This is a genomic window from Thermomonospora echinospora, assembly GCF_900108175.1.
GTDB lineage: Bacteria > Actinomycetota > Actinomycetes > Streptosporangiales > Streptosporangiaceae > Thermomonospora > Thermomonospora echinospora.
In genome coordinates this window covers 112056-169283 of sequence record NZ_FNVO01000010.1, presented here as the reverse complement: position 1 = coordinate 169283, position 57228 = coordinate 112056, and the positions used below count along the sequence as shown (strand labels likewise).

The window sequence follows — 57228 nt, the reverse complement described above, 5'->3', positions numbered from 1 at the left end:
GGCGGCCTCGCAGTAGACCACGAAACGCCAGGTGCACCGGGTCAGCATCCGCGGGGAGGGCGGCGTGGCCGGCTCGCACGCCAGCATGACCGGGTGCCGGTCGTACCTCTTCACGACCCGCCAGGTCGCCCGTACCCTTCCGTCGGCGACCATCTGGACGCCCATGCCCCGCAGGGCTCCGGCCCGGGCCAGGACCCGCACGTCGTGCCGGCCCGCGTCGAGGTCGGGCAGTGTCCCCCCGTGCCCGACGACCTCGCGGAACAGCCAACCGGCGCCTTGCAGCGCCTCGTGCTCGTCCTGAGCGCGGCGGCTGCGGCCTCTCCTGATCACCTTTGCCACCCCCATCATTTTCCGGCTCCTCATTGCTGGCTCGCGCTGTAGAGCTACAGACATCTGAGGTGCCGAGATGGCATCAAGATGGGGAGAAGATCACTTCAGTGATCATTTAGTTGTGTACGCCGTCTTGCAGATGACTGTACATGTTCTCGACTCAAGTAGCCACCATCTTTATGACGACGACAGAAGCAAAACATCGGCAATTCAAGATCGAATCATTGATCATTTCTCCGCACCATGCTCCGACGTGCGAAAACACCCGCTCCATGCGGCATCTGTCACCTCGCATGAGCTCTGCGACACGCGCATCCCCCGGCGCGAGCGGCGTTTCGGGATCCAGAAACCTTGATCGATAACCGAGGTCCCAGCACCAAAAAGGTGTTAGGCCCCGTACTTTATGGGCCCCACGGCGGATTCCGACCCTGGCCCCATCATGTCGATGATCAAATCAAAGCCGGCTGAGCAGGACCGACGAACCCACCCCTGGATTCGGAGATACAGCGATCCTCATTTATTCAGTGCGACAACTGATCCACTCTCACCGAGCCGGCCGGTTCGTCTCCCTCGCCGTGCCCAGGAGCGACCACGATCCGGCCCGCATTCCGCGGGCATCGCGACTCGTCCTCCCCGCCTGCCCGGGAGCGGCGAGTGCGCAGGACGGGCGGTGTGCTCCGGGCCCGTACTCCCAGAGCGCACCGGTGAAGCTCCCTGGGAGGGAATCCGAGAGCGATGCGCGTTGTCCGGCCCGGCGCCGTGACGTGGTGCTCTCGGCTGTTCCGTCAGACCGGATCCGTAGACTCGCGCGTTGTGATCAACACCGTGGTGCAGACCGACCGGGGACGGGTGCGAGGGATCGACCTGGGCGGCGTCGTGTCGTTCAGAGGCGTTCCGTTCGCCGCACCGCCGGAGGGGTTGTTGCGCTTCCGGCCGCCTGTGCCGGCGGCCGGGTGGGAGGGGGTGCGCGACTGCGGAGCGTTCGGGTCCGCCCCGCCCCAGCTCGCGCCGCTGCCGGGGGTGCCGTCGGTGTGGCGGCCGGAGGCCGGTCTGGACTGCCTGTCGCTGAACGTGTGGAGCCCCGACCTCGGCGCGGCCCGACTGCCGGTCATGGTGTGGATCCACGGAGGTCTGTGGAAGTACGGCGGCTCCAGCATGCCGCAGTACGACGCGGCGACGTTGGCCGGTTCGGGGGTGGTCGTGGTGACCGTCAACTACCGGGTCGGTTTCGAAGGGTTCGGGCACCTGCCCGGGGTCCCGGAGAACCGAGGGCTGCGCGACCAGATCGCAGCGCTGGAGTGGGTGGGGCGCAACATCGCGGCCTTCGGCGGCGACCCGGGCAAGGTGACGGTGTTCGGTCAGTCCGCGGGGGCGGCCTCGGTGGCCTTGCTCGTCGCCACTCGGGCGACCGACGGCCTGTTCAGGCGGGCGATCGCGCAGAGCATCCCGTCCGGATACCTCAGCGTCGCCGAGGCCGAGCGGGTCACCGCGTCGATCGCGGCGGCCGCGGGGGTGGAGACCACCTGGGAGGGTTTCGCAGCCCTGCCGCCCGAGGCGATCCTGGCGGTCCAGGACGCGCCGCTGACCGGGCGCGATGACGGCTCCGGCGTCTTCGGCCCGGTCATCGACGGCGACCTGGTGAGCGGACCGCCCTGGACGGCGCTTTCGGCCGGCGCGCGCCGGGACGTGGAGCTGATCTGCGGCTTCACCCACGAGGAGTACAACGGCATGGGCGGGCGCCCCGGCCCCTCGGGCATCGACCTGGAAGCCGTCGCCGGAACACTCCGGCTCGGAGACCGGGCGGCCGCCGACTACCGCCGGGCACACCCCACCGGCAGCGACGCGGACCTGTTCACGGTGATGCTGTCGGACGCGCTCATCCGGATGCCCACCATCTGGACGGCCGAGGCCCACACCCGCGCGGGCGGCCGGACCTGGATGTACGACTTCGCCTGGCGCGGGTCCGCCATCGGTGCGGGCCACGGCGCCGACGTCCCGTTCGTCTTCGGCAACGGCGGCACCCGCTACGCCGCCCGCTTCCTCGGCTCCCCGCCACACGCGGACTTCGCGCCGCTGTCCGAGCAGATGCGTACCGCCTGGACCGCCTTCGCCGCCACCGGCGACCCCGGCTGGCCCGGCTACGACCTCCAGCACCGCCTAACCCGGATCTGGGACACCGTACCCGGCGACCGCCAAGACCCCATCGCCGCCTCCCGCCGCATCTGGGAGCACGCCGAGCCCCGCTGAGACACCGCCGGGCCATGCGCCGACTGCACCGACGCACGCCGGCATCGACCGGAACCAGGCCGAATCCGGCGAACCCGACCGACCCGATATCAGATCGGTCCCGGTGACCCGCGTCCGCGTCCGGGCGGCCCCGGCGAGGACGCGCGGCGCGCACGGCCGTTCACATGCCGGTGCCGCCCGGAGGCGGGCGTTCGTCAGGCCAGGCGGGCGGCCAGTTCCTTCTTGCTGATCTTGCCCACGGGGGTGCGGGGGAAGGTGTCGACGGTCTCGACGCGGTCGGGCCACTTGTAGTCGGCGAGGCCGCGTTCGCGCAGGAAGTCCTTCAGCTCGCGGAGGGTGGGCGGGGTTCCCCGGGTGATGAGGAACGCGCAGGTGCGCTCGCCCATCATCGGGTCGGGCATGCCGACGACGGCGGCATCGTGGACGGCCGGGTGGGCGAGCAAGTGGCCTTCGAGCTCCTCGGCGGAGACCTTGTCGCCGCCCCGGTTGATCTGGTCCTTATGGCGGCCCTCGACCACCAGGTGGCCGGACGGGAGCCGGCGGACCAGGTCGCCGGTGCGGTAGAAGCCATCGGGGGTGAAGGAGCGGGCGTTGTGCTCGGGTGCGCGATAGTAGCCGCGCAGCGTGTAGGGGCCGCGGGTGAGCAGCTCGCCGGTCTCGCCTTCGGGAACGGGCTCGCCGGTGTCGGGGTCGACCACGCGGATCTCGTCGGCCGGGCACAGCGGGCGGCCCTGGGTCGTCTCGACCAGCTCGGGCGGGTCATCCAGGCGGGTGTAGTTGAGCAGGCCCTCGGCCATGCCGAAGACCTGCTGGAGGACGCAGCCCAGCACCTTGGGGACCTGCGCGGCGGGCTCGGCGGCGAGCTTGGCGCCGCCCACCTGGAGGAGCTCCAGCGAGGACAGGTCCTCATCCGACCAGGTCGCCGCATCCAGCCACAGCAGCGCGATCGGCGGGACGACGGCGCAGGCGGTGGCGCGTTCGCGTTCGATGAGCGGGAACGCCTCGTCGGGGGAGCCGGAGGGGGCCAGGACGACCGTGCCGCCCACGGCGAAGGCGCCGAGGATGCCGGGGCAGGCGAGCGCGAAGTTGTGCGCGACCGGCAGCACCACCAGGTAGACGGTGTCGGCGGTGAAGCCGCAGACCTCGGCGCTGGCCTCCAGGTTGTAGACGTAGTCGCGGTGGGTCCGCGGGATCAGCTTGGGCAGCCCGGTGGTGCCGCCGGACAGCAGGAACAGGCCCACGTCGGCGGGGTCGGGCCGGTCGAGGGGAACGGGTTCGGCGTCCAGTGAGGCCAGGGCGGTGAACTCGGCGGCGTCCCCGTCCACGACGACGTGCTCGACGTCCAGCGAACGGGCCAGCTCGCGGTAGTCGAAGCCGCCGTGCCGGTCGGGGATGACGTAGGCGCGGGCCTGTGACAGCTCGCACAGGTAGCCGATCTCGCTGTGCCGGTGGGCGGGCAGGGCCAGCACCGGAGCGGCGCCCAGTCGTACCAGGGCCAGGAAGACGACGACGAACGACGCGGTGTTGGGAAGCTGGAGTACGACCCGGTCGCCGCGCCGGATGCCGAGCCGGTGGAACCCGGCGGCGGTACGGTCGGCCCGCCGGTCCAGGTCGGCGTAGGTGAGGCGCTCGTCGCCGGCAACCAGCGCGATACGCCCGGGGTCGCCGCGCAGGACGTCACCGAGCAGTCGGTCGCTCCAGTAGCCCTCGGCGATGTAGCGGGCCACGAGGTCGTTCGGCCAGGAAGTGAAACCGTCCATCGTTCAGCGCCCCGTGAGCTGGGCGGGAGCGCCGGGGACGGGCTCGGCCGGGTCGTTGCCGAGGGCGACGATGCGGTTGTCGGCGTCGACGTGGACGACCCTGGGGCGGTGCGTCCGGCGCTCCTCCTCGTCCAGGGCCGCGTACGAGATGATGATGACCAGGTCTCCCGGCTGGACCAGGTGCGCCGCCGCGCCGTTGATGCCGATGACCCCGCTGCCCGCCTCGCCGGTGATGGCGTAGGTGACCAGCCGGGCCCCGTTGGTGATGTCGACGACCTGGACCTGTTCCCCCTCGACGATGTCGGCGGCGGCCATGAGCTCCGCGTCGATCGTCAGGGAGCCCACGTAGTGCAGGTCCGCCTGGGTCACGGTGGCGCGGTGGATCTTTCCGTTCATCAGGATGCGACGCACGGTCCGCCTCTCCCTCGATCAAGGCTAGTAAGGCTAGGCTAACCTTAGCCACTCCCCCTCCCGAGGAGAACACCCGATGGCGCACCGTCTGGCCATGGACATCAGCCCGCTGCGCACCAGCAGACCGTTCCGGAACGTGTTCGTCGCCCGCACGGTGTCGGTCTTCGGCATCGGCATGCTGATGGTGGCGCTGCCCGTCCAAGTCCACGAGATGACCGGCTCCACCGTGCACGTCGGCGCGGTCGCGGCGGCCAGCGGGTTCGCCTTGCTGGCCGGGTTCCTGTGGGGCGGGGTGCTGGCCGACCGGCACGACCGCCGCAGGCTGATGCTGCGCGCCCGCACCGCCGCGGCGGTCGGCTTCGCGCTGCTGACCGTGAACGCGTTCCTGCCGTCCCCCTCGCTGGGCGCGCTGTACGTGCTGGCCGCCTGGGACGGGCTGGCCACCGGGGTCAGCGTAACCGCGCTGCTGGCCGCCACTCCCGCTCTGGTCGGCCCGGACAAGCTGGTGGCGGCCGGGGCGCTGAACGCGCTGACCGTACGGCTCGGATCGATGCTGTCGCCCGCGCTCGGCGGGCTGGTCGTGTCGGCGTTCGGCGTCGGCTGGAACTACGCCGCCGCCACGGCGGGCACCGCCGGCACCCTCGGCCTGCTGACCTCCCTGCCCTCGCTCAAGCCCGCCGCCGAGACCGCCGAGACCGCCGGGAACCCGCTGAAGGCGATCGGCTCGGGACTGCGGTTCGTGGCCGGGCACCGGATCGTCGGGTCGCTCATGCTGCTGGGGCTGCTGTTCATGGTGGCCGGCGGCATTCCCGTGCTGATGCCCGCCTTCGCCACCGGGCAGCTCGGCGGCGGTCCCACCACGGTCGGCCTGCTGTACGCCGCGCCCGCCTGCGGCGCGGTGCTCGCCTCGGTCACCAGCGGCTGGACGAGCGGGCTGCGCACGCCCGGACGGGCCCTGCTGATCGCCTCCGTCGCCGGATTCGTGACGCTGGCCTGCCTGGGCCTGGCCCGCCACCCCGCCCTCGCCGTGGCGATCCTGTTCGGGTACGGGTTCGTCGCCTCCATCGAGGAGATCCTGCGGTACGGGCTGATCCAGACCCACACCCCCGACGGCTACCTCGGCCGGGTGAACGCCCTGTGGTCCGCCCAGGAGACCGGCGGCGAGGCCGTCGGCTCCCTCGGCGCCGGAGCCCTCGGCCGCTACCTGTCCCCCGGCGACGCCATCGTCGTCTACGGCACGGTCAGCGCCGCCCTCTCCCTGGTCTTGGCCATCACCCTCACCGGCCTGCGCACCGCCACCCTGAAACCCGAACCGAGCTGAGCCCGCGCCACCCGCCCTTCACCCGGCCTGCCGGAACCGGCGTTATCCCGCCGGTTCCGGCAAGCCCTACCGGACCGTCACGGCCTCCGAGCCGTCACAAGCGGTCGTCGTCCGCACGGCGCGGTGCCGGCGACCAGCCGGGACGGTGTGCGGCTCAGTCGGGGTCGGCCTCGCCCGGATCGGTGCGGGTGAAGTGGAACGGGCAGTGGGTGCCGCCCAGGCCGATGGTGGTGACGCGTTCGAAGCGGAAGCCGTCCCTGTCCGGGTCGATGGCCTCGATCCAGTTGGCGTCGAACGCGCACATGGCCGGGGTGAGCTCCGGGACGGAGTTCGCCACGAGGACGTCGTGGTAGAAGCAGCGGTGGATGTTCAGCAGGTAGCGCCGGTCGTCGTCGGCGGGGCGCCGGAACGTGAACCCCTTGCCGAAGGCGTGCTCCTCGCGGGACTTGGAGACGGCGACCAGGGCGGCGAACGGGTCCGGCGCGGCGTCCAGCATCGCCCTGGTGCCCACGTGGACCGCGTCGCCGAGCGGCTCGACCAACGCGGCCCGCACCGTGTCGATGGCGGCGTCGCGTCCCAGGCGCGGCAGCAGCGACTCGTACGCCGCCGCCACCGCGAGGGTGATGCGGAGGTTGTGACGTGCGGGCTCATCCACGATCAGGTGCGCGTTCGCGGCCTGCAGTCGCTCGTGCCGCGTCCGCATGACGGCGACGAGGCCCTCGGGAAGCGCGTGCGCGCGCAGCGCCGCGGTGATGTGCTCGAAGAAGCCCTCGACGAGGGCGGCCGTCTCCCGTTCGGGGTCGGGAACGTAGTCGCCGCCGGAGAGTCCGAACCGGTCGGTGGGCATGTGCTGTCCTTTCGGGACGGGCTCGGTCCCGAAGCACGGACTCGACATCGCGCATGGCGGAGCCGCCGTGCCCGCAACCGAGCGGGCACGCCGACGCGCTCCACCGACCTACCAGGCGCCGACGAACCTCATGGATTCTGACCGTCCGATCCTGACACGCCGGACGTGACATGTCGATCGGCCCCCGCCCCCGCTCCAGCGGTGAGCCGCCCCGCTGGACACCGGCTGTGGACGTCGTGCGACGACAACGGCGTGCTGCGTTCCCACCGTCACCGCCGGCCCGGCCGGGCACCCGGCTTTTCCCGCCGTCCCATCGTTGATTGCCCAGGCGGCAGGACTCGAACATATGTACGGTTCTTTATCGACGCACTCGTCCCTCGCGAAGGAACACCCATGAACTGGACCCTGGAAGTGGTGGTCGTCCCGGTCTCCGACGTGGACGCCGCCAAGTCCTTCTACGCCGACCGGCTCGGCTTCGACGTCGACCACGACACCGACGCCGGGTCCGCGCGTTTCGTCCAGCTGACCCCGCCCGGGTCCGGCTGCTCGATCGTCATCGGCAAGGGCGTGACGGACATGGCCCCCGGATCCCTCAAGGGCCTGCAACTGGTCGTCAACGACCTGCCCGCCGCCCGCGCCCAGCTGGTGGAACGCGGTGTCGAGGTCAGCGAGATCCAGGTGGTGGGCCCCACCGGCACGCGGCCCGCCCAGGACGGCGACGACCTCAACAACGTCGGGTTCGTGCACTTCACCGACCCCGACGGCAACGCCTGGGCGGTCCAGCAGATCACCTCACGCCCCTAGCTGTCGAACCAGACGACGAGTCGCACATCCTCGGGCCCGGCTCGTTCCGCCAGGGTCTCCATGACCCGCCAGACGTACTTCCAGTCTCCGTCCGGGGGCACCGCGTCGCGGCGCCTCAGCACCTCGGCGCGGAAGACGACGTCACCGAGCACGAACTCCTGGCCTTCTCCCCAGCGGACCCGGCCCGCCATCACCTCCTCGCGCGAAGCTCCGGTCGCCTCCGTGAGCCTCGGCCCCCACAGGCTCTTTCCCACGAACTCCAAGCCGCCGTCCGGCTGCCGCCGGTACTCGTGCAATCGCCGGTCGACGCCCTCAGCGGGTTCGTCCCAGTCCACCGCCGCCACTTCGGCCCAACTGATCCAGGTCGCGTCATGGCGCTCCCATCGCCCGGCCACCTCCCGCACGGTCGCCGACAGGTCGTCGGGCAGGCCGCGGCCCGCCGCGAGCGGCCGGAACGAGGCGTAGTTGCGCACGCCGAACAGGCACCCGAACGCGTCATAGCTCCGGACGTCATAAAGCAGATCAAGATTGATGGCGGCCCGCCACGGGCGGGGCGCTCCGGGCCCCAACGCCGGTGCACGACACTCGATGAATCCGCTGATGTCCGTGCCCATGCCGAGATCATCGCAGCGCCGTCAACCGATTTCGCGGCGAGCCCGGCGGCATGGCGAGCAGGCCCGCCATGCCGCCCTCAGGCGGACAGGTGGGCTTCGACCTCGTCCTCTGACATGGCGGTGACGGTCAGCCAGATCTCGGCGATCGTCTCCAGGCGGCCGGGGGTGTCCTCCAGTTCGGTGAAGCGGTGGGCGATGCGTGACACGGTCCGCTGGTTGAAGACCACGCGGACGGGGAGCGCGGTGGTGTCGAGGGCCTCCCGGAGACGGGCGATGACGCCGGTGGCCAGGACCGAGTCACCGCCGAGGGCGAAGAAGTCGTCGTCGGCGCCGACCCGTTCGGCGCCGAGGACCTCGCCGATGGTGCGGGCGAGGACCTTCTCCAGCGCGGTGCGGGGGGCGACGTAGGCCGTGGTGCCCTCGCCGGTCTCGGCGGAGACCAGGGCGGTGAGCGCCTTGCGGTCGACCTTGCCGTTGGCGGTCAGCGGCAGCTCGTCCACCGGCACCAGCAGTTCCGGCACCATGTGCGGGGGCAGCAGCTCCTGCGCGTGAACGAGCAGTTCGTCGGCCTGGACCTCGCCGGTGGCGGGCACGATGGCCGCGGCCAGCCGGGAGCCGGTCACCAGGCCCACCGCCCGGCGGACGGCGGGGTGGCTCTCCAAGGCGGCCTCGATCTCGCCCAGTTCGATGCGGAAGCCGCGCACCTTCACCTGGTGGTCGCGCCGGCCCAGGAACTCCAGCGTCCCGTCCGGCCAGTAGCGGGCCAGGTCGCCGGTGCGGTACCAGCGGACCCCCTCGTACATGACGAAGCGGTCGGCGGTGCGCTCCGGGTCGCCGCAGTAGCCTTCGGCGACGCCCTCGCCGCCGATCCACAGCTCGCCCGGCACCCAGTCGGGCCGGTCGCGGCCCAGGTCGTCCACCACCCGGCAGGAGACCCCGCGCAGCGGCACCCCGTAGGGCACGGCGTGCCAGTCGGCGGGCACCTGCCCGGTGACGACCTCCAGCACTGTGGAGTGGATGGCGGTCTCGGTGGTGCCGCCGAGCGCCACGAACCGGCAGCCCGGCGCGCGTTCGGCCAGCAGCGCGGGCAGGTGGGTGCCGACCCAGTCTCCGCCGAGCAGCACCAGCCGCAGGCTGCGCACGTCGCCACCGGCCCGTAGCAGCATCTCCAGCACGGACGGGACGCAGTTGAGCACGGTCACCGACCAACGCCCGGCCAGCTCGGCCCAGCGGGCGGCGTCCTTGCGCTCGTCCTCGGCCGGGAGCACCACCGCGCCCCCGGCCGTCCACAGCGCGAACAGGTCGAACACCGACAGGTCGAAGTCCAGGGCCGACACGCCCAGCGAGATGTCGGAGGGGCCGAGGGCGAACCGCTCGACCAGGTCCCCGATCGTGTTCATCGCCGCCCGGTGGGAGACCTCGACCCCCTTGGGCTCACCGGTCGAGCCCGAGGTGAACAGCACATAGGCGACCTGCTCCGGCTCCACCGGCACCGGCCCGGCCGGTGCGGGCGAGGTGCCGGTCAGGGCCGTGGCCAGGGTCTGCGGGGTGAGCGAGGCGGCGACGCCGGCGGTCTTGACGATCTTCTCCCGGCGGGCGGGGGGCTGCTCGGTGCCGATCGGTACGTAGGCGGCGCCGGCCGCCAGGACGCCCAGTGCGGCGATGGCCTGGTCGGGGCCCTTGGGCAGCTCGATCGAGACGCGGTCGCCGGGGCGTACGCCCTGGGCCACCAGGTGTCCGGCGGTGCGCAGGGCGCGGTCGGCCAGTTCACCGTAGGTGAGGGTGCCGTCTTCGCCCCAGTGCAAGGCGGGGGCGTCCGGGCGTCGCCGGGCGTGGTCGAAGAAGCCCTCGATGAGGGTCCTGGCGGGTGGGGCGGGGTGCGCGTTGAGCCGGTGCCGTACCCGCACCTGCTCTGACGGGGCCTGGACGCGCAGCGGCTCGGTCCAGTCGGCGCCGGGCGCGCCGAGCCGGGTGATCGCCTCGGTGTAGGCGGCGAACATGGCGTCGGCCACGCCTTCGGGGAACGCCGGGTCGCGCACGTCCCAGTTCAGCAGCAGCCCGCCGGAGACCTCGGTGACCTGGGCGTCCAGCAGCACCTGCGGGCCCTGGGAGATGATCCACACCGGCTCGCCGAAATCCGCCCGGACGCGGTCGCCGAACAGCTCGCCCAGGTTCAGCGCGCTGGTGTAGACGATCGGGGCCAGCACCTGCTCGCCACGCGCCCGGGACAGGTCGCGCAGCACCTCCAGCCCCGAGTAGTCGCTGTGCGTGCCGGCCGTGTGCAGCCGCGCCTGCACCGCACGGGCGCGCTCGACGAACGACAGTTCCCGGGTCAGGTCGATCTCCAGCATGATCGAGCCGGTGAAGTCGCCGACCAGGGCGTCCACGTCCGGGTGCACCGGCTCGCGGTGGAACAGCGGCAGGTTCAGCAGGAAGCGCGGGGTGGCCGACCAGGCGCCGATGACCTCGGCGAAGATCGTGGCCAGCACCATCGCGGGGGTGACGCCCTCGCGGTGCGCGCGGGCGATCAGCCGTCCCTTGTCCTCGGCCGACAGCCAGTGGTGCTTGCGGACCACCTGGTGACCGGGCCGGGGAACGACCGGCAGCTCGGGGGCGCCGGGCAGCTCGCCGAGCCGTTCGGCCCACCACGCCCGGTCGCGTTCGCGGGCGGCGGCGCGCGGGTCGGCGGCCAGGTAACGGGCATAGTCGTAGCGCAGCGGCGGCAGCGTCCGGCCCTCGTACAGCGCGGCCAGGTCGGCCAGCAGCGTGCGGTAGCTCATCGCGTCGGCGGCGACCATGTCCACGTCCAGGTGCAGCCGGGCGGCGCCGGACGGCAGCAGACTGAGCCGCAGGTCGAAGACCCGGCCGGTCTCGATCGGCAGCCGCTGGGTGGACATCTCCCGGCGGAGGCGCTCCAGCTCGGCCTCGGGGTCGGCGGCGTTCCGCAGGTCGTTCACCACGATCGCCGGGCCCGGCCGCTCCGAAAGGATGCGCTGGGTGCCGTCGTCGGACACCGCGACCCGCAGCATCGGGTGCCGCTCAACCAGCGCCCGTACGGCCGGCTCCAGGCGGCCGGGGTCGATGTCGCGGCCGTCGAGTTCGACGTAGAGGTGGGCGGCGACCGAGCCGAGGGACTGCTCGCTGTCGCGGCCGATCCAGTAGGCGTGCTGCATGAGCGCCAGCGGGAACGGCCCGCCCGGTTCCCCGGACGACTCGGGCTCACCGGCCGGATCGGCGGACGCACCGGACGTCCCGGCCTCGGCGGAGGCGGCAGGCTCCGAGGCGGTGGCGGGCTCGGCCGCGTCGCGTCCGGCGGGCGGGCCGGAAGGGGCGGGTGCGATGGCGCCGCGTTCGGTCAGCAGGTCCCACCATTCGGCGAGGGTGGGGCGTTCGGCCAGCTCCGCGAAACCGACCTCGACGCCCCGTTTGCGCAGCCGGCCGGTCAGGCTCATCAGCCGGATGGAGTCCATGCCCAGCTCGATCAGGTTGTCGTGCGGCTCGACCTGCTCTCCGAGCACCTGGGTCAGCGACGCGTGCAGTTCTTCCCTGGTCAGCACAGAACGCCCCTTCTGAGTTAGGTAAGGCTAACCTAATTCAGAGGGATTCCACCGTCAACGCCCGCCTCCGGTCCACCGGCACGACCAGCGGAGTGCCCGCCTCCGGGCAGGTGATGATCTGGCAGGGCAGCCCGAACACCCGCTCCACCAGGTCGGCGGTGACGATGTCGGAGGGCCGCCCCTGGGCGACGATCTCGCCGCCGCGCATGGCGACCAGATGGGTGGCGTAGCGGCAGGCGTGGTTGAGGTCGTGCAGCACCGCGACCAGGGTGCGGCCCTCCTCGTGCAGCCGCGAGCACAGGTCCAGCACCTCGATCTGGTGCGCGATGTCCAGGAACGTCGTCGGCTCGTCCAGCAGCAGGATCGGCGTCTGCTGGGCCAGGACCAGCGCCAGCCACACCCGCTGCCGCTGGCCGCCCGACAGCTCGTCCACGATCCGGTCGGCCAGTCCGCCGACCCCGACCGCGTCCATCGCGGCGGTCACCGCGCGCTCGTCCTCCTTGGACCACTGGCGCAGCAGGCCCTGGTAGGGATAACGCCCGCGCGCCACCAGGTCGGCGACGGTGATGCCGTCCGGGGTGACCGGCTGCTGGGGCAGCAGGCCGAGCCGGCGGGCGACCTCCTTGGCGGGCAGTTCGGTGATCGGCCCGCCGTCCAGGTAGACGGTGCCCTCCCGGGGCCGCAGCAGCCGGGCCAGGGCGCGCAGCAGCGTCGACTTCCCGCACGCGTTCGGCCCCACGATCACCGTGAACGATCCGTCCGGGATCTCCACCCCGAGACGCTCGGCCACGACCCGCTGCTCATAGGCCAGCGTCAGCCCTTGAGCCCGCAACCTGCTCATATTCTCCGCTCTCCCGCCCAGGCCGCACCGCATACCGCCGGTACGCGCCCGTTCGCTCGCTCCTCCGGGACGCCTTCCGCTCCCGCGTCGCGCGTCTCCGGCTCGTTCAGGTCCGGCTCGTTCAAGGCCGGCCCCTTCGGCCTGCGCCGGCCAGCAGCCAGACCAGGTAGAGGCCGCCGAGCACTCCGGTGACCACGCCGACCGGCAGTGCCACCGGCAGGCGCAGTGAGATCAGGTCGCCGACCACCAGCAGCGCGGCGCCCATCAACCCGGCCGCCACCAGGTGAGGCCCGGTGCGCCGGGTGAGGCGGCGGGCCAGTTGCGGAGCGGCCAGGGCCACGAACGGCACCGGGCCCACCGCCGTGGTCGCCGCGGCCACCAGGCCCACGCCCACCACCACGAGCGCCGTACGCGAGCGCTGCACCGGTACGCCCAGCGCCTGGGCGGCGTCGTCACCGAGCTCGCCCATGCGCAGATGCCCGCCGAAGGCCAGCGCGGCGGGCACGAGGACGGCCATGGCCACCGCGAGCGGCACCGCGTGCTCCCAGGACCGCGCGTTCAGGCTGCCGGTCAGCCAGAACGCCGCCTCGTACGCCTCGCGCAGCTCGGCACGGGTGATCAGGTAGGAGTTCAGCGCCTCCAACATCGCCGCCGCCCCGACCCCCACCAGCACCAGCCGCTGGCCGTGCACCCCACCGCCCCGGTAGGCCAGCAGGTAGACCGCCAGCGCGGTCAGCACCGCGCCCAGGGCCGACCCGGTCGCGATGGCGGCCGTACCGCCGCCCAGCACCAGGATCTGCAGCAGCGCGCCGGACGCCGCGCCCGTGGTGAACCCGATCAGGTCGGGGCTGCCCAGCGGGTTGCGGGACATGCTCTGGAAGATCGCCCCGCTCAGCCCCAGCGCCAGCCCGGCCAACAGCCCGGTGAGCGCGCGGGGCAGCCGCAGTTCGGTGACGATGAACTCGGTGGCCTGGTCGCCCTGCCCGGCCAGCGCCCGCACCACCTCACCGGCCGGGATCGGGAAGTCGCCGGTGCCCAGCACGAACACCGCCGCCGCCAGCGCGACGGCCGCCAACGCCGCGCACACCGCCGCGGTCCGCGGCTCCCACCGCACCGACAGCGCCCCGGCGCGCACCGCCCTGCTCACAGCCGCCCGATCCGGGCCCGGCGGACCATCAGCACGAACAGCGGCGCGCCCAGGAACGCGGTGACGATGCCGGTCTCCAACTCGCCCGGCGCGGCGACGACCCGCCCGGCGATGTCCGCGCCGAGCAGCATGACGGGCGCCAGCAGCAGGGAGTACGGCAGCACCCAGCGCTGGTCCGGGCCGACCAGCGTCCGGACGACGAACGGCACCGCCAGCCCGAGGAAGGCGATCGGCCCCACCGCCGCCGTCGCTCCCCCACACAGCACCACCACCGCCAGCGCCCCCAGCGCCCGGGTCCGGCCCGGCCTGGCGCCCAGCGCGCGCCCGGCGTCCTCGCCCAGCGCCAGCGCGTTCAGCGGGCGGGCCAGGCACAGCGCCAGCACCGCCCCGGCCAGCAGGAACGGCCCGACCTGCGCGAAGGTCTCCAGGTCACGACCCGACAGCGAGCCGACCTGCCAGAACCGGAAGCCGTTGAAGGTGCGCGGCTCCAGCAGCATCACCCCCGAGGTCAGCGCGGAGAACACGGCGTTGAGCGCGGCCCCCGCCAGCACCAGCCGCCCCGGTGTCGCCCCGGCCCGGCCGTACGAGCCGACCAGGTACACCAGCACCATCGCCCCGGCCGCCCCGGCGAACGCCGCCCACACGTACACGAGCACCTCGTCCACCTTGAGCAGCCCGATGACCAGCACCACCGCGATCGAGGCGCCCCCGTTGACACCGAGCAGCCCCGGCTCGGCCAGGGGGTTGCGGGTCAACGCCTGCATCAGCGCGCCCGCCAGGCCCAGCGCCGCGCCGACCGCCACCCCGAGCAGCGTGCGCGGCAGCCGCAACTCCTGGACGATCAGTGCGTTCTGCGACCCGTCCGGCGCGAACAGCCCGGAGACGACCTGGTCGAGCGGGATGCGCTGCGCACCGATCGCGAAGCTCGCCACGACGGTCACCGCCAGCAGTCCGCCGAGGACGCCCAGCCCGGCCGCCCGGTTGCGCAGCGGAAGCCTGCCCGCAAGCGGCTCGGGCTCGCGCTGGGGGATCTTCCGTACCGGGGTGAGCACGAAGCTTAGGCTAGCCTAAGCTAAGCCCCCGGAAAATGTCGTCGCCCTCCGAAACGATGCCCATCATCCGGTCTTCGACAAGGGGCGGTCCAATGGCGATTCAGCCGCCGCCATATCGAAGACCAGTGGCCTGCGTGACGGCGCGGCACCGACGCACCCAATGCCTGCCCCCGTACGTCGCCGCGCCGGCCCCAGGTCTGACCGGCAGGTGTCAGAGCCCGGCGTACTCGGCCTGTGCGGTGTGCTCCCACAGGGTGCGGTAGAGGCCGGGGCGGGCCGCCAGTTCGGTGTGGGTGCCACGCTGGACGACCTGTCCCCCGTCCAGGACGACGATCTCGTCGATCTCCTCCAGGCCGGTCAGGTCGTGGGTGATGAGCAGGATGGCCCGGCCTCGGGTGGCGCGCAGCAGGTCGGCGGTGAGCTCAGCGGCGGTCGGCCGGTCCAGATGGGCGGTGGGCTCGTCCAGGATCATCAGGGCCGGGTCGGCGAGCAGCGCGCGGGCCAGAGCGAGGCGGCGGCGCTCGCCGCCGGACATGGCCGCGCCGTGCACGCCCACCGGGGTGTCCCAGCCGTCGGGCAGGGACTCGATCCAGGGCAGCAGCCGGGCCCGTGCGGCGGCGTCGGCCATGTCGGCGTCGGTGGCGCCGGGGCGGGCGAGCCTGAGGTTCTCCCGTACGGTGCTGTCGAAGATGTGCGGGTCCTGGGGGCAGCCGCCGATCAGCCGGCGCACCTCGTCGGGGTCGTAGGCGGTCAGGTCCGCGCCGTTGAGGGTGATGGTGCCGCCCGCCGGGTCCAGGAAGCGCAGCAGCAGGGCCGCGACGGTGCTCTTGCCGGCGCCGCTCGGCCCCACCAGCGCCACCCGCCGGCCGGGCGTCAGGTCCAGGTCAACGCCGTCCACGACGAACGGCCCGTCCGGGGTGTAGCGGGCGCGCACGTCACGCAGCCGGACGGTCAGCACAGGCTCGGGCGGCGGCAGCGGGCGCGACGGCTCGGCGACCGGGTCGGGGGCGTCGAGGACGTCGATGATCCGGGCCGCGCCACCGCGGGTCTCGGCGAGCTGGGCGGCCGCGGTGGGAAGGGCGGCCACGGCCTCGAAGGCGGCCAGCGCGGTCAGCGCCAATACAGCCAGCGGGACCCGGCCCAGCGTCCCGCCCTCCACGGCCACGACGCCCAGCAGCAGGACGGCCCACACGGTCACGCCCGCGGCCAGGGAGCCCAGCCCCGCCCCGGCGGCCTGGATGAACGCGCCACGCCGGGTCTGGGCGGCCAGTTCGGCGTCGGCCTCGGCGACCTTGGCCAGCGCCCGGTCCTGGGCGCCGAAGGCGTGCAACTCGGCCGCCCCCGACAGCGCGTCCACCACGCGGGCGGCGACGGTGCCACGGGCCTCGGCGGTGCGGCGTCCGGCGGAGCGGGCCAGCGCGGACGACAGCGCCGGCAGCAGCACCCCGGCCACCAGCAGCCCGAGCGCCAGCGCACCGGCGGCGGGGGCCAGCAGGAACGCGCACGCGGCGACCGCGCCCCCACCGGCGACGGCCGCAGCGGCCACCGGCACCACCCCGCGCACGAACAGGTCCTGGGTGGAATCGACGTCGCTGACGAGCCGGGCCAGCAGGTCACCCGACCGCAGCGGGCGCAGCCCGGCAGGGGCGAGCGCGGCCAGCCGCCGGTAGATGCGCACCCGCACGTCGCCGAGCACCCGGAACGCCACGTCGTGCGAGATCAGCCGCTCCAGATAGCGGAACAGGCCACGGCCTACCCCCAGCGCCCGTACCGTCACGACGGCGATGGTCAGCGCGGTGACGCCGGGATGCTCGGCGGCGCGCGCGATCAGGAAGCCGGACGCCCCCAGCAGCGCGATCCCAGCCGCGGTGGTGACCGCACCCGCCAGCGCCGCCAGCAGCAGCCGCCAACGCAGCGGCCCGGCCAACGCCAGCAGCCACAGCAGCGGACGGCGACGATGAGCCGATAGCGGCGCGATCGCGGTCATGAAGCCACCTCTGTAGAAGAGGACCCGGCACCGGGGGTCAACAGCAGACGGTGGGCGGCGGCCGGTACGAGCGCGTTCACGGCGCCGGCTCCGGCAGAGCGGGGAACGGGCAGGCGACGACGGGATGTGGTCAGCGCGAAGGCGGTCAAGACGTCAGTTCCAAGGGGCGGGGCGGTGCCGGCTGCGGGGAGCGGAGTTCGGTCAGGTGGCCGGAGTCGATCCGGACGACACGGTCGGCGAGGCGCGTCCAGGCCGGGTCGTGGCTGACGAGCACGACGGTCCGGCCGGCGGCGAGGCGTTCGACCGCGTCCTGCACGCCGTGGGCGGTGAGCGGGTCGAGGTGGGCGGTGGGCTCGTCGAGCAGGACGAGCGGGGCGTCGCGCAGGAAGGCGCGGGCCAGGGCGACCCGCTGGCGCTGCCCCGCCGACAGGCGGGCCCCACGTTCACCGACATGGGTGTCGTAGCCTTCGGGCAGCGCGTCCACGAACTCGGCCACACCCGCCTGGCGCGCCGCCCGGCGGATGTCGGCGAGGGAAGCGCCAGAACGGCCCAGCCGGATGTTGTCGGCGATGGTGCCGTCGAAGAGGTGGGGATGCTGCGGCACCCACGACACCTGCTCGCGCCACTCCTCCAGGGGCACGCCGGCGAAGCTCAGCGAGCCGGAGGACGGCTCGGTGAAGCGCAGCAGGAGGCCGAGCAGGGTGCTCTTGCCCGCCCCGCTCGGGCCGAGGACGACGATCCGTTCCCCCGGCTCGATGGTCAGCCGGACGTCGGAAAGGGCGGGCACGTCGCGTCCGGGGTAGCGCACCGTGACGCCGTCGAGGGCGATGGTGTCGCGGCGCAGGTCCACGGCGGCGCCGGATGCGGCGGGCCGCGCCGGCAACGGGGTCTCCAGCACCTCGAACGCCCGCTCGGCCGCGGCGACGCCCTCCATGCCGGCGTGGAACTGGGCGCCGACCGTGCGCAGCGGCAGGTACGCCTCCGGCGCCAGGATCAGCACGAGCAGCGCCGTCTCGTAGGGCAGGCCGCCGCCCAGCAGCCGCAGCCCGACCTCGACGGCCACCAGCGCCACCGCCAGCGTGGACAGCAGCTCCAGCACCAGCGCGGACAGGAACGCCACCCGCAGCACCCGCATGGTGGCCCGCCGGTGTGCGCCGGTCACCTCCCGGATCACCGCGGCCTGGGCCTTGGCCCGGTTGAACAGCTTCAGGGTCGGCAGCCCCTCGACCACGTCGAGGAAGTGGCCGCCGAGCCGTTCCAGCAGCCGCCACTGGCGCTCGGTGCGGGCCCGGGTGTGCAGGCCGACCAGGATCATGAACACCGGGATCAGCGGCAGCGTCACCCCGATCACCACCGCCGACAGCACGTCCGCCCCGGCGACCACGGCCAGCACTGCGACCGGGGTCACGCAGGCCAGCACGAGCTGGGGCAGGTAGCGGGCGAAGTAGACGTCCAGCGCGTCCAGCCCGCGGGTGGCCAGGGTGGCCAGCTCGCCGGACCGCCGCCCGCCCGACCACTGCGGCCCGAGCCGCAGCGCGTGCTCCACCAGCCGCCGCCGCAGCAGCGACCTGACCACCCCGGCGTACCGCAGCGCGGCGGCCTCGCTCAGCCCGTGGACGGCGGCACGGGCCACGACCACCGCGAGCAGCGCGCCGAGGGCGGGCCGCAGCCCGTTCAGGCCCCGTCCGTCGAACGCCCCGGCCAGCACGTGCGCGAGCAGCGCCGCCTGCGCCAGCACCAGGCCGGTCGTGACGATGCCGAGCAGCACGGTGACGGCCAGGAACGTCCGGGCCGGGCGGGCGTGCCGCAGCAGCCGCGGGTCGAGCGGTTTCACGCCGGACTCTTCTCGGGTTCCACGGTGGGACCGTCCGCCGGGGCGGAGGCGGGCGACGGCGCGGCCGGAACGATCGACTCCCGGGTCAGCCGCTTGCGGAACACCCAGTACGTCCACGCCTGGTAGCCCACCACCAGCGGGGTGAACAGCGCCGCCACCCAGGTCATCACCTTGAGCGTGTACGGCGAGGACGCCGCGTTCTGCACGGTCAGGCTGAAGGCGGGGTCGGTGGTGGACGGCAGCACCGCCGGCCACAGGTCGCCGAACAGGGTGACCACGGTCGCCACGATGGCGATGGCGGTGCCGGCGAACGCCCAGCCGTCCCGGCCGCGCAGCGTGGCGGCCACGCCGCCCGCCAGGGCCGCCGCGGCCACGGCGGTGGTCGCCCAGGTCCACGGCACGCCGAAGCGCAGCCCGGTGATGACCAGGAAGGCCGCCGCGACGGCCACGACCGGCAGTGCCGCCCGCCGGATCAGCGCCCGCGCCCGGTCGCGGACGTGGCCGTGCGTCTTCAGCGCCAGGAACACCGCGCCGTGCAGGGTGAACACCGCCAGGGTGGTCAGGCCGCCGAGCAGCGCGTACGGGTTCAGCAGCGTGAACAGGCTGCCGGTGTAGTGGTGGTCGGCGTTCAGCGGGACGCCCTGCACGATGTTGGCGAACGCCACGCCCCACAGGAAGGCGGGGACGGCCGAGCCCCAGAAGATCACCCGGTCCCAGGTGCGTCGCCACCGGTCACCGTCGATCTTGCCGCGGTACTCGAAGGACAGCCCGCGCACGATCAGCGCCACCAGGATCAGCAGCAGCGCCAGGTAGAAGCCGCTGAACATGCTGGCGTACCACTCGGGGAAGGCGGCGAACGTGGCGCCGCCGGCCACCAGCAGCCACACCTCGTTGCCGTCCCAGACCGGGCCGATCGAGTTGATCATGACCCGGCGGTCGGTCTCCGCGTGCGCCGCCCCGCGCGGGGCCAGCACCGGCAGCAGCACCCCCACGCCGAAGTCGAAGCCCTCCAGCAGGAAGTAGCCGGTCCACAGCACCGCGATGAGCAGGAACCAGACTGTCGTGAGTTCCATCGGTCCTCTCCGCGTCTTCAGTAGGTGAAGGAGGGCACGGGTTCGTCGGCCTCGGCGGTCTGCTGCGCCGCGGGCGGCGGCCCCTGCCGCGCGTAGCGGACCATCAGCGCGCCCGCCACCACCGCCAGCACCCCGTACAGCAGGGTGAACACGGTCAGCGAGATGACCACGCTGCCGCTGCCGACCGTCGGGGAGACCCCGTCACGGGTCTGCAGGACGCCGTGCACCACCCAGGGCTGCCGGCCCATCTCGGTGAAGATCCAGCCCATGGTGTTGGCCAGGAACGGGGTGGCGATCGCCGCCAGCGCCGCCCGCCTGAACCAGCGGCCCTGCGGGCTCCGGCCGCCGCGGGTCAGCCACAGCCCCCACACCGCCACCAGCCCGGCCAGCACCCCGAACCCGATCATCAGCCGGAACGACCAGTAGGTGATCGGGACGACCGGGATGTAGCTGCCCGGCCCGTACTGCGCCTCGTAGGCGCGCTGCACGTCGTTGATGCCCTCGACGGTGCCGTCCGGGCTTCCGGTGGCCATGAAGGACAGCACGTGCGGCACCCGCAGGCTCCACAGTTCCGCACGGCCGTCCAGGCTCCCGATGGTGAAGATCGAGAAGGAGGCGGGGGCGGAGGTCTCGTACAGCGCCTCGGCGGCGGCCATCTTCATCGGCTGCTGCTCGGTCATGACGCGCGCCTGCAGGTCGCCGGAGACCATCACACCGGCGGAGGCCAGCAGAGTGACGGCCAGGCCGAGCCGCAGCGCCGGACGGAACACCTCGGTGTCACGGCGCCCGGCCACGTACCAGGCGCTGATGCCGGCGACGAACATGCCGGCGGTGATGAGCGCGCCGAACAGCACGTGCGGGAAGGTCACCAGGGTGGTGACGTTGGTCAGCACCTTCCAGATGCTGGTCAGCTCGGCCCGGTCGGTGTCGGGGTTGATCCGGTAGCCGACCGGGTGCTGCATCCAGGAGTTGGCGGCCAGGATGAAGTACGCCGACAGGGTGGTACCGAGCGCCAGCAGCCAGATGCACGCCAGGTGCAGCGACGGCCTGAGCCTGTCCCACCCGAAGATCCACAACCCCAGGAACGTGGACTCCAGGAAGAACGCCAGCAGCCCCTCCATGGCCAGCGGGGCGCCGAACACGTCGCCGACGAAGCGCGAGTAGTCCGACCAGTTCATGCCGAACTGGAACTCCTGCACGATCCCGGTGACCACGCCGATGGCGAAGTTGATCAACATCAGCTTGCCGAAGAACCTGGTCAACCGCAGGTACCGGTCGTCCCTGCGGATCCGCCACATCGTCTGCATGACCGCGACCAGGGCGGTCAGCCCGATGCTCAGCGGCACGAACACAAAGTGGTAGACGGTGGTGATCCCGAACTGCCATCGGGCCAGGTCCAGGGCGTTCACGGGCGCTCCTCGGCGGACGGGGATGCGGCCACGCGGTCCGATCCCGGCCGGAGGCCCGACCACCCCCCTTGGTAGATCGAGCGATTCCAGTCCAGCACCGGCCCTTTACCGTCAGCAGGGCCGAAGGTCCGTAGATCAAGGGGACCTTCGGCCGGACGGCCCGCCGGTCACCAGCGCATGTGAACCTCTTCGGCCCAGCCGAGGAGACCGTCGACGGCGACGTCCAGGCCGTCGTCGGTGCGGACCCGCCCGCTGTAGTGGCCGAAGCACTGGTCGGTGCGGTTGGCGAGCAGGCCCGCCTCGGTGCGGGTGACGCGGTCGTGGAACGGGGTGAAGGTCAGGTCGACCTGGTCGCCGTCGGGGGTGCGGATCGTCCAGGGGGCCATGAAGTCGGACGCCGAGTAACGCCACTCCAGTTCCTGACCGATCTTGGTGAGCCGTCCGTCCACGCACAGCGCGTTCTCGGTCGCCCCGGTGCCGTCGGTCCACTTGCCGCCGAGTTGCAGCCCGACGACGCGCCCCCCGGTGCGGCCGGAGGCGGCGCCCCAGTTCCAGGTGATCGCACGCGGCCAGCGGCCACGGCCGTGGTCGAGGACGCCCCAGGCGTCCTCGCCGAACTCGTGGACGGTCGTGCCGATCCGGACGGTGCCGGTGGCGGGACGGGCGGTGTGCTTGGAGGTGTACTGGAACCGGCGGTCGCTCCAGGGGACGACCACGCTCAGCGTCTCGTGCCCGTCCGGCAGCCCCACCACCAGGTCGACCTCCAGCGGCTGCCGGTCGGGGGTCAGGCAGCGGGCCCGCAGCCGGGTGCCGCCGGCGACCGCCCGGATCTCCACCCGGACCTGCCCTCCGGTGGGGCGCTCGGGGCCGACCACCACGTCCGTCTCCAGGTCGCCGGGGGTGCCCGCGATCACCGGCGGCAGGCGTACGCCGCGGCCGAACGGGACCAGCGCGGTGCGTTCCACCTCGCGCCCGCCGTACTCCAGGAAGTAGACGCTGTTGAGGGCGAGGAAGTCCAGGTCGCTGACGGTCACCGCCACCAGGTGGGTGGGGGTCGTCACGCACCAGTACTCCCAGCGCTTGGTGCGGCCCCAGCCACGTAGGTCGCACTCGTGCAGGGGACGCCGCGACCAGCCGGTGGCCGCGGGGTTGAGCCGCCCGTCCGGCAGGCACAGCGGGACGGGCTCGGTGATCTCGCGTTCGGCGGTGGCCATCGTCCCAGCGTAGAACCCGGTGATCGGCAATTTGGCGACACGGTGCCGCTATCCCTAGATTTAGGAACGTCGTGTCGCCAAATCTATGAGGTGAGTCCGTGTTCCTGGCTCTGCGCGACCTCCGGTTCGCCCGGGGGCGCTTCGCGCTGATGGGCATCGTGGTCGGTCTGATCGCGGTACTCGCGGTGCTGCTCACCGGGCTGGCCAACGGCCTGGTCAACGACGGCGTGTCCGCGCTGCGCACCATGCCCGCCACCCATCTGGCCTTCGAGCCCGGCGTGCAGGGGAACCTGTTCTCCCGCAGCTCGGTCGATCCCGCCGAGGCTCGGCGGTGGTCGCAGGTCCCCGGCGTCCGGGAGGCCACCCCGTACGGGAACACCCTCGCCCACGCCAAGGAGGCCCACACCGGCAAGGACGTCGACATCGCCGTGTTCGGCGTGGAGCCGGGCTCGTTCCTCGCGCCCGAGCCCGACACCGGCCGGCCGCTGGAGGCGGGCACCGACGGGGTGCTGGTCTCCCGCAAGCTCACCGACGAGGGCATCAAGGTCGGTGACACACTGGTCGTCGAGCGCAGCGAGGTGCGGCTGCCGGTGGTCGGCACCGTGGGCGACGCCTCCTACGGACATGTCGCAGGGGTGTACGCGCCGCTGAAGACCTGGCAGCGCATCCAGTACGGGCTGCCCGGCGAGCCACCGGCCGCGGCGTTCGAGGTGGCGACCGCCATCGCCCTGGACGGCGAGCCCGGATCCGGCGCCCCCGACGCCCAGGTGCTCTCCGTGGAGGAGTCCTACGGGCACTCGCCCGGCTACACCGCCGAGCAGTCCACGATGAAGATGATCCAGTTCTTCCTGTACGTGATCTCGATGTTCGTGGTGGGCGCCTTCTTCGTGGTGTGGACGGTGCAGCGCAAGGACGAGATCGCACTGGTGCGGGCGCTCGGCGGCTCGGTCGGCTACCTGGTCCGCGACGCGGTCGCCCAGGTGCTGGTGGTGCTGGTGTCCGCCACCGTGGCCGGGGCGGCGCTCGGCGCCGGGCTGGTCGCGCTGATCATGAGTACCGCGCCCGCCATGCCCATCGCCCTGGTGCCCGGTCCGATCGTGACCGCGATGGCGCTGCTGATCGCGCTGGGCGTGCTGGGCGCCGTGGCGGCGCTGCGCAAGATCACCTCCACTGACCCGCTGCTCGCCCTGGGAGGCAACCGATGACCGCCACCGTCACCACGACCGGGCTCGCCCTCGACGGGGTCACCCTGGAGTACGGGTCCGGCGACACCCTGGTCACCGCGCTGGACGAGGTCACCCTGACCGTGGAGCCCGGACAGTTCGTGGCGGTCGTCGGGCCGTCCGGCTCGGGCAAGTCGAGCCTGCTGGCCGTCGCGGGCGCGCTGATCCACCCCACCCGGGGCCGGGTGCGCATCGCCGACGTCGAGGTGTCCGGCACCAAGGCCCGTGACCTGGCCGAGCTGCGGCGGACCCGGATCGGCTACGTCTTTCAGAGCGGCAACCTGCCGGCCTCGCTGCCCGTCCGCGACCAGTTGCTGCTCGTCCCGCACCTGTCCGGGCGGATCACCGCGGACGCCCGTGCGTACGCCGACGAACTGCTGGAGGCGGTCGGGCTGACCGCCAAGGCGGGCCGCCGCCCGCACGAGCTGTCCGGCGGCGAGCGGCAGCGGGTCGGGCTGGCCAGGGCGCTGATGAACCGGCCGGCGGTGCTGCTGGCCGACGAGCCGACCGCGGCCCTCGACCGGCGCCGGGCCCGCGAGATCGTGGCGCTGCTGGCCGAGCAGTCCCACCGGCGGGGCGCGGCCACGGTGATGGTCACCCACGACACCGAACTGCTGGACAGCGCCGACCGCGTCGTCCACATGCGGGATGGCAGGCTGGAGTAGCGCCCAGCCCACCGCCGAGGAGCCGTATGCCGAGGATCACCGCCCCCACCGTCGCCGAGCACCGCGCCCGCCGCTACCGCGCCCTGCTGGAGGCCGCGCGCGAGATCGTGCTCACCGACGGCCCACAGGCGGTGACCCCGGCGGCGATCGGCGCCCGGACGGGGCTGGCCCGCTCCAGCGTCTACAAGTACTTCCCCACCTCCCTGGACATCCTGGTGCGACTGCTGGAGGAGGTCTTCGAGCAGTGGATCGCCCGGCTCGGCGAGGTGATGGCCGAGCAGGCCACCTCCGCCGGCCGGGTGACCGCCTATGTCCGGGCGTTCCTGGAGTTCGCCAGCGGCGACGAGCACCGCGTCGCCGACGCCATCGGCTTCACCGGCCTGCCCCCCGAAGCCGCCGCGAAGATCCGCGCCCGCCACCACGAGCTGACCGAGCCGCTCCGCCGGGCCCTGGCCGACCTGGGCGACCCGGCCCCGGAGGTCACCATGGAACTGATGGTCGGCACCCTGAACGCCGCCACCCGCCTGATCGCCCGCGGCCATCCCCAGGACCAGATCATCACCGCCACCCTCGCCTTCATCCACCCCGGCCCGAACCCCCGCTGACCCGGGCGGGCCCCGCCCGGCCAGGGCCCCACCGCCGCCGGCGGCCACCGCGTCGATCGAGGCAAGGCGCACCTGGTGGGCGGGTGCGTGGTCCGCTCGGGTTCCGGCAGAGGTCTTGGGTGACTGCCGGGGCGGGTGGGTCCCGGCGGTGGGGTGGAATGTCGGCTGTGCGAGGATTGCGCGGCGAAGGCGACGGCGGAACGAGGAAGCCGGTGCAAGTCCGGCGCGGTCCCGCCACTGTGATCGGCGAGCGGATCCCGACGACGCCACTGCCCGTACGCGGGCGGGAAGGCCGGGACGAGCATCGACCCGAGAGCCAGGAGACTCACGCGGTCGCCTCCTCAGCAAGATGGGGCGGAGCTCCCCCTTGAGAGGACGCGGCGTGCCGCAGGACTCTCCTGGCCGATCCGTCCCTCCGCCCGCCGGGGCCGTCGTCGCGGAACGACGACCGCGGCCTGTTCTCCAGGAGAGACCTTGTCCATGGGTGTGTCACGGCCACTGACCGGCGTACTGCTGGCCCTGTCGCTCGCGGTGACCGCGTGCGGTGGAGACGGCCGGGAGTCCGAGCCGTCCGCGGGTACGGGCTGCGTCACCGACTTCGACGCGGCCAGGGACTACTTCCCGGTCAAGCAGACCATCCGGCACGCGACCAACTTCACGCTGACCTACGCCAAGAACTACCAGGTCGTCACCGTCAAGCAGCCCTCGCCGGGGGCCAAGTCCGAGACGTACGTGCTGGTGCGCTGCGGCACTCCCGCCCCTGAGCTGACCGGCCCGCTGTCCGGAGCGGTCACCGTGCAGACCCCGGTGCGCACGATGTTCGCCGGGTCGACGACGCACCTGCCGTTCATCACCGACCTCGGCGTGCTGGATCGGCTGAAGGGGGTGGGCACGGCCGGGCTGGTCACCTCCCCGCAGGTGCGCGAACGGGTGACGGCGGGTGCGATCACCGAGTACGCCGACATCACCGGCCAGGAGATCGACACCGAGAAGGTGATCGGCGCCCGCCCGGACGTGCTGATGACCGACGGCCGGGAGGTCGGCTCCTACGGCACGCTGCGCAAGGCCGGGGTCAGGATCGTCGCCAACGCCGAGTGGCAGGAGACCACCGCGCTGGGCCGGGCCGAGTGGATCAAGTTCGTGGCCGCCCTGACCGGCACCGAGGCCAAGGCCACCGAGGTCTTCGACGGGGTGGCGGCCCGCTACCGGTCGCTGGCCGCCAAGGCGAAGACGGCCGAGCCGGTCACCGTGCTGCCGGGCCAGATGTTCCAGGGCCAGTGGGCCATCCCCAACGGGGACAGCTTCATGGCCAAGCTGCTCAAGGAGGCGGGCGGCACCTACGCCTGGGCGGACACCGAGGGCACCGGCAGCGCCACCTTCGACCTGGAGGCGGTGCTCGCCCGCGCCCGCGACGCCGAGATCTGGCTGCCCCAGGTCAGCGAGTGGAAGACCCTGGCGGACGTGCGCAAGGCCGACTCCCGGTACGCCGAGTTCGCCGCGTTCAGGTCCGGCAAGGTCTGGGGCATCAACAAGGCGCTGGGCCCCGGCGGCGGCAACGACTTCTACGAGCGCGGCGTCGGCCACCCGGACCTGATCCTGGCCGACCTGGTCGCCGTCCTGCACCCGGACCTGATGCCGGGCCACTCGTTCACCTTCTATCAACAGCTCACCAGGTGACCGATCCCGGTTCAGGCCCGGCCGCCCGCCGCCGCGTCACCGTGCTGGTGGGGCTGGCGGCGGCGGTCGTGGTCGCCTTCGTGCTGGCGGTGGCGCTGGGCTCCACCCCGATGCCGCTGGACCGGGCCGTCCTCGCGCTGCTGCGGGCCGACGCCGCCGACCCCGGCGACGAGGTGATCATCTGGACGGTGCGGCTGCCGCGCGCGGTCACCGCCCTGCTGGCCGGGGCGGCGCTGTCGGTGGCCGGGGTGCAGATGCAGACCCTGTTCCGCAACCCGCTGGCCGAGCCGTACATCCTGGGCGTCAGCTCGGGCGCCAGCCTGGGGGTGGCGCTGGTCGTCACCGGCTGGGGCGGGCTGGCCGGCGCGTTCACCGGCGGGATCGCCGGGCTGGGCCGCGCCGGCGTCGTGGTGGCGGCCTCGGGCGGGGCGGCGGCGGTGCTGGGCCTGGTGCTGGTGCTGTCGCGGCGTGTCCGTTCGGTGGTGACCCTGCTGGTCATCGGGGTGATGGTGGGGTCGGCGACCGCCTCGATCATCACCCTGCTACTGGCCTACTCCGACGCCCAGCGCGCCCAGCAGTACCTGGGCTGGAGCCTGGGCAGCTACGCGGGCACCACCTGGGGCGACCTGGCGCTGTTCGCCCCGGTCTGCGGGACGGCCCTGGTGGCGGCGCTGGCCGGGGTCAAACCGCTGAACGCGCTGCTGCTGGGGGAGGGCTACGCCCGCACCATGGGAGTGCGGGTGCGCCGGGTCCGCACCGTCACGCTGCTGACGGCGTCGGTGCTGGCCGGGTCGGTCACCGCCTACTGCGGCCCGGTGGCGTTCCTCGGCCTGGCCGTGCCGCACATGGCCAAGCTGCTGCTGGGCACGGCCGACCACCGGGTGCTGCTGCCGGGCGCGGTCCTGCTGGGCGCGGCCGTGTCGCTGGCCTGCTGCGTCGCCACGCAGGCGCCCGGCAGCGGATCCGTGCTCCCGCTGAACGCGGTGACGACGGTGCTGGGCGCTCCGGTGGTCATCACCATCCTGCTGCGCAGCCGCACGGCCCGATCCGGATGGGCGGTGTGACGATGCCGATCCTGCGATCGCCGGACATCGGGCGGGGGGTGTGCGGATGCTGACTCTGCGCTCGCTGAGCGTCGGCTATCCGGGGCGGCGTGGGCGGCCGTCCCGCCGGGTGCTGTCCGGGCTGGACGCGGTCGCCCGTTCCGGCGACCTGACGGTGCTGATCGGCCCGAACGGCACCGGCAAGTCCACGCTGCTGCGCACCCTGGCCGGGTTGCAGCCGGCGCTGGAGGGGGACGTGCTGCTCGACGGCTCCCCCGTCACCGCGATCGACGCGGCCGAACTGGCCCGCCGGGTCGCCGTCGTCCTCACCGAACGGGACCTGCCCGCCCTGCTGACCGCCCGGGAGCTGACCGGACTGGGCCGCCACCCGCACACCGGGTTCACCGGACGGCTCACCGCCGCCGACCACGCCGTCGTCGCCTGGGCGCTGGACGCCGCCGGCGCCGCCCATCTGGCCGAACGTCCGGTGACCGAGCTGTCGGACGGCGAACGCCAGCGGGTGCTCACCGCCCGCGCCCTCGCCCAGGAGCCGGCCGCGATCCTGCTGGACGAGCCGACCGCGTTCCTGGACGTCCCGTCGCGGGTGGCGCTCATGGGGCTGCTGCGGAGGCTGGCCCGCGAACGTTCCCTGGTCGTCGTGGTCTCCACCCACGACCTGGAACTGGCCCTGCGGATCGCCGACCGGATCTGGCTCGTCGATCCCGGGGGCGCGCTGCGCTGCGGAACCCCGGAGGAGCTGACGCTGGACGGCGCGATCTCCACGTCGTTCGACGGGGACGACCTGTCCTTCGACGCGGCCTCGGGCGTGTTCGTCCTGCACGGCGGCGGCTCCGGCACCGCCCTGGTCACCGCCGACGGCGTCCGCGGACCCCTGCTGGAGCGCGCCCTGACCCGCGAAGGCTGGCGCCCGGCCGCCGGGCCGCCCGCGGACCTCACCGTCACCTGGACCGGCGACGCCTACGAGGCCGCCCTCAACGGTACGACCCACCGCTTCACCACCCTCGCCGCCCTCACCGACTGGGCCCGCCGCCCCGGTCCGTGAACGGCTCCCGTAAGTCAGCCGTTGATGGCCTCGGTGACGGCTTCGACGGCGGCGAAGTCGCCGGTCAGACGGTTCTTGGTGACCGCGACGGCCATGCCCGTGGCGGTGTCGGCGCAGGCGTAGGTGCCGCCGATGCCCGCCCAGCCGAAGACGCTCTGGGCGCCGGTCACGGGGTGGCCGATGCCGAAGCCCAGGCTCATGGCGGTCTCCTCGCCCATGAACTGGTCGGTGTCCTTGACGGCCACGGTCGTGAGCTCCGCCAGCCGCTGCGGGGAGATGAGGCGGACGCCGTCGATCTGGCCGAGCAGCGCCGCGTACAGGCGGGCGATGGCGCGGGCGGACATCTTGCCGCCCGCCGGGATGTCGGCCCGCAGGACGTCGGGACGGTTGCCGAACGCGGCGTTCGGGAAGACCGCCTTGGGCGCCGTGCCGAACATCGGGGAATCGGCGGGGATCTGGGCGAACATCGCGGCGTTCTCCTCCGGCTCCTCCAGCCGCGCCGCCCGGCCCAGCTCGGACTCCGGCATCCCGAAGTACAGTTCGTCGGCCATCCCCAGCGGCTCGGCCACGTCCTCGCGCAGCACCTGGGAGATCGGCTTGCCGGTGACCCGGCGGACGATTTCACCGAGGAGGTAGCCGAAGGTGTAGGCGTGGTAGCCCAGCTTCGTACCCGGCTCCCACCACAGGGTGGCGTCGGCGAGCGCGGCGCACATCTTGTCCCAGTCGCACACGTCCTCCGGTGTGGCGTCGGAGGGCAGGGCGGGCACTCCGGCGGTGTGGGTGAGGACGTGCCGGACGGTCACCGCCTCCTTGCCGTGCGCGCCGAACTCCGGCCACAGCTCCGCGACCGGAGTGTCGTACCCGAACGCGCCCCGCTCGGCCAGCATGTGAACGATGGCCGCGGTCATGGTCTTGCCCACCGAGTAGCAGTAGAACGGCGTGCCGGCGGTGACCGCGCGCCCGTCACGCGGGTCGGCGACACCCGCGACGGCGTCCACCACCTGCTCGCCGTCCCGGTACACGGCGACCTGGACGCCTCGCTCGGCACCCGACTCCACCAGCCGGTCGATGGTCTCCTGCACGCGCTGCTGCATGTCGCTCACGGTCGTTCCCTTCGGCACGTTCACACGGACGGGGCGCGCGGCGCCCGCACCGATACAGACCGACGAGCACCACGGAACACATCGGTCTACGCCCAACAGATTCGCGAAAGTTCCGGAACGGCCGCGACGCTTCCCCAAGATCGTCCACATCCGGCAGACGAACGCCCGGCGCCTCCGTCCCGGACCACAGCCGACCCGGACGACAGGCGAGCACCTGCCCAACGGGACAGGCGGACACCCAGCGGCTCCATCCCAAACCGCGACCAAGCCGAACGCCGGGCGAGCACCCGCCCGGCGGGGCAGGTGGACGCCCGGCGGCTCCGTCCTGCGCTCCAGGTGTGCCCCATGGAACACCGGATGCCGGAACTTGGTCACGAGAACCAAGTGGTCGTACAGGGCGAAAACGCAGTGTCTACCAGTCCTGATGTCTCCACGCTCAGCCATGAACCCATGGCAGGATCATGGCGTGCAGCTCAGGTACAACTTCCGCCTCTACCCGACCCCGGGCCAGCGCCAGGCGCTCGCCAAGGCGTTCGGGTGCGCGCGGACAGTGTTCAACGACGGGCTGCGCACACGCCAGGAAGCCCGCGCTCAGGGGTTGCCGTACATCTCAGACGGCGAGTTGTCCAAGCGAGTCATCACCGAGGCGAAGAAGACCCCGCAACGCTCCTGGCTGGGCGAGGTGTCGGCGGTGATCCTGCAGCAGGCTCTCGCGGACCTCAACCAGGCGTACCGGAACTTCTTCTCCTCGGCCACCGGCAAGCGCAAGGGACCGCAGGTCGCCCCGCCCCGATACCGGTCCAAGAGGGACAACCGGCAGGCGATCCGCTTCACCCGCAACGCCCGGTTCCAGGTCACGGCGGGCGGGAAGCTGCGCCTGCCCAAGATCGGGGACATCCCGGTGCGGTGGTCACGGGACCTGCCGTCCGCCCCCTCGTCGGTGACGGTCATCAAGGACGCGGCGGGCCGGTACTTCGCCTCGTTCGTGGTCGAGGTGGGCGATGAACCGCTTCCGCAGACCGCGTCCGAGGTCGGCATCGACCTGGGCCTGACCCACTTCGCGGTGCTGTCGGACGGCCGGAAGATCGACAACCCGAGGTTTCTGCGCCGCGCCGAACGCCGGTTGAAGAAGGCGCAGCAGGCCCTGTCCCGCAAGGAGAAGGGGTCCAACAACCGCAAGAAAGCGGTCGTCCAGGTCGCGCGGGCGCACGCTCGGGTGGCCGACGCGCGCCGGGACTTCGCGCACCAGCTCTCCACACGCATCATCGGCGAGAACCAAGCGGTGGTGGTGGAGGACCTGTCGGTGAAGGGCCTGGCCCGCACGAAGCTCGCCAAGTCCGTGCACGACGCCGGATGGGCCCAGTTCACGGCGATGCTCGCCTACAAGGCCGCCCGGCACGGCCGCACCCTCACCCGGATCGACCGCTGGTTCCCCAGCTCGAAACTGTGCTCGACCTGCGGCACGCTCGCCGAATCCATGCCGCTGAACGTCCGGTCGTGGACCTGCCCGTGCGGGGCGGTCCACGACCGGGACGTCAACGCCGCCACCAACATCCTCGCCGCCGGACGGGCGGAGAGGCTAAACGCCTGCGGAGGGACCGTAAGACCCGCCGCCTAGCGGAGGGCAGGACCCGGCGAAACAGGAAGCCACAGAAGTGCCGCACCCGCGGCACGGGCTGAATCCCCGGCCTCCAGGCCGGGGAGCGCGTCAAGCCTCGAAGACGGCCTGATCGCCGAGCTCACCGGCTTCTTCCCCGACCGCCTCCCGTCCCTGGGCCTGCCCGACACCTGGCCGGAACGCTAGGGCGGCATCCGGCAACGTCGGCCGGGGTCATGCCGTTCTGTAGGGCGTGTCCGACAACCGGTGGAAGCGTCGGTGGCCGAGGCCGAGCGGCACACGTTCACCTGGACGAATGCTTCAGCCGGCAGGTCGGATCCACTGCTGGCCGGACACCTCGTGGTCTCGTCATACGGAAGCGCCCTCGGTAGGCGGGGGTGCTTCCCGTCTACCGAGGGCGCTGGTGTTCTGAGGCTTGGTGTTCGTGGGTCATCCGTTGTCGGGCTTGTCGGGCTGCTCCAGGGCGCGTGCCTGGTGCAGCCAGTCGGTGAACAGGTCGCCGTCGATGTCGTCCGGGGTCCGCAGCTTGACCGTGGCCATGGTGCGGGCACCCGCCTCCAGGCGGCCGGACGGGTCGTTGACCTGCTGTCCCCGCCACAGCCCGAAGGTGACGTAGGAGGAGTAGGCCTTGAGGAGGCAGACCGGGGACTTGCCGGGCTTGTCGCCGAGGCTCCACACCGGGTGCCCGTGCCACATCGCCCCGGTTCCGGGCAGCACCTGCTCGATGAGCGGCAGGAGCTTGTCGGCGATCTGACGCTGGGCCTCGGACAGGGAGGCGAGGTACTCCTCGACGGTGGTGGACGTGGTCATCTCAGTGTCCTTTCGTCTTACTCGGTGGCTTGGCGTGGCTTGGCGGTGGCTGCTCGGGCGGTGGTGTCACAGACTGCGCAGGTGGCGGGCGGCGACCCAGGAGATCCAGGTCATCGCGGTGATGGTGCCGACGGCCAGGGTCAGGGAGCCGGCGGTGCCGCCGGTCATCGCCCAGGCGTTGCCGATCAGCAGGGCGGTGCCGGCCAGGCGGGAGGCGAGGGCGTGGCCGCGGTCGCCGGCGCGGCCGAAGTGGCGGCCGAGGATGTAGCAGGCGACGATCAGGGCGGTGAAGGAGATCGAGCCGGCGGCCAGGTGGCCGAAGGCGTGCCAGCTCAGCGTCTGGGGCGCTCCGTAGGGGGTGCCGGCGGGGAAGCCGTCGCCCGGGTCCATCACGAGGACCCCTGCGGCGATCATGCCCAGGCCGGTGACGCGGACCAACCGCGGCGCCCAGGTGCCGCCGGGGGTGCCGTGCAGGGCCCGGCGCAGGCCGGCCGCTCCGGCGATCATCAGGACGCCGGCGACGATGAAGTTGGCGATCTGCAGCCAGCCCAGGGAGCCGTTGCTCAGCATGCTCAGCGGGTGGCGGGTCAGGTCGAAGCCCTCGCGGGTGGCGGCCTGGGCCAGGGACACCACCGTCCACAGCGGCGCCGCGACGACCGCGCAGGTGAGCAGGCGGCGCTTGGACGACGAGGCCGGCAGGGCAACGGGAACGGCGGCGGGAGTCTGCAGGGCGGTCATGGCCGGTGCCTTTCTCGGGGCTGGACTTCGGTTTCGCTCACACGTCGATCCCCCGATGTGACAGGGAACGCCACCATTCCCTGTCATATTGGGATGATCGACGTCCAGGCGAAGCACCCGAGAGAAGGAGAACGAGCCGATGCGCTACCTGATGACGAACAAGGCCGCCGAGACCGCCCCCGCTCCCGACGAGAGGCTGCACGCGGAGATGGGCAAGTTCATCGAGGAGCTGACCGCGGCGGGCGTGCTGCTGGCCACCGGCGGTCTGGAGCCGGGCGGCATCCGGGTGGCCTCCCACGGCGACGAGATCACCGTGACCGACGGGCCGTACGCCGAGGCCAAGGAGGCCGTTGCCGGGTTCGCGCTGATCGAGGTCCGCTCCCAGGAGGAGATGCTGGAGCTGGCCCGCCGCTTCCGCAAGATCGTCGGCGACGGGGAGTGCGAGATCCACCAGGTCTTCGGCCCCTGAGCCGCCACCAGGACCGACAGGACCAACGAGCCCGGCAAGACCGCTCCGGCCCGCCGACGGCCCTCAGGGCTGCCGGCGGGCCGCAGCCGGATGGCGTGCCAGAGACGAACAACGTGCCGGAACGGACGGCAGGCCGGGATGGAGGGCCACTGGGGATCATGTGTTTGCATGCCGGCGTGAAGTACGGCGCCGCGTTTCCTCCCCGGCCCGAGGGCCTGGGACCGTACGCCGCAGGAGAGCGATGACCGACGTCCATCGCACCGTCGACGCGGTCTGGAAGCTGGAGTCGGCCAAGATCATCGCCGGTCTCACCCGGATGGTGCACGACGTCGGCCTCGCCGAGGAACTGGCCCAGGACGCGCTGGTGTCCGCGCTGGAGCAGTGGCCCGCAGCGGGCGTACCGGACAACCCCGGTGCCTGGCTGATGACCGTCGCCAAACGCCGCGCCGTCGACCACATCCGGCGGTCCGAGCGGGCGCGGCAACAGCACGAGCGGCTCGCCCACGAACTGCAGCAGGACCAGGACCCCGAGGACGACACCGGACGCGACGACGTACTGCGGCTGATGTTCCTGTCCTGCCACCCCGTGCTGCCCACCCCGGCGCGTGTGGCACTGACGCTCCACCTGCTGGGCGGGCTGACCGCCGCCGAGATCGCGCGGGCGTTCCTGGCCGGCGAGCCGATGATCGTACGGCGCATCGCCGAGGCCAAACGCACCCTGGCCCAGCGGCAGGTGCCGTTCGAGCTGCCGGGCGAGGCGGAGCAGGCCGAGCGCCTGTCGTCGGTGCTGGAGGTCATCTATCTGATCTTCAATGAGGGGTACTCGGCGACGTCTGGGGACGACCTGATGCGGCCCGGGCTGTGCCTGGAGGCGCTGCGGCTGGGCCGGCTGCTGGCCGAGCTGGCACCGCACGAGGCCGAGGTACACGGGCTGGTCGCGCTGATGGAGATCCAGGCGTCCCGTTCGGCCGCACGCACCGGCCCCTCGGGCGAGCCCGTCCAGTTGCACGAACAGAACCGGGGACGCTGGGACCAGCTGCTCATCCGCCGTGGTTTCACCGCGATGCTGCGCGCCCGCCAGGCGGGCGGCGCCCCGGGCCCGTACGTTCTCCAGGCGGCGATCGCGGTGTGCCACGCGCAGGCGCCGACCGCCGAGGACACCGACTGGAAGCAGATCGCGACCCTGTACCACGCGCTGTCCCGGCTGCAACCGACGCCGATCGTGCAGCTCAACCGGGCCGTGGCGGTCGGCATGGCGGACGGGCCGCAGGCAGGGCTGGAGCTGGCCGACACCCTGACCGCCGACCCGGCGTTGCAGGACTACCACCTGCTGCCCAGCGTCCGGGGCGACCTGCTGCTGCGGCTGGGACGTCACCAGGAGGCGCGACTGGAGTTCCAGCGGGCCGCGTCCCTCACGCGGAACGCCGCCGAGCGAGCCTTCCTGCTCCGCCGCGCGGAGGACATCGCCGACACCGGCCCGCCGCTGCCCACCCTCGGCCCGGCCATCGAGGACTTCCTGGGCCGCGACGATCTGGACGCCCAGACCCTGCGTTCCTACGGGCAGACGCTGCGGCGCCTGCGCCTGTCCCTGGGCGACCGGACGCCGCTGCCGTCCGTGACCGCCGAGCAGGTGACGCGGGTGGTCACCACCGCCTGGGGTCAGGCGGCGGCCAAGACCTGGAACCGGCACCTGTCCACCCTCCGCTCCTTCGGCACGTGGGCGGGCCTGGACGACCTCACCGCAGGTCTCGAACGGCGCGCCGAGCCCCGCCGTCCCCCGGCACAGGCGATCGGCCCGGCGCAGCTGGAGGCCCTCTTCGGCCGTACCGACCTGTCTTTGCGTGAACGCACCCTGTGGCGGCTGCTGCACGAGTCGGCGGCGCCGGTGAAGGCCGTGCTGTCCCTCAACGTGGAGGATCTGGACCTGGACGACCGCCGGGCCCGCGCGGGCGGCACCTGGGTGACCTGGCGCTCCCAGACCGCCCGGCTCCTGCCCGACCTGGTGGCCGGTCGTACCCGCGGCCCGCTGTTCCTCTCCGATCGCCGGCCGGCCCCGTCCCGGACACCGGCGCCGGCCGACCTGTGCCCGCAGACCGGCCGCCGCCGGCTGTCCTACGAACGCGCCGAGTACCTCTTCAAACAGGCCACCAAAACTCTGGATCCGGCCGGTAACGGCTACACACTCCGGCAACTCAAATCCCAACAGTGACTTGTGAGCGGATATGCACTGAATGTCATCAGGCATGGTCACGGGCGTCCGCTGGGTACAACGACCTCGTACACCGTGGTGTGCAGGGACCGCTCGTGCCGCTGCTCATGGGCGCATCCGGCGCCTGCACCGCCGGTCGGATCGCCTACGGAGGGCCATGGGAGGGCGGCGCTCTCACGCCCGTGGCGACCGGATGAAAGGAAGCGCTCATGAGCACGACCGAGTCCTCTCCAGTCGTTCTGCCGACGCACCGCACCTGCCCGTTCGATCCGCCGCAGGAGTACGCGCTGCTGCGCGAGCACGAGCCGGTGGCCAGACTCGCCTTCCCCGACGGCAAGACCGGCTGGCTGCTGACCCGGCACGAGGACGTCCGCGCGCTGCTGGCGGACGAGCGGTTCAGCTCCGACCGGGCACGGGCCTCCTCGCCCGTGGGGCGACCCCTCCGCCCCGAGGAGATGGAGGCGCGTCCCGGCATGTTCCTCAGCAAGGATCCCCCCGAGCACACCCGGTACCGGCGGATGGTCACCCGGTACTTCACGGTGCGGCGGATGCGCGCCCTGGCACCCCGGATCGAGGAGATCGTCACCGACCGCCTGGACGCGATGGAGCGCAGCGGGCCGCCGGTGGACCTGGTGCGGACGTTCACCCTGCCGATACCGTCGCTGGTCATCTGCGAGCTGCTCGGCGTGCCGTACGCCGACCGCGACAGGTTCCAGCGGTGGACCTCGACCATGCTCCGGCTCGACGTGAGCGCCGGCGAGATGCTGGCGGCGCGCGACGCGCTGTACGCATACATGGGCGACCTGGTGTCCGCCAAGCGGGAGCACCCCGACGACGCCCTGCTCAGCAGCCTGATCGCCGCGAACGCCGCGGAGGGCGCGCAGGCGCCGCTCACTGACGAGGAGCTGACGGGGATCGGGCTCCTGCTGCTGGTCGCCGGGCACGAGACCACCGCCAACATGCTCGCGCTGGGCACCTACGCCCTGCTGTCCCACCCGGCCCAGTCGCGCATGTTGCGCGAGCACCCCGAGCTCGCCGAACGCGCGGTCGAGGAGCTGCTGCGCTACCTGTCCATCGCGCAGTTCGGCGCCGTCCGGGTGGCCCTGGAGGACGTCGAGATCGCCGGCCGGCGCATCCGCGCGGGCGAGACGGTCGTCGCCGCGCTGGCCGCCGCAAACCGGGACCCCGAGCAGTTCCCCGGACCCGACGAGCTCGACCTGACCCGCGAGCCGTCCCACCACGTCGCCTTCGGGCACGGTGTCCACCAGTGCCTGGGCCAGCAACTGGCCCGCGTCGAGATGCAGATCGCCCTGCCGGCGCTGCTGCGGCGCTTCCCGACGCTCCGCCTGGCCGTGCCGCCGGAACGGATCCCGATGCGCGACGACATGTTCATCTACGGCGTCCACGAACTCCCCCTCACCTGGGAGGAGTGACCCGCCCATGAAGATCGTGGCCGACCACGACCGTTGCCGCGGCGCCGGTCAGTGCGTCTTCAGCGCACCCGACCTGTTCGACCAGTCCGACGAGGACGGCACCGTCATCGTCCTCGACGACCACCCGCCGCCGGAGTCGCACGCCCGCGCCCGCCGCGCCGCCAGACTGTGCCCCAACTCGGTCATCCGCATCATTGAAAACCCCGAACCTGCACATCCCTGACCGCCCGGGTGCCGGGCGGGGAGCTTCGGATCAGCAGCAGGTGGCGCGGGGGTTGCGGTCGCGGGAGTCGATGTGGTGGCGCCAGAACTCGCGTTCGGACATCACCGGCTCGCCGGGATGGTGGCGGTGGTGGTGTTCGAGGTAGATCTCGTAGGCGCGTTCCCCGGAGAACTCGCGCAGCAGCAGCCAGGCGGTCCGCAGCCGTTCGGCGAGGCGGGCGCGCACCTGTCCGGCGGCCTGTCCGAGCGGGCGGGGTGGGGCGGTCATGATGGTGCTCCGGCCTCCTCGTGTGCGCGCTCCTTCATGATCTGGCGTTCCTCGGCGGTGGCGACCAGACCGGACGGGGCCCAGGTCGTGGACTTCACGTACGGGTCCTCGTGGGTGGGCAGGGTGCCGCCGGCGCGCAGCGCCTTGATCCAGACGCGGGCCGCGTCGACCAGCACGATGATGACCAGGACGGCGAAGAAGGCGGCCAGCACGCCGTCGACGGTGGTGTTGAGGACGACCTGCCGCATCTCGTCGGGGGTCTTGGCGGTGCCGAGCGAGGTCTTGCCCGCGTCCAGGGCGGCCTGGAACTGCTCCCGCTGGGCGAAGAAGCCCACCTTGGGGTCGTCGGAGAACACCTTCTGCCAGGAGGCGGTGAGCGTGACCACGACGTCCCAGGTCAGCGGGACGATGGTGACCCAGGCCCACTTTGCCCGGCCGGACTTGATGAGCAGGGTGGTGCAGACGGTCAGGGCGATGGCCGCCAGCAACTGGTTGGCGATGCCGAACAGCGGGAACAGCTGGTTGATGCCGCCCAGCGGGTCGCGCACCCCCACCCACAGGAAGTAGCCCCAGGCGGCGACGACGATCGCGCTGGCGGCGTACACGCCGGGCTTCCAGCTGACGTCGCCGGCCTTCTTCCACACGTTGCCGACGGTGTCCTGCAGCATGAACCGGCCGACCCGGGTGCCGGCGTCCACCGTGGTCAGGATGAACAGCGCCTCGAACATGATCGCGAAGTGGTACCAGAACGCCTTGAAGGCGTCCCCGCCGAAGATGTCGGACAGGATCTCGCTCATGCCCACGGCCAGCGTGGGCGCGCCGCCGCTGCGGCCGACCAGCGTGGCCTCCTCCACCGAGCGGGCGGCGGCGGCGAGCTGGTCGGGGGTGATGGTGAAGCCCAGGTTGGTCACCGCGGCCGAGGCGCTCTCCAGGGTGGGGCCGAGCGCCGGGCCGGGCATGTTCATCGCGAAGTACAGCCCGGGGTCGATGATGCAGGCCGCCACCAGCGCCATGATCGCCACGAACGACTCGGTGAGCATCCCGCCGTAGCCGATCACCCGGATCTGCGACTCCTTCATGATCATCTTGGGCGTGGTGCCGGAGGAGATCAGCGAGTGGAACCCCGACAGCGCGCCGCAGGCGATGATGATGAACACGAAGGGGAACAGCGAGCCGGCGAACACCGGCCCCTGCCCGTTGAAGGCGAAGTCGGTGAACGCCTCGGTGCGCACCGTCGGCCAGGCCAGCAGGATCGCCGCCGCCAGCAGCACCACCACGCCGACCTTCATGAACGCGCTCAGGTAGTCGCGCGGGGCCAGCAGCATCCACACCGGCAGCACCGAGGCCACGAACCCGTACACCACCAGCGCGATCACCAGCGCCTCACCGGACAGGGTGAAGGTGTCGGCCAGCGCGGACTCGGCCACCCAGCCGCCGCCCACGATCGCCAGCAGCAGCAGCGCCACCCCGATGGCGGAGGTCTCCACCACCCGGCCGGGCCGCAGGTAGCGCAGGTAGAAGCCCATGAACAGGGCGATCGGGATGGTCATCGCGATCGAGAAGGTCCCCCACGGGGAGCCCTTGAGCGCGTTCACCACCACCAGCGCCAGCACCGCCAGCAGGATGATCATGATGGCCAGCACGGCGACCAGCGCCGCCGCCCCGCCCACCGGGCCGATCTCCTCGCGCGCCATCTGGCCCAGGCTGCGGCCGCCCCGGCGCATCGAGAAGAACAGCACCACCATGTCCTGCACCGCACCGGCGAAGATCACCCCGACGATGATCCACAGGGTGCCGGGCAGATAGCCCATCTGCGCCGCCAGCACCGGCCCGACCAGCGGCCCGGCCCCGGCGATGGCGGCGAAGTGGTGGCCGAACAGCACCCGCCGATCGGTGGGGTGGTAGTCGACGCCGTTGTCCAGCCGTTCGGCGGGGGTGGCGCGGGTGTCGTCGACGCGCAGCACCCGGTAGGCGATGAACCGGGCGTAGAAGCGGTAGGCGATGGCGTAGGAGGCGACCGCCGCGAACACCAGCCAGGCGGCGGAGATCTCCTCCCCCCGGATCAGCGCGATCACGGCCCAGGAGACCGCGCCGATCAGGCTCACCGCTCCCCAGACGGCGATCTGCTTCGGGGTCATCCGGCGGCGTGGGGGCGGGGCGGCGGTGGCCGGCGCAGGGTCGGCCGTGGGGGTGGACACGGTTTCCTCCCGGGGGAAGCGACCGCACGGTCACATTGGGTGGGGTGGCGCCGATCACAAATTCCCCCACCCCCGGTCGATTCAAACCAGGCCCTGATCGGTGTGGAGAACCGGCCCCCGGACCGCCGGCCGTCGTCCGGACGGGCCCGCCGCAGGCCCCGTCCGGTCCGGTGGGCTCAGCGGCCGAGCATCCCCTCTACCGCGCGGGCGAAGGGCTTGGTGGTGAAGCAGCTGGGCTCGGCGTACTCCTCCATGGTCAGGGCCTGCTCCCAGGACATGTCGGCGGCCTGGCGGAGCAGCGGCTTGGTCATGGCGAGCGCGTGCTCGGGGAGGGCGACCATCCGCTCGCACCAGGACCGCGCCCGGTCCAGCAGCTCCTCATGGGGGACCACCTCGTTGACCACCCCGAGCTCCAGGGCCCGCTGGGCGGGGATGTGCTCGCCGGACACGTAGTACTCGAACGCGCGCTGGTAGCCGAGACGGCGGGTGATGAACCAGCTCGTGCCGACCTCGGGCAACAGCCCGAGCTTGCCGAAGGCCGGGACGAGCACCGCCCGATCGGAGGCGATGACCATGTCGCAGGCGAAGGCCATGGCCAGCCCGACCCCGGCCGCCGGGCCGTTGACGGCGGCCACCACCGCGGTGTCCCGGCCCGCGATCATCCGCACGATGGCGCCGAACTCGCGGCGGATGAACCGCCACGGCGTGGTGGCGCCGTGCTCGTCGGCGGGGTCGGCGAGCGCTCTCGTCACCTCCCGCATCAGCCGCAGGTCACCGCCGGTGCAAAACCCCGGGTCGGCGCCGGTGAGGATGATCGCGCGGACCGCCGGGTCGGCGGTGAGCTCACCGAGGGCCGTCCGGATCTGCAGGGACATGGCCGCGCTGAGCACATTGAGCTTGCCGGGGTCGGCGAGCCGGAGCACCGCATAGCCCTGGTGGCGCTCGACCTGCACCAGCTCCCTGGTCTCACTCTGCGCCTGCGCCAGGACGTGCGCGTACGACGACATGGTGTCCATGCATGGCTCCCTTCCGGGGGAACGGCCGGGTGTCCGGCCGACGGGTCATGAGGCGTCGGGTCGTCTGAGGCACTGCCAGGCCGCCTCGCCCAACAGCGCGATCTGGTCCGGGGCCGGTTGTGGCACCTGCCCGGTCAGCCACATCCGGCACAGCTCCTGGGAGGGGCCGAGCCACAGCACGCATCCGGTGGTGACGTCGATGTGCCGCAGCACGCCGTGGTACTCGTGCGGCCGCCACCAGGCCAGCACGTCCGCGAAGAAGGTGCGGTTCTGCGCGGCCAGGTCCCGTCCGCCCTCCTCGTCACGGCCGGGGGGACGCTCGGTGAACAGGAACCGTGCGCGATCGGGGTTCTCGGCGCACCAGCCGATGTGGAACGCGACGCACGCCGCGATCGCCTCCCGGGGGTCGGCGTGCCGCCGCAGCTCCCGCAGGAAGCCCTCCTGGAACAGCCGCAGCGTCTCCACGTAGAGCGCGGCGGCCACCTGCTCCTTGCCCGCGAAGTGGTGGTAGAAGCTGCCGGCGCTCACCCCGCTCTCGGAGAGCAGCCGGCCGAGGGGGGTCCCGGCCACCCCGTCCCGGCTGAAACAGCCGAGCGCGGCCCGCATGATCCGGTCCCTGCCGCTCTCCCGTCGCCCCGTCACAGAAGAAAACTCTAGAGGACTAGAAAAAAATTCTGCAACCCTCGTGCGGAAACGACACCGGGCCCGCCCGCCGTGAGGACGGCGGGCGGGCCCGGGTCGGTCAGCCGGTCAGATGGTCGGCCGGTCGGCCGGTCAGCTCCAGGCGAGCATGCGCAGCGGGTTCTCCAGCATCGCGCCGACGTCCCGCAGGACGGCCGAGCCGAGCTCGCCGTCCACGATGCGGTGGTCGAACGACAGCGACAGCGTGGTCACCCGGCGGATCGCCAGCTCACCCTCGTGCACCCAGGGCATGTCCCTGACCTGCCCGAAGGCGAGGATGGCGGCCTCGCCGGGGGTGAGGATCGGGGTGCCGGCGTCCACCCCGAAGACCCCGACGTTGGTGATGGTGATCGTCCCGCCCGTCAGGTCGGCCGGCTGTGCCCGGCCCTCCCGGGCGGTCTCGACGAGCCGCCCCAGCGCCGCCGCCAGCTCGGGCAGCGTCATCCGGTCGGCGTCCTTGATGTTGGGGACGAGCAGCCCGCGCGGGGTGGCGGCGGCGATGCCGAGGTTGACGTAGCGCCTGACCACGATCTCGTCGCCGGCCCCGCCCCCGTCCGCCCAGGACGCGTTGACCATCGGGTGCCGCCGCACCGCCGTGAGCAGCGCCTTGGCCACCAGCAGCAGCGGCGTCACCCTGACCTCGGCGAACTCCGGCAGCTCCCGCAGCCGCCGTACCGTCTCCATCATCTCGGTGACGTCCACCTGCAGGAACTCGGTCACCTGCGGTGCGGTGAACGCCGACCGCACCATCGCCGAGGCGGTGCTCTTGCGCACCCCCCTGACCGGGATCCGCTCCTCGCGGGCGCCGGCCGGAGGAACGGCGCCCTCCGACAGCGACAGGCTCGCCGGGACGCCCCGGCCCTCGTGCACGACCGGGCGCTCGGGTACGGGTGCGCTCCTGGTGACGCGTTCGGGAGCCGGTGCGGCGGCGGGCGCCCGCCCGTTCTCACCGGCGAGCGGGCCTGCCGCGCGTTCCCGTGCGGCGAGGCGCACGTCGTCGCGGGTGATCGTCCCGTGCGGGCCCGTACCGGCGACGGCGGCCAGATCGACCCCCAGGTCCCTGGCCAGCTTCCGTACGGGAGGCTTGGCCAGGGCGCGCCGTGCCTCACCCGTGGGCTGCGCGGAGCGCGCAGGCGCGGGCCGCTTGCGGGGACGCCGCCGGGTGGCGCCCGGCTTCACCCCGTACCCCACCAGCACCGGCTGCCGCTTGGGCTTGTCCGGCCCGGTGTCCGGAGCCACATGCGTGCCCGGGTCGGCCGCCGCCGAGGGCACCAGGTCCTCCTTGGCCGCGAGCTGCTCGGCCGTGGAGACGACGACCGGCGGCTCGACCTCCTCGGCGGACTCGGCGGACTCGCCCGCGACCCGGACGGAGATGATCGGGACCCCGACGTCGACCGTCCGCCCCTCCTCCACCAGCAGTCCGGCCACCTCGCCCTCGTACGGGCAGGGCAGCTCGACAATGGCCTTGGCGGTCTCGATCTCCACGATGATCTGGTTGACCTCAACCTGGTCGCCGGGCTGGACATGCCAGCGGACGATCTCGGCCTCGGTCAGCCCCTCGCCCACGTCGGGCAGCTTGAACGTCTTCACTTCGGTCACGGCGGTCACCACTCCATGGCCCGGTCGACGGCGTCCAGCACCCGGTCCAGGTCCGGCAGGTAGTGGTCCTCCAGCCGGGACGGCGGGTACGGCGTGGAGAACCCGCCGACCCGCAGCACCGGGGCCTCCAGGTGGTAGAAGCATTTTTCGCTGATGCGGGCCGCCAGCTCGGCCCCGTACCCGGTGAAGACGGGCGCCTCGTGGACGACCACGCAGCGGCCGGTCCGCCGCACCGAGTCCACCACGGTGCCGATGTCCAGCGGGTTGAGCGAGCGCAGGTCGATGACCTCCAGCGAGCGGTCCTCCTCCAGCGCCGCCGAGGCGGCCTCCAGACAGGTCTTGACCATCGGCCCGTACGCCAGCACCGTGACGTCGTCGCCGGGGTTGACCACCTGGGCCCGGTCGAACGGCGTCCAGTCGCCGGGGGCGGCGCTCTTGTCCACCGGCGCCTTGTCCCAGTAGCGCCGCTTGGGCTCGAAGAAGATGACCGGGTCGTCGCAGGTCACCGCCTGCTGGATCATCGTGTAGGCGTCGGCCGGGTGCGAGCAGGCCACCACCCGCAGCCCGCTGGTGTGCGTGAAGTACGCCTCCGGGGACTCGCTGTGGTGCTCGACGGCGCCGATCCCGCCGCCGCAGGGGATGCGGATCACCACCGGCAGCTTCACCGCGCCCAGCGACCGCAGCCGCATCTTGGCGAGCTGGGTGATGATCTGGTCGGCGGCCGGGAACACGAACCCGTCGAACTGGATCTCCACCACCGGCCGGTAGCCGCGCAGCGCCAGCCCGATCGCGGTGCCCACGATCCCGGACTCGGCGAGCGGGGTGTCGATCACCCGCTCCTCCCCGAAGTCCTTCTGCAGCCCGTCGGTCACCCGGAACACCCCGCCGAGACGGCCGACGTCCTCGCCCATCACCAGGACCTTGGGGTCGTCGTCCATGGCACGGCGCAGCCCCTCGTTCAGCGCCTTGGCCAGCGTCATGACGGCCGGCTCGGTCATGCCCCGCTCCCCTCGGTCTCGAACGAGTCGAGGTAGGCGGCGAACTGCTCCCGCTCCTCGGTGATCAGCGAATGCGGCTCGGCGTAGACGTTGTCGAACATCGCCAGCGGCTTGGGGTCGGGCATCGCCAGGCAGTCGCGGCGCAGCTCGGTGGCGTACCGCTTGGCCTCGGCCTCCACCTCCCCGAAGAAGGCGGCGTCCGCCATCTCGTTCTTGACCAGGTACGCCTTGACCCGTTCGATCGGGTCCTTGAGCTTCCACGACTCCAGCTCGGCCGCCAGCCGGTAGCGGGTCGGGTCGTCGGTGGTGGTGTGCGCGCCCATCCGGTACGTGTACGCCTCGATGAGGGTGGGGCCCTGGCCGCTGCGGGCCGCCTCCAGCGCCTTGCGGGTGACCGCCAGGCACGCGAACACGTCGTTGCCGTCCACCCGCAGGCCCGGGAAGCCGAAGCCCTGGGCCCTCTTGTAGAGGGGGATGCGCGACTGCTTCTCCAGCGGCTCGGAGATGGCCCACTGGTTGTTCTGGCAGAAGAACACGATCGGCGCGTTGAACACCGAGGCGAACACGAACGACTCGTTCACGTCCCCCTGGGAGGTCGCCCCGTCGCCGAAGTAGGCGATGGCGGCGGCGGCGTTCTCGGTGCCCAGCACCCCGTCCCGCTGGATGCCCATGGCGTAGCCGGCGGCGTGCAGGGTCTGGCTGCCGATGACGATCGTGTACAGGTGGAAATTGTGCTCGGCCGGGTCCCATCCGCAGTTGCTCAGCCCGCGGAACAGGGCCAGCAGCCGACGCGGGTCAAGGCCCCGGCACCAGGCCACGCCATGCTCGCGGTAGGTCGGGAACACCATGTCGCGTTCGGCCAGCGCCCGGCCGGAGCCCACCTGGGCGGCCTCCTGGCCCAGCAGGGACGCCCACAGGCCCAGCTCGCCCTGGCGGGTGAGCGCCACCGCCTCCAGGTCGATCCGGCGCACCATCACCAGGTCGCGGTAGAGCCCGCGCACCTCTTCGGGGGTCAGCTCCAGGGGGTAGTCCGGGTGCTCCACCCGGATGCCTTCGGGGGTCAGCAGCTGGATGAGTTCCGGCGACGGCGGGGCCTCGTCGAGACCGGCCGGTCCAGAGGCGCCGGGGGATGGCGCGCCACGCGCGGAGTCGATTGTCACGTCTCACTCCTCGTCCAGGGCCGGGGCACGGGATCACCGCGACCGGCCGACGTCAGGGCCCGCACCCCTGGGTGTGGGAGGCGGGTCTCCAGTCGACATCGTGTCAGATCTCACACCGAGGGAGGCAAGCCCCGATTTCCTGGATCACTACCCGTGCATGGGGCATAACGATCCAGCCTCCGGGGCCGGATCGCGCCCCGGGGGTGAACGAGCACGTGAACGACGATCCCTTGCAGGCATGGGAGGGCCGCCCGATGACCGCGAACGAGCCCCGTTTCCACCTTCCGGGCATGCTCATAGGCGGGGAGTGGACGCCGACCGGCGAGAACGGCCAGGCCGAGGTCCGAGCCCCCTACGACGGCGCCCTGGTGGCGCGGGTGCCGGCCGGTGGCCCGCGCGACGTGGACCGCGCCGTCCGCGCCGCCGCGGAGGCGCTGCGCCGTGACGACTTCCCCCGTTCAGACCGGGTGCGGGTGCTGGAGCAGACCGCCGCCGCGCTCAACGACCGCCGCGACCACTTCGCCAGGGCCATCGCCCTGGAATCGGCCAAGCCGCTCAAGACGGCGCGGGTGGAGGCGGCCCGGGCGGTGGAGACGTTCGCCTTCGCCGCCGCCGAGGCCCGCACGTTCACCGGCGACGTCGTCCCCATGGACGCCACACCACCAGGGGCGCACAAGACCGGCTTCACCCTGCGCGTGCCGGTGGGCGTGGTGGCCGCGATCTCCCCGTTCAACTTCCCGCTCAACCTGGTCGCGCACAAGGTCGCCCCGGCGATCGCGGCGGGCTGCCCCGTCGTCCTCAAGCCCGCCTCCCAGACCCCGGTCTCCGCCCTCCTGCTGGCGGAGCTGCTGGACGGGCTGGGCGTCCCCGCCGGCTGGATCAACGTCGTCACCGGGGGTGGCGGAACGGTCGGCGACGCCCTGGCCACCCACGACGACGTCGCCTATGTCACCTTCACCGGCTCGGCGGAGGTGGGCTGGGCCATGGCGGCCAAGGCGCCGCGTAAGAAGGTGCGCCTGGAGCTGGGGTCCAACTCCCCGCTCATCGTGGACTCGCCGTCCGACTGGCAGACCGCCGCGTCCAAGGTGTCGATGGCCGGGTTCGCCCACGCCGGCCAGTCCTGCATCTCCACCCAGCGCGTCTACGTCCACCGCGGCATCGCCGGCGGTTTCCTCGACGAGCTTCTCCCCCGGGTGGAGGACCTGCGGCTGGGCGACCCCATGGACGAGCACACCGACGTGTCGTGCCTCATCACCCGCGACGACACCGCCCGCATGAAGGAATGGGTGAACGAGGCCGTCGCCGGCGGGGCCAAGCTCCTCACCGGAGGCGAGGCCATCGACCACGGCGTCTTCCGCCCGACCGTCCTGGAGGGGCCGCCTGCGGGCACCCGGGTGCAGTGCGAGGAGATCTTCGGCCCCATCATCACGGTCACCCGCTACGACGACTTCGACGAGGCCCTGCAGATGGCCGACGAGTCCCGTTACGGCCTGCAGGCCGGGGTCTTCACCACCGACCTGGGCAAGGCGCTGAAGGCCGCCAGGTCCCTGCACTTCGGCGGCGTCCTCATCAACGACGTCCCCACCAGCCGGGCCGACCAGCAGCCCTACGGCGGCGTCCGCGACTCCGGCAACACCCGTGAGGGCCCCGCCTACGCCATCCAGGAGATGACCGAGACCCGCCTGATCACCCTCCAGCCCTGACCACCGGCCCGGGTCGGTCGCCACGAAATGTCTCATATGGCCTAGTCGAAACGGGGCGTTCCGTGTTCCCTTCGAGGGATGCAACTTCTCGAAGCGGGGATGGGCCTGCGCGCGGCCGTCATCGAGCTGGGCAGGCCGGGGTCGCCGTTCCGTTTCGTCCTGTTCCCGATGGTGCACGTCGGCGACCCGGCGTTCTACCAGGCCGTCTCCCGGCGACTGCGCGACTGCGACATGGTCGTCATGGAGGGCATACGGGGACGCTCGCGGTCGGTGTCCAGCATCACGCGCGCCTACCACGCGGCCAAGCTCGGCCGGCTCGGGCTCGTCGTCCAAGACCTGGACCTCGCCTCCCTGGACGTCCCGATCGTCTATCCCGACATGGACGGACGGGAGTTCTCCCAGGGAGTACGGGCCCTTCCGCTCCGCCAGCGGCTGACCTGGTGGTGCCTGGCACCGGTGCTGGTGCCGACGGTCCTGCTCTTCGGCACCCGCGCCGTCCTGGCCTCGCACCTCACCCTGGACGACGACCATGGGGTGAGCGCCCGCTCCGAAGGCTTCGAGGAGTGGGAGGCCTTGGCAGTGGACCGCCGTGACGCCCTGCTGATCGAAGAACTCGCCCGGATCCACGAGGCCCACGGCACCGCGCCCCTGCGGGTCGCCGTCGTCTACGGCGCCCAGCACATGATCGCCGTGGTCCACACCCTGTCGGCCCGGTTCGGCTACAGCCCCCGCTCCGCCACCTGGCTCACCGTCTTCGACTACTGACAGGCCACCGCGCTCCCCTGCCGGGGCAGTACGGCACGCTTCTCGCACGCGTTCCTCAGGACGTCGCGCCCGGTCCGCCGAAAAAGCGGCGGCCTGTTTCCGATCGTTGGCCGTATGCTCCGGGCATGATCGAACTGGCTGGGCGGGACGTCGTTCTGGTGCCGGTGGCCGAGGAGCATGTGGCGGAGTTGAAGCGGATCCGGCGGACGCCCAACGTGCGGCACCGCTGGGGTGATGTGGACGGCGAGCCCGACTGGCCGTTCGACGACCCCGGCACCGTCCCCTACACGATCCTGCTCGACGGCGCGGTCTGCGGTCTCGTCCAGTACGGCGAGCAGGACGACCCTCAGTACCGGCACGCGTCCATCGACATCTTCCTCGATCCTGCCGTCCACGGCCGGGGAGTCGGACGCGACGCCGTACGGACCCTGGCCCGCCACCTCATCCGCGACCGCGGCCATCACCGCCTGGTGATCGACCCCGCCGCCGACAACGAACCGGCCATCCGCTGCTACACCGCCGTGGGTTTCCGCCCGGTCGGCCTGATGCGCAACTACGAACGTGACACCGACGGCAAGGGCTGGCACGACGGCCTCCTCATGGACCTGATCGCCGAGGAGTTCGAGGGCTGAGCCCCGATGGCCCGTTCCGCTCAGTGCCGTCCGAGTGCGGCGAGCAGTTGCTCACACAGTTCGGCGCCGCTGTCCGCCCGGAGGAACAGGTCCTTGCCCTTGACCGCCATCCACACCCCGGCTCGGATGTCGGCGACGAAGCCCACATGCGGGAACTCCGCCCGCAGCCCTCGCAGGTACTCCTCCCCGTCCAGCGGACGTACCTGCCCCTGATCGGTACGCGTGTACCGGGAAGTGGGGTCCGCCGTCTCACGCGGACGCTCACCATGCACAGGCGGCGAAACGCCGCCCGCCCCCGGTTCCAGAGTCTTGATGCTCATATCCGGCCAATCCCCCTCATAGCCCACTTCACTCACATAAGCCGCAACACTGTGAGTGATCTCGCTCCGGACGGCCTCGCCGGCACCGGGACGAGCCGGTCTTCCCCATGGTCGCGGGCGGCCACAGGGACTGGACGATCTCCACGTCCGGCCGGATCCGGTCAGCCGGTCAGCCGGTCAGCCGATCAGCCGGAACCTCCCGGTGACCGGGCACCCGACCGGCAGTGCCGGACGAACGGGGTCCGGCCGGGACCGCACAGGGAGATCATGAACGTGCGGGCCATCGGACCACGGGACTCCCGCGAGCGCGCCGGAACCGCACCCCACACGGCTCGCACTCGTCGCCGACGCAAAGGAGGGCATCTTGACCGAGACCGGGTATGTGGTGGAGCCGATCGGGTGGATCGAGTCTCCGCTGGTGGACGACGCCACGGCGCCGTTGCAGGGTGACGAGGGAGCACCGGAGGCCTGGCTGGTGTTCGAGCCACAGGTGAGCGAGGGAATCCGGGACCTGCGGGCCGGCACCGAGATCCTCGTGCTGACCTGGCTCGACCGCGCCCGTCGCGACGTGCTGGCCGTTCACCCGCGCGGCGACCTGAACAGGCCCCGGCAGGGCGTGTTCAGCACGCGCTCGCCCCACCGGCCGAACCCCATCGGGCTGCACCGGGTGGAGATCGTCTCAGTCGAGGGCACGCGGATGCGCGTGCGGAACCTGGAAGCGCTGAACGGCACGCCTGTCCTGGACGTCAAGCCGGTACTCGACCCTGGAACCGAGCGCTGACCACCGGCCGTGCGGCAAACCGCGGACGTTGTGCAAACGACCGGATGCCCCAGGGCCAGGGTGGCCCCGCCCGGCGGTGATCGCAGGGTGGGCCGGTCAGCGGTCGGACGTTTCGGGGCCGGTGTAGCGGAGGGCGCGGGCGATGAGTTCCTTGGCTGTGGCGACCTCGGCGGCGTGGTCGCGGTCCGGTTCGGTGTAGCCGCGGGTGTGGAAGCCCTCGGTGATGACGACGACCCAGCGCGCGGCGGTGTCCGGCGGGAGCCCCGGGTCGGCCAGCCCCTCCTTTTGCAGCCGTTCGACGAGCATGGCGACGCCGCGGAACAGACGCCGGTCGGTCTCGGCGACCAGCGCGGCGACCTCGGGGTCCCGGTGCGCCTGGGCGAGGACCTCCACGAGCAGCCCGGCCATCAGCGGGTGGGCGGCCTCGGCGGCGAGCCGGTCGACCACCCGCATCAGCGCCGCCCACGGGTCGGGGTCGGTCCCGGCGGCCTGGAACTCCGCGTCCCAGCCATCGCGGTCCAGCTCGAACATCCCGTAGAAGATCGCCTGCTTGGACGGGAAGTAGTGGAACAGGTTGCCGGAACTCATCCCGGCGGCCCGGCAGATCTCGGCCGTGGTCGTCTTGGCCAGGCCCTTCGTCGCGAAGAGCCCGGTCGCGGCCTCGATGATCTGCCGGCGTCGCCGCCGGTGCCGTTCGGGATCAACGGTGCGCATCGGGTTGCCTGTCGCCTCCTGTCCGGCGGGTGTCCGCCCCATCCTCGCCGGTCCCCGGACGTGCCCGCGCACTGGCCGTCTCACCCGCGCGTCGCGTCACCTCCCCGTCACGCCGCACCGCCTCTCCGGCCCGCTGCGCCGGTTCCCCGTCCCGCCATGCCGGCTCCCCGCCCTGCCGCACCGCCGCACCGGTCGGTCGTGTCGCCCTTCCGGCGGGCTCGGGCTCGGTGGCGTCGGCGCGATCCGCCGGCGGCCCGTCGGGCTCCGCGGCGCTCTGGGCGGCCGCGGAACGCCTCTTGCGCTTCCTGACCTCCTGAACGGCCGCGCCGATCGCGATCAGGATCGGAATCCAGTACTTGGCCGTTGCCAGCACGGCTTTCAGCCACCCGGGAAGGGTGACGTCCGGCAGGTCCGGCAGGTCCGGCAACGGGATGTGCGGCCATGGGATCGACGGCAGGTCGAGGTCGGGCAGCGGGAGGCCGGGCAGGTCCATGTTCGGCAGCCGCTCGATGATCCACTGGATCACCCTGCTGAGGATCAGCTGGAAGAACACCGCCACTCCCAGCAGCCCGAGCACCACCTTGCCGGTCGCCAGCACCACGTGCCGCGACGCGTACAGCTTCGGGTGCTCCCGCTGGAACGCCAGCAGCCTGGCCGCGAACGTGCCGGGCGGCGGCTCGAACGGGTACCGTTCGGCCCGCGCGAACCCCACCAGCTTGGCCAGCCCCTCCGGCAGCTCTGCCACCGCCTCGTCCAGCCCCTCGTCAGGACGCCCCGCCCCGGCCGACCCCTTCTTCGCCTCGCCGCTCTTCTCCGCGGCACCGCCGCCGTCCGCCCCGACGGCGTCCTCCACCCCGGCCATCTCCCTTTCCCCATCCTGTGGCGCCTCTCCCGCCTCGGCTTCCTGGCCCTCGGCAACGGCGGGCCTCGGCACCATGAGGAAGGCCCGGACGATCGTCCCCGGAACGACAGCGACGGCCAGCACCATCGGCGGCTTCGCCGCACCCTCCCCCACCTCGGGAACATCCCCCTCAGGAACGTCCGCCGCAGAGGCAGCCGCCCCAGGAGCAGCCATCTCAGGAACGCCCGTCTCAGGAGCAGCCGCCTCAGGGACGTCCGCCGCAGAGGCAGTCACCTCAGGGGCAGCCGGGTTGTCCGTCGAGGTGGTGGCAGACGCCGTCGGTAGAGGCAGCATGACGCGGCCGATGCCCGTTCCCTCGGCCACCGCCTCGCCGTCCCGGTAGAGGGTGATCTCCGTTCGCAGCCCGACGCGGCGGGCGGCGAGGTGGAGGACGGCCCCGCTCCACTCCAGCCGGTACCGGCCGGCGCTGCTCCCCGTAGTCATGAACCCATTATTAGACCGAGCACTCGGTTTATATAGGACCCAGATCACAGCTTCGGCAAGGAAGTCGCGCCCACCCCCTCTGAGCTGCACGAGTACGCGGGCGAACCGGACTTGTAAAGGACCGTTCCACCAGGGGGTATGCCGGGACCCGGGCACGATGGCCGGGCAGGAGGACCCGGGGGCGGTGGGCGGTCAGCGCGTCAGCGAGGGCTGCGGGCCTGGTCGGGTTGGATGCGCAGGGTGGTGATGACGGTCGCCAGCATCTCGTAGTGGGACGCGAGCATGCACAGCTCGATGCACTCGGGTTCGCTGAGATGCCCGCGCAGCCGTGCCCAGGCGGCGTCGTCGAGGTCGCGGTATCGGTGCAGCCGGTCGACGGCGGTCAGCAGGGCGTGTTCGCGAGGCGTCCAGCCCTCGGCGTCGGGGCCCTGGGCGATGCGGTCGATCTCCTTCGTCCCCAGACCGGCACGGCGGGCCAGCCGCACATGGTGTTCCCACTCGTACCGGCAGTCGCGCAGGTGCGCGACGCGCAGGATGACCAGCTCGCTTTCCCGGCGGGGCAGCCCGCCGCCGGGCATCAGCCGGCCGGCGAACCACAGCCAGGCGTGGAACAGCCCGCGACGCCGGCCGAGGGTGAGGAACAGGTTCGGCGGGCCGGTCCCAGCGATCCTGCCGCTCACCCGGGCGAAGACCCAGGTGAACGAGCCGACCTCGCGCAGGCCGCCCGGCCGGACCCGCGCCGTCACCGCCGGTCCGCCCCGGGCTGGGCGGTGGTGAGCGGAACGGTCTCGTCCCGGGCGATCTCCAGGGCGTCGCGCAGGCGGCGCTGGACGACGCGGTCCACGACCGGCTGGGCCAGCATCCGGACCGGCAGGACGCCCGCGACCCACCACGGGGCCACGATCCGGGCGGAGCGCCAGGCGATGCCGCGCTCCAGCGCGTCGATCCCCACCTCCAGCGGGGTGACCCGGGACACCGCCGCGATGGCCGAGCGCGAGCCCATCAGGGTGGCCGCCGCCCGGGTGCCGAAGCCACGATGGGTCATGTCGGTGTCGAGCTCGGCGAAGTAGGCGACGCCCGCGCGCGCCCCGTAGGGCCGCAGCTCGGCGCGCATCGTGTTGCCCAGGGCCTCGGCCGCCGCCTTGGACGCGCTGTAGGCGCCGAGCAGGGGCAGGTGCACCGCCGCCGCCAGCGACGCCACCGTCAGCGCGTAACCGCGCCGGTGGGCGATGTGCGGACCGGCCGCGCGCAGGGTGTGGTAGGTACCGAGCACGTTGACCCGCACGGTGTGCTCCATCACCGACGGGTCGCCGCCGATCACCGGCATCTGCGCCGCGACCCCCGCGTTGGCGACCACCACGTCCAGGCCGCCCAGCGCGTCCACCGCCCCGGCCACCGCCGCCTCCACCTGCTCGCGGTCGGCCACGTCGCAGGCCCGCCAGGGAGCGTCCCCGCAGCGCGCCGCGACCTCGGCGAGCGCATCCCGCTCCAGCCCGGCCAGCGCCACCCGCGCCCCGCGCGCATGCAGCCGCTCGGCCAGCGCGGCGCCGATCCCCCGGGCCGCGCCGGTGATCAGCACCCGGCGACCGGTCAGCGAGGGCGTACGGCCGGTCCGTCCCGCAAACTGCGTCGGCATGGACGGACGCTAACACACGCGGACATCACCGTTCCCCCGCCGGAATCGGACCGGCATGGCCGCGAGAAAGCACGCCGACCGGTACGCGGAAACCGCCACCGGGATGCAGCCCCAGAGAGCAGGCCGTCCAGCCGACAAGGCCCGCCGTCCCGGGCCGGCGGGCATGAGATCGCCGAATATCGATCAATCGCGGGAGAGGGCACGGGTGGCACCCGCGGCCACGGTCAGACCGAGGATCAGGCCCGCCACGATGATGAAGTTGGCTATCCATTGATAGACGCCCTGAGGCGAGAAATAGGGCTCCTGTCCCAGGGTGCCGATCGGCAGCAGCAGGTCGAGGGTATAGAAGAACGCGTTGAAGGCGGGCCGCTGCTCGGCCTCCAGCTGCGGGGGCCGGTGCAGGGAGAACACGATGGTGCCGAACGCCAGCAGGCCCCCCAGCCAGCTCGCCGCCCGGAACGGCCGGAAGCCGTAGCCGACCAGGCCGTCCTGCAGCCAGCCGATCACCTTGCGGGGCAGGCTCTGGGTCTTGCGGCGGTCCCGGGCCTTGGCCAGCAGGACGGTGCGACCGTCGGCGTCCAGGCCGATGGAGCGGTAGGTCTGCGCCAGCCGCTCGTACGGCTGGGGCTGGTAGCCGTCGGTGTCGCGGCGGATCCAGCCGAGCCGCTCGCGGGCGGTCAGCGGCGGATCGAGGGTCTCGTACGCCAGGCCGTCCAGTTGCAGCCGGTGCGCCCAGGTCCGCGGGTCGTCGTGCAGCACGTTGATCTTGGCGTACGACAGGTCGGCGACCCCGTCGATCGGCTCGGCGGGCCGGAGCATGACCTCCTCGGCCTGCAGCCGTTGCAGGCTCAGGGCCGTCCCCTCCCCGTTGCCCAGCCGGGCGCCGCGCAGGCTGAGCTGGCCGGTGACGCGGGCGCCGGAGAAGCTCACCCCGCCGTCGGCGGTGAACCCGTCGGAGCAGTAGACGTCGGTCTCTACGGCCAGGTCGTCGGCGTTCAGGGCCATCCGGCCGGGGTGCGACAGCTTCGCGCCCACCAGCGACAGGTAGCCGCCGACCCGGGCGCCGCGCAGCCGCACCTCGCCGTTGGCGGTGAACCCGGCGTCGCAGAACACGTTGGCGGCCACGTCCAGCCGGCTGGCGTACAGCGCGGCGCCGGACGGGTTGTTCAGCGTGGCCTGCCGGAAGATCAGCTGGCCGCCCACCCGCGCGCCCGGCAGCCGCACCTCCCCGTGCGCGGTGAAGCCCCGGTCGCAGTAGACGTTGGCGTCCACGGTGAGCCGGTCGGCCAGCAGCGCGTCGCCCTGCGGGTTGAGCAGGTGCACGCCGGACATGTTGAGGATGCCGCTGATGTGGGCGCCGTCCAGCCACAGGCCGCCGCTGATGACGCTGCCCTCCAGCCACAGGTGGCCGTCCACCCGGGTGCCGGACGCGACCAGGCCGGGCAGCCGGCAGCCCATCAGGTGGACGCTGTTCATGCTGGCCCAGTACAGGTGCGGGGCCTCGTCGAAGTAGCAGCCGTTGAGGGCCAGCGGGACGGCCACCTCGGCATGCCCCAGGTTGAGGCTGCCGATGACCCGGGCGCCGGACAGCCGGACCGCGGCGATCTGGCCGGGCCGGGCCTCGACGGCACCGACCAGCAGGGCCAGCAGCACCTCGGCGCGGACCGTCCGCTCCCGCCCCCACCGCTCCCCGTAGCCCGGGTCGTCCATGGTCGGATCGCCGCTGCTGAGATCCACGGACTCGCCGGTGGCGAACGCCGCCCACAGGGCGCGCTCGGGCGGAGTGAGCTCTTCGACGTTCATCGGCGGCTCCAGAATCCGGGGGGTCGGGCCGATCCCGCCAGTATGTATAGCGTCCCCGGGTGACGTCCGAGGGACGTGCCCGTCTTGTCCGCAGGGCCGCCTGCCCCTCCGCCCGGTCCGGTGCCGTACGCTGGCCTGCCGTACGCAGACAGCACGCTGATCAGCTAAGGGGGCGGCCGTGGCACGCGTCGTGGTCGACGTCATGCTCAAGCCGGAGATCCTGGATCCGCAGGGGCAGGCCATCGCCCGGAAACTGCCCCAGATGGGCTTCGAGGGTGTCACCGAGGTGCGCCAGGGCAAGCGTTTCGAACTGGAACTGGCCGGGCCCGCCGACGAGGCCGCACTGGAGCGGGTGCGCCAGATCGCCGGGACCCTGCTGGCCAACCCGGTCATCGAGACCTTCGAGGTGCGGGTGCTGGACGAGTGAACCGTTTTACGGCGACCCGGTGAAATGGCACGGAACCCACGGATCATGCGTGCCGGATCGCCGAGAGTTCACCAAAAGACCCGGCGGCCCAGCGGTTACCCGGGTTTGGACGGGGAAGTCTTCACTGCGGTGAGGATTCAGTGGGCAGGCAATGAGGTGACCGGTGAACATGAGGTTCTCGCTCGCGCTGCCGCGCGAGTCACTGAGCATCCGGGTGCTGCGCCGGGTCCTCGGTGACGCGCTGCGCGGGCTGGGCGTCGCCGAGGACTGCATCGGCGACATTCTCGTCGCCGCCTCCGAGGCCTGCACCAACGTGATCCAGCACTCCCACACCCCGCAGGACTACGAGGTCCTCGCCCGGGTGGACGGCGGGGTGTGCGAACTGACGGTCACCGACCAGGGCCGCGGGCTGACCGAGGAGTCCTCCGCCGAGCCGGGCGACCAGGCCGAGTCCGGCCGGGGCATCAAGATCATGCGGGCCCTGGTGGACGACGTGACTTTCGACACCAGGCCCGGCCAGGGCACCCGGGTCCGGCTGTGCAAGCGCCTGACCTGGCGGGATGAGGCGCTGATCCGTCGCCTCGAGGGCGATCTGGTGCACAGCGCCGGGTAGATTGGTCGCGCGCGGGGGCATATGACGCCGGTGGCCGCCGGTGCCTTCGCACCCACTACTCGGCTCCGGAGGACTCTCGACAATGAACGCTGCCCGGGTGGGGGTCATCACCTTCCCTGGTTCCCTCGACGATCGCGACGCCGCGCGGGCCGTCCGGCTGGCCGGCGCCGAAGCGGTCTCGCTGTGGCACGCCGACCACGACCTGCGGGGCGTGGACGCGGTGATCCTGCCCGGCGGGTTCTCCTACGGCGACTACCTGCGGGCCGGGGCCATCTCCCGGTTCGCGCCGCTGATGGAGGAGCTGGTCCCGGCGGCCCGCGCCGGGCTTCCGGTGCTGGGCATCTGCAACGGCTTCCAGGTGCTGTGCGAGTCCCATCTGCTGCCCGGCGCGCTGCTGCCCAATGCGGGCCTGCACTTCGTGTGCCGCGACCAGCGGCTGCGCATCGACAACGCCGACACGGCCTGGACCGCGGAGTACACCGAGGGCCAGGAGGTGGTCATCCCCGTCAAGAACCGGGACGGCCGCTATGTCGCCGACGAGCGGACGCTGGCCGAACTGGAGGATGAGGGCCGGGTCGTGGCCCGCTACCTCGACCTGAACCCCAACGGCTCCCTGAACGACATCGCCGGGATCTGCAACGAGGCGGGCAACGTCGTCGGCCTCATGCCGCATCCCGAGCACGCCGTGGAGTCGCTGACCGGCCCGTCCACCGACGGACTGGGCTTCTTCACCTCACTCGTCAAGGCCGGCCTGAGCCGGGCGGGTGTCCGCTGAGTGAGCCGAAGGTCCCGTCCCAGGACGTGCCGGAGGCGAACGGAGAACAACGCATGAGTGAGAAGAACCTCGACCACGGCCGGCCGGCCGGCGATCCGGACGACGGTCCCACCGCCGAATGGTTCGCCGAGCTGGCCGCCGACGATCCTGAGACCGACCCGTTCGCCAAGCGGGTGGACGAGCCGGCGCAGGCTCCGGAAGCCACCGTGCCGTCTCCCCTCCCGGAGGCCGCGCAGGTCCCCCAGGCCCCCGGCACTGACGACACGCGCCCCGTCTCCCAGGACGGACCCGAGGCCGTGCCCGCCGAGGGCCTTCCGGCCGGTACGGCCGTCGCACAGGAGCCGGCCCCGATCCACCCGGACACCGCCGCGCTCGCCGGTGACGCCGCCTCCGGCGGTGCCCCGACGGCGGGCGAGCCCGTTCATCCCGAAGCCACGACGCCCCCGGCCGGCACGCCCCTCCCCCAGG

Annotated in this window: 51 protein-coding genes, 1 pseudogene and 1 riboswitch (1 of these 53 cut by a window edge); of the genes and pseudogenes, 22 read left to right on the top strand and 30 right to left on the bottom strand. The window is 72.3% G+C overall.

Going from position 1 to position 57228, the window contains the following annotated elements; genetic code table 11:
- Nucleotides 1-348: the 5' portion of a hypothetical protein gene (locus C4U03_RS22690; RefSeq protein ID WP_103939868.1), read on the bottom strand. Its footprint begins 522 nt before the window's first position; 348 of the gene's 870 nt are visible here — the first part of the coding sequence; it begins with the start codon at nt 346-348; its stop codon lies beyond the left edge, outside the window.
- A gap of 795 nt (nt 349-1143) precedes the next feature.
- Here C4U03_RS22690 and C4U03_RS22685 point away from each other — a divergent pair.
- Nucleotides 1144-2577, top strand: a complete 1434-nt coding sequence (locus tag C4U03_RS22685; RefSeq protein ID WP_235018051.1) for a carboxylesterase/lipase family protein — start codon at nt 1144-1146, stop codon at nt 2575-2577.
- A 194-nt stretch (nt 2578-2771) separates the two neighbouring features.
- On the opposite strand, the gene C4U03_RS22680 is transcribed toward C4U03_RS22685, so the two are convergent.
- Nucleotides 2772-4337, bottom strand: a complete 1566-nt coding sequence (locus tag C4U03_RS22680) for a (2,3-dihydroxybenzoyl)adenylate synthase (protein ID WP_103939866.1) — start codon at nt 4335-4337, stop codon at nt 2772-2774.
- Between the two features lie 3 nt (nt 4338-4340).
- Nucleotides 4341-4748, bottom strand: a complete 408-nt coding sequence (panD, locus tag C4U03_RS22675) for an aspartate 1-decarboxylase (protein ID WP_103939865.1) — start codon at nt 4746-4748, stop codon at nt 4341-4343.
- Nucleotides 4749-4824: 76 nt separating this feature from the next.
- On the opposite strand from panD, the gene entS reads away from it, so the two are divergent.
- Nucleotides 4825-6069 (top strand): enterobactin transporter EntS, encoded by a 1245-nt coding sequence (gene entS, locus C4U03_RS22670; protein WP_103939864.1) that lies wholly within the window; start codon nt 4825-4827, stop codon nt 6067-6069.
- A gap of 154 nt (nt 6070-6223) precedes the next feature.
- Here entS and C4U03_RS22665 read toward each other — a convergent pair whose 3' ends face one another.
- Nucleotides 6224-6916 carry an L-2-amino-thiazoline-4-carboxylic acid hydrolase gene (locus C4U03_RS22665; protein WP_103939863.1) on the bottom strand — a complete coding sequence of 231 codons (693 nt, stop codon included), beginning with the start codon at nt 6914-6916 and terminating at the stop codon, nt 6224-6226.
- Nucleotides 6917-7309: 393 nt separating this feature from the next.
- Here C4U03_RS22665 and C4U03_RS22660 point away from each other — a divergent pair, with 393 nt between their 5' ends.
- Nucleotides 7310-7720 carry a VOC family protein gene (locus C4U03_RS22660; RefSeq protein WP_103939862.1) on the top strand — a complete coding sequence of 137 codons (411 nt, stop codon included), beginning with the start codon at nt 7310-7312 and terminating at the stop codon, nt 7718-7720.
- Here the strand turns inward: C4U03_RS22660 and C4U03_RS22655 are convergent.
- The 10 genes from C4U03_RS22655 to C4U03_RS22610 all read right to left on the bottom strand — a co-directional run bounded on the left by C4U03_RS22655 (nt 7717) and on the right by C4U03_RS22610 (nt 22448).
- Nucleotides 7717-8334, bottom strand: coding sequence for a hypothetical protein (locus tag C4U03_RS22655; RefSeq protein WP_103939861.1), 618 nt, complete (start codon nt 8332-8334; stop codon nt 7717-7719). The genes C4U03_RS22660 and C4U03_RS22655 overlap by 4 nt on opposite strands.
- A 77-nt stretch (nt 8335-8411) precedes the next feature.
- Nucleotides 8412-11891, bottom strand: coding sequence for a non-ribosomal peptide synthetase (locus C4U03_RS22650; RefSeq protein ID WP_103939860.1), 3480 nt, complete (start codon nt 11889-11891; stop codon nt 8412-8414).
- A 37-nt stretch (nt 11892-11928) separates the two neighbouring features.
- Nucleotides 11929-12732 (bottom strand): ABC transporter ATP-binding protein, encoded by an 804-nt coding sequence (locus C4U03_RS22645; RefSeq protein ID WP_103939859.1) that lies wholly within the window; start codon nt 12730-12732, stop codon nt 11929-11931.
- A gap of 121 nt (nt 12733-12853) precedes the next feature.
- Nucleotides 12854-13879 (bottom strand): FecCD family ABC transporter permease, encoded by a 1026-nt coding sequence (locus C4U03_RS22640; protein ID WP_103939858.1) that lies wholly within the window; start codon nt 13877-13879, stop codon nt 12854-12856.
- Complete coding sequence (locus C4U03_RS22635; RefSeq protein ID WP_103939857.1) at nt 13876-14931, bottom strand: FecCD family ABC transporter permease; 1056 nt, start codon at nt 14929-14931, stop codon at nt 13876-13878. Before C4U03_RS22635 ends, C4U03_RS22640 begins: the two co-directional genes overlap by 4 nt.
- A gap of 211 nt (nt 14932-15142) precedes the next feature.
- A complete protein-coding gene (cydC, locus tag C4U03_RS22630) occupies nt 15143-16918 on the bottom strand; it encodes a thiol reductant ABC exporter subunit CydC (protein ID WP_103939856.1) in 1776 nt (591 codons plus the stop codon).
- A gap of 145 nt (nt 16919-17063) precedes the next feature.
- Nucleotides 17064-18752 carry a thiol reductant ABC exporter subunit CydD gene (cydD, locus tag C4U03_RS22625; protein WP_103939855.1) on the bottom strand — a complete coding sequence of 563 codons (1689 nt, stop codon included), beginning with the start codon at nt 18750-18752 and terminating at the stop codon, nt 17064-17066.
- Entirely contained in the window at nt 18749-19825 is a 1077-nt protein-coding gene (gene cydB / locus C4U03_RS22620) for a cytochrome d ubiquinol oxidase subunit II (RefSeq protein ID WP_103939854.1), read from the bottom strand. Before cydB ends, cydD begins: the two co-directional genes overlap by 4 nt.
- A gap of 17 nt (nt 19826-19842) precedes the next feature.
- On the bottom strand, nt 19843-21234 hold the full coding sequence (locus C4U03_RS22615; RefSeq protein WP_103939853.1) for a cytochrome ubiquinol oxidase subunit I: 1392 nt from the start codon (nt 21232-21234) through the stop codon (nt 19843-19845).
- 167 nt (nt 21235-21401) lie between these two features.
- Nucleotides 21402-22448, bottom strand: coding sequence for a DUF2804 domain-containing protein (locus tag C4U03_RS22610; RefSeq protein ID WP_103939966.1), 1047 nt, complete (start codon nt 22446-22448; stop codon nt 21402-21404).
- Between the two features lie 98 nt (nt 22449-22546).
- Here C4U03_RS22610 and C4U03_RS22605 point away from each other — a divergent pair, with 98 nt between their 5' ends.
- The 6 genes from C4U03_RS22605 (at nt 22547) to C4U03_RS22580 (ending at nt 28724) form a co-directional block, all read left to right on the top strand.
- A complete protein-coding gene (locus C4U03_RS22605; RefSeq protein WP_103939852.1) occupies nt 22547-23653 on the top strand; it encodes an ABC transporter permease in 1107 nt (368 codons plus the stop codon).
- The gene (locus tag C4U03_RS22600) at nt 23650-24336 is read left to right on the top strand and encodes an ABC transporter ATP-binding protein (RefSeq protein ID WP_103939851.1); all 687 of its coding nucleotides are present in this window, start codon (nt 23650-23652) and stop codon (nt 24334-24336) included. The genes C4U03_RS22605 and C4U03_RS22600 overlap by 4 nt, the downstream gene beginning before the upstream one ends.
- A gap of 26 nt (nt 24337-24362) precedes the next feature.
- On the top strand, nt 24363-24941 hold the full coding sequence (locus tag C4U03_RS22595) for a TetR/AcrR family transcriptional regulator (RefSeq protein ID WP_103939850.1): 579 nt from the start codon (nt 24363-24365) through the stop codon (nt 24939-24941).
- Nucleotides 24942-25102: 161 nt separating this feature from the next.
- A riboswitch (cobalamin riboswitch) is annotated at nt 25103-25288 on the top strand.
- Between the two features lie 133 nt (nt 25289-25421).
- A complete protein-coding gene (locus C4U03_RS22590; RefSeq protein WP_103939849.1) occupies nt 25422-26618 on the top strand; it encodes an ABC transporter substrate-binding protein in 1197 nt (398 codons plus the stop codon).
- Nucleotides 26615-27682 (top strand): FecCD family ABC transporter permease, encoded by a 1068-nt coding sequence (locus C4U03_RS22585; RefSeq protein WP_103939848.1) that lies wholly within the window; start codon nt 26615-26617, stop codon nt 27680-27682. The genes C4U03_RS22590 and C4U03_RS22585 overlap by 4 nt, the downstream gene beginning before the upstream one ends.
- Nucleotides 27683-27728: 46 nt before the next feature.
- Entirely contained in the window at nt 27729-28724 is a 996-nt protein-coding gene (locus tag C4U03_RS22580; protein ID WP_103939847.1) for an ABC transporter ATP-binding protein, read from the top strand.
- 14 nt (nt 28725-28738) lie between these two features.
- Here the strand turns inward: C4U03_RS22580 and C4U03_RS22575 are convergent, their stop codons facing one another.
- Nucleotides 28739-29818 (bottom strand): serine hydrolase domain-containing protein, encoded by a 1080-nt coding sequence (locus C4U03_RS22575; RefSeq protein WP_235018060.1) that lies wholly within the window; start codon nt 29816-29818, stop codon nt 28739-28741.
- A 475-nt stretch (nt 29819-30293) separates the two neighbouring features.
- Here C4U03_RS22575 and C4U03_RS22570 point away from each other — a divergent pair, with 475 nt between their 5' ends.
- The gene (locus C4U03_RS22570) at nt 30294-31445 is read left to right on the top strand and encodes an RNA-guided endonuclease InsQ/TnpB family protein (RefSeq protein WP_146087472.1); all 1152 of its coding nucleotides are present in this window, start codon (nt 30294-30296) and stop codon (nt 31443-31445) included.
- A 429-nt stretch (nt 31446-31874) separates the two neighbouring features.
- Here C4U03_RS22570 and C4U03_RS22565 read toward each other — a convergent pair whose 3' ends face one another.
- Both C4U03_RS22565 and C4U03_RS22560 read right to left on the bottom strand, forming a co-directional pair.
- Nucleotides 31875-32255 carry a DUF1801 domain-containing protein gene (locus tag C4U03_RS22565; protein ID WP_103939844.1) on the bottom strand — a complete coding sequence of 127 codons (381 nt, stop codon included), beginning with the start codon at nt 32253-32255 and terminating at the stop codon, nt 31875-31877.
- Nucleotides 32256-32321: 66 nt separating this feature from the next.
- Nucleotides 32322-32993 carry a DUF998 domain-containing protein gene (locus C4U03_RS22560; RefSeq protein WP_103939843.1) on the bottom strand — a complete coding sequence of 224 codons (672 nt, stop codon included), beginning with the start codon at nt 32991-32993 and terminating at the stop codon, nt 32322-32324.
- Nucleotides 32994-33132: 139 nt separating this feature from the next.
- On the opposite strand from C4U03_RS22560, the gene C4U03_RS22555 reads away from it, so the two are divergent.
- The 5 genes and pseudogenes from C4U03_RS22555 (at nt 33133) to C4U03_RS22540 (ending at nt 37327) form a co-directional block, all read left to right on the top strand.
- On the top strand, nt 33133-33462 hold the full coding sequence (locus C4U03_RS22555) for a YciI family protein (RefSeq protein WP_103939842.1): 330 nt from the start codon (nt 33133-33135) through the stop codon (nt 33460-33462).
- Between the two features lie 241 nt (nt 33463-33703).
- Nucleotides 33704-34930, top strand: a pseudogene (locus C4U03_RS43010) (RNA polymerase sigma factor); the annotation flags it as partial.
- Nucleotides 34904-35671: a site-specific integrase gene (locus C4U03_RS43005; RefSeq protein WP_407701445.1), complete on the top strand. Its 768-nt coding sequence runs from the start codon at nt 34904-34906 to the stop codon at nt 35669-35671. The pseudogene C4U03_RS43010 and the gene C4U03_RS43005, both read left to right, overlap by 27 nt.
- Nucleotides 35672-35880: 209 nt before the next feature.
- Nucleotides 35881-37104, top strand: coding sequence for a cytochrome P450 (locus C4U03_RS22545; protein WP_103939840.1), 1224 nt, complete (start codon nt 35881-35883; stop codon nt 37102-37104).
- Nucleotides 37105-37111: 7 nt separating this feature from the next.
- A complete protein-coding gene (locus tag C4U03_RS22540) occupies nt 37112-37327 on the top strand; it encodes a ferredoxin (RefSeq protein WP_103939839.1) in 216 nt (71 codons plus the stop codon).
- A gap of 30 nt (nt 37328-37357) precedes the next feature.
- Here the strand turns inward: C4U03_RS22540 and C4U03_RS22535 are convergent, their stop codons facing one another.
- From C4U03_RS22535 to pdhA, 7 genes are all read right to left on the bottom strand, one after another.
- On the bottom strand, nt 37358-37594 hold the full coding sequence (locus C4U03_RS22535; RefSeq protein ID WP_103939838.1) for a YbdD/YjiX family protein: 237 nt from the start codon (nt 37592-37594) through the stop codon (nt 37358-37360).
- The gene (locus tag C4U03_RS22530) at nt 37591-39792 is read right to left on the bottom strand and encodes a carbon starvation CstA family protein (RefSeq protein ID WP_235018050.1); all 2202 of its coding nucleotides are present in this window, start codon (nt 39790-39792) and stop codon (nt 37591-37593) included. Before C4U03_RS22530 ends, C4U03_RS22535 begins: the two co-directional genes overlap by 4 nt.
- Nucleotides 39793-39968: 176 nt before the next feature.
- Nucleotides 39969-40808 carry an enoyl-CoA hydratase/isomerase family protein gene (locus C4U03_RS22525; RefSeq protein ID WP_235018049.1) on the bottom strand — a complete coding sequence of 280 codons (840 nt, stop codon included), beginning with the start codon at nt 40806-40808 and terminating at the stop codon, nt 39969-39971.
- Nucleotides 40809-40853: 45 nt separating this feature from the next.
- Nucleotides 40854-41450 carry a TetR/AcrR family transcriptional regulator gene (locus tag C4U03_RS22520; protein WP_235018048.1) on the bottom strand — a complete coding sequence of 199 codons (597 nt, stop codon included), beginning with the start codon at nt 41448-41450 and terminating at the stop codon, nt 40854-40856.
- Between the two features lie 132 nt (nt 41451-41582).
- Entirely contained in the window at nt 41583-43088 is a 1506-nt protein-coding gene (locus C4U03_RS22515) for a dihydrolipoamide acetyltransferase family protein (RefSeq protein ID WP_103939962.1), read from the bottom strand.
- A 5-nt stretch (nt 43089-43093) separates the two neighbouring features.
- Nucleotides 43094-44086, bottom strand: a complete 993-nt coding sequence (locus tag C4U03_RS22510) for an alpha-ketoacid dehydrogenase subunit beta (protein WP_200827397.1) — start codon at nt 44084-44086, stop codon at nt 43094-43096.
- Entirely contained in the window at nt 44083-45246 is a 1164-nt protein-coding gene (gene pdhA, locus C4U03_RS22505) for a pyruvate dehydrogenase (acetyl-transferring) E1 component subunit alpha (RefSeq protein ID WP_103939836.1), read from the bottom strand. The genes C4U03_RS22510 and pdhA overlap by 4 nt, the downstream gene beginning before the upstream one ends.
- A gap of 215 nt (nt 45247-45461) precedes the next feature.
- Between pdhA and C4U03_RS22500 the strand changes: the two genes are divergently transcribed.
- The 3 genes from C4U03_RS22500 (at nt 45462) to C4U03_RS22490 (ending at nt 48346) form a co-directional block, all read left to right on the top strand.
- Complete coding sequence (locus C4U03_RS22500) at nt 45462-46949, top strand: aldehyde dehydrogenase family protein (protein WP_235018047.1); 1488 nt, start codon at nt 45462-45464, stop codon at nt 46947-46949.
- Between the two features lie 78 nt (nt 46950-47027).
- The gene (locus tag C4U03_RS22495) at nt 47028-47714 is read left to right on the top strand and encodes a hypothetical protein (RefSeq protein WP_146087471.1); all 687 of its coding nucleotides are present in this window, start codon (nt 47028-47030) and stop codon (nt 47712-47714) included.
- Between the two features lie 128 nt (nt 47715-47842).
- Nucleotides 47843-48346: a GNAT family N-acetyltransferase gene (locus tag C4U03_RS22490; RefSeq protein WP_407701444.1), complete on the top strand. Its 504-nt coding sequence runs from the start codon at nt 47843-47845 to the stop codon at nt 48344-48346.
- Nucleotides 48347-48366: 20 nt separating this feature from the next.
- On the opposite strand, the gene C4U03_RS22485 is transcribed toward C4U03_RS22490, so the two are convergent.
- Nucleotides 48367-48666, bottom strand: a complete 300-nt coding sequence (locus tag C4U03_RS22485; RefSeq protein ID WP_103939833.1) for a hypothetical protein — start codon at nt 48664-48666, stop codon at nt 48367-48369.
- A gap of 364 nt (nt 48667-49030) precedes the next feature.
- Between C4U03_RS22485 and tsaA the strand changes: the two genes are divergently transcribed.
- Nucleotides 49031-49447 (top strand): tRNA (N6-threonylcarbamoyladenosine(37)-N6)-methyltransferase TrmO, encoded by a 417-nt coding sequence (gene tsaA / locus C4U03_RS22480; protein ID WP_103939832.1) that lies wholly within the window; start codon nt 49031-49033, stop codon nt 49445-49447.
- Nucleotides 49448-49543: 96 nt separating this feature from the next.
- Here tsaA and C4U03_RS22475 read toward each other — a convergent pair whose 3' ends face one another.
- The 5 genes from C4U03_RS22475 to C4U03_RS22455 all read right to left on the bottom strand — a co-directional run bounded on the left by C4U03_RS22475 (nt 49544) and on the right by C4U03_RS22455 (nt 54945).
- The gene (locus C4U03_RS22475; RefSeq protein WP_160147063.1) at nt 49544-50161 is read right to left on the bottom strand and encodes a TetR/AcrR family transcriptional regulator; all 618 of its coding nucleotides are present in this window, start codon (nt 50159-50161) and stop codon (nt 49544-49546) included.
- Nucleotides 50148-51176, bottom strand: a complete 1029-nt coding sequence (locus tag C4U03_RS22470; protein ID WP_146087470.1) for a hypothetical protein — start codon at nt 51174-51176, stop codon at nt 50148-50150. Before C4U03_RS22470 ends, C4U03_RS22475 begins: the two co-directional genes overlap by 14 nt.
- 530 nt (nt 51177-51706) lie before the next feature.
- Nucleotides 51707-52252: a carboxymuconolactone decarboxylase family protein gene (locus C4U03_RS22465; RefSeq protein ID WP_103939829.1), complete on the bottom strand. Its 546-nt coding sequence runs from the start codon at nt 52250-52252 to the stop codon at nt 51707-51709.
- Nucleotides 52249-53142, bottom strand: a complete 894-nt coding sequence (locus C4U03_RS22460; RefSeq protein ID WP_103939828.1) for an SDR family NAD(P)-dependent oxidoreductase — start codon at nt 53140-53142, stop codon at nt 52249-52251. The genes C4U03_RS22465 and C4U03_RS22460 overlap by 4 nt, the downstream gene beginning before the upstream one ends.
- 183 nt (nt 53143-53325) lie before the next feature.
- A complete protein-coding gene (locus C4U03_RS22455) occupies nt 53326-54945 on the bottom strand; it encodes a hypothetical protein (RefSeq protein ID WP_103939827.1) in 1620 nt (539 codons plus the stop codon).
- Nucleotides 54946-55123: 178 nt separating this feature from the next.
- On the opposite strand from C4U03_RS22455, the gene purS reads away from it, so the two are divergent.
- The 3 genes from purS to purQ all read left to right on the top strand — a co-directional run bounded on the left by purS (nt 55124) and on the right by purQ (nt 56760).
- A complete protein-coding gene (gene purS, locus C4U03_RS22450) occupies nt 55124-55372 on the top strand; it encodes a phosphoribosylformylglycinamidine synthase subunit PurS (RefSeq protein WP_103939826.1) in 249 nt (82 codons plus the stop codon).
- Nucleotides 55373-55541: 169 nt separating this feature from the next.
- Nucleotides 55542-55985 (top strand): ATP-binding protein, encoded by a 444-nt coding sequence (locus tag C4U03_RS22445; RefSeq protein WP_103939959.1) that lies wholly within the window; start codon nt 55542-55544, stop codon nt 55983-55985.
- An 82-nt stretch (nt 55986-56067) separates the two neighbouring features.
- Nucleotides 56068-56760 (top strand): phosphoribosylformylglycinamidine synthase subunit PurQ, encoded by a 693-nt coding sequence (gene purQ, locus C4U03_RS22440; protein WP_103939825.1) that lies wholly within the window; start codon nt 56068-56070, stop codon nt 56758-56760.
- The last annotated feature ends 468 nt before the right edge of the window (nt 56761-57228 follow it).

What these genes read in the sequence shown, in the direction of transcription:
- C4U03_RS22680 (WP_103939866.1), bottom strand. Translation starts at nt 4,337, where the DNA reads ATGGACGGTTTCACTTCCTGGCCGAACGACCTCGTGGCCCGCTACATC.
- entS (WP_103939864.1), top strand. Translation starts at nt 4,825, where the DNA reads ATGGCGCACCGTCTGGCCATGGACATCAGCCCGCTGCGCACCAGCAGA.
- C4U03_RS22665 (WP_103939863.1), bottom strand. Translation starts at nt 6,916, where the DNA reads ATGCCCACCGACCGGTTCGGACTCTCCGGCGGCGACTACGTTCCCGAC.
- C4U03_RS22660 (WP_103939862.1), top strand. Translation starts at nt 7,310, where the DNA reads ATGAACTGGACCCTGGAAGTGGTGGTCGTCCCGGTCTCCGACGTGGAC.
- C4U03_RS22655 (WP_103939861.1), bottom strand. Translation starts at nt 8,334, where the DNA reads ATGGGCACGGACATCAGCGGATTCATCGAGTGTCGTGCACCGGCGTTG.
- C4U03_RS22645 (WP_103939859.1), bottom strand. Translation starts at nt 12,732, where the DNA reads ATGAGCAGGTTGCGGGCTCAAGGGCTGACGCTGGCCTATGAGCAGCGG.
- cydC (WP_103939856.1), bottom strand. Translation starts at nt 16,918, where the DNA reads ATGACCGCGATCGCGCCGCTATCGGCTCATCGTCGCCGTCCGCTGCTG.
- cydB (WP_103939854.1), bottom strand. Translation starts at nt 19,825, where the DNA reads ATGGAACTCACGACAGTCTGGTTCCTGCTCATCGCGGTGCTGTGGACC.
- C4U03_RS22610 (WP_103939966.1), bottom strand. Translation starts at nt 22,448, where the DNA reads ATGGCCACCGCCGAACGCGAGATCACCGAGCCCGTCCCGCTGTGCCTG.
- C4U03_RS22600 (WP_103939851.1), top strand. Translation starts at nt 23,650, where the DNA reads ATGACCGCCACCGTCACCACGACCGGGCTCGCCCTCGACGGGGTCACC.
- C4U03_RS22595 (WP_103939850.1), top strand. Translation starts at nt 24,363, where the DNA reads ATGCCGAGGATCACCGCCCCCACCGTCGCCGAGCACCGCGCCCGCCGC.
- C4U03_RS22590 (WP_103939849.1), top strand. Translation starts at nt 25,422, where the DNA reads ATGGGTGTGTCACGGCCACTGACCGGCGTACTGCTGGCCCTGTCGCTC.
- C4U03_RS22580 (WP_103939847.1), top strand. Translation starts at nt 27,729, where the DNA reads ATGCTGACTCTGCGCTCGCTGAGCGTCGGCTATCCGGGGCGGCGTGGG.
- C4U03_RS22575 (WP_235018060.1), bottom strand. Translation starts at nt 29,818, where the DNA reads ATGCAGCAGCGCGTGCAGGAGACCATCGACCGGCTGGTGGAGTCGGGT.
- C4U03_RS22565 (WP_103939844.1), bottom strand. Translation starts at nt 32,255, where the DNA reads ATGACCACGTCCACCACCGTCGAGGAGTACCTCGCCTCCCTGTCCGAG.
- C4U03_RS22560 (WP_103939843.1), bottom strand. Translation starts at nt 32,993, where the DNA reads ATGACCGCCCTGCAGACTCCCGCCGCCGTTCCCGTTGCCCTGCCGGCC.
- C4U03_RS22555 (WP_103939842.1), top strand. Translation starts at nt 33,133, where the DNA reads ATGCGCTACCTGATGACGAACAAGGCCGCCGAGACCGCCCCCGCTCCC.
- C4U03_RS22545 (WP_103939840.1), top strand. Translation starts at nt 35,881, where the DNA reads ATGAGCACGACCGAGTCCTCTCCAGTCGTTCTGCCGACGCACCGCACC.
- C4U03_RS22540 (WP_103939839.1), top strand. Translation starts at nt 37,112, where the DNA reads ATGAAGATCGTGGCCGACCACGACCGTTGCCGCGGCGCCGGTCAGTGC.
- C4U03_RS22535 (WP_103939838.1), bottom strand. Translation starts at nt 37,594, where the DNA reads ATGACCGCCCCACCCCGCCCGCTCGGACAGGCCGCCGGACAGGTGCGC.
- C4U03_RS22525 (WP_235018049.1), bottom strand. Translation starts at nt 40,808, where the DNA reads ATGGACACCATGTCGTCGTACGCGCACGTCCTGGCGCAGGCGCAGAGT.
- C4U03_RS22510 (WP_200827397.1), bottom strand. Translation starts at nt 44,086, where the DNA reads ATGACCGAGCCGGCCGTCATGACGCTGGCCAAGGCGCTGAACGAGGGG.
- C4U03_RS22495 (WP_146087471.1), top strand. Translation starts at nt 47,028, where the DNA reads ATGCAACTTCTCGAAGCGGGGATGGGCCTGCGCGCGGCCGTCATCGAG.
- C4U03_RS22485 (WP_103939833.1), bottom strand. Translation starts at nt 48,666, where the DNA reads ATGAGCATCAAGACTCTGGAACCGGGGGCGGGCGGCGTTTCGCCGCCT.
- C4U03_RS22475 (WP_160147063.1), bottom strand. Translation starts at nt 50,161, where the DNA reads ATGCGCACCGTTGATCCCGAACGGCACCGGCGGCGACGCCGGCAGATC.
- C4U03_RS22460 (WP_103939828.1), bottom strand. Translation starts at nt 53,142, where the DNA reads ATGCCGACGCAGTTTGCGGGACGGACCGGCCGTACGCCCTCGCTGACC.
- C4U03_RS22455 (WP_103939827.1), bottom strand. Translation starts at nt 54,945, where the DNA reads ATGAACGTCGAAGAGCTCACTCCGCCCGAGCGCGCCCTGTGGGCGGCG.
- C4U03_RS22445 (WP_103939959.1), top strand. Translation starts at nt 55,542, where the DNA reads ATGAGGTTCTCGCTCGCGCTGCCGCGCGAGTCACTGAGCATCCGGGTG.
- purQ (WP_103939825.1), top strand. Translation starts at nt 56,068, where the DNA reads ATGAACGCTGCCCGGGTGGGGGTCATCACCTTCCCTGGTTCCCTCGAC.